The sequence below is a fragment of the Cryptosporangium minutisporangium genome (genome assembly GCF_039536245.1).
Lineage (GTDB): Bacteria > Actinomycetota > Actinomycetes > Mycobacteriales > Cryptosporangiaceae > Cryptosporangium > Cryptosporangium minutisporangium.
Genome location: NZ_BAAAYN010000039.1, coordinates 1 through 52026, shown reverse-complemented (window position 1 = coordinate 52026; position 52026 = coordinate 1). Strand labels below are relative to the sequence as shown.

47 protein-coding genes and 3 pseudogenes are annotated in these 52026 nt (G+C 69.9%); 27 read left to right on the top strand and 23 right to left on the bottom strand.

The genetic code is table 11. The annotated features are described in order from the left end of the window. Window positions 1-254: 254 nt before the first annotated feature. A complete protein-coding gene (locus tag ABEB28_RS28025; protein ID WP_345731225.1) occupies window positions 255-605 on the bottom strand; it encodes a DUF6869 domain-containing protein in 351 nt (116 codons plus the stop codon). Between the two features lie 399 nt (window positions 606-1004). Between ABEB28_RS28025 and ABEB28_RS28020 the strand changes: the two genes are divergently transcribed. Both ABEB28_RS28020 and ABEB28_RS28015 read left to right on the top strand, forming a co-directional pair. Then, window positions 1005-1361 carry a hypothetical protein gene (locus tag ABEB28_RS28020; protein WP_345731224.1) on the top strand — a complete coding sequence of 119 codons (357 nt, stop codon included), beginning with the start codon at window positions 1005-1007 and terminating at the stop codon, window positions 1359-1361. A 217-nt stretch (window positions 1362-1578) separates the two neighbouring features. Then, the gene (locus ABEB28_RS28015) at window positions 1579-2022 is read left to right on the top strand and encodes a hypothetical protein (protein ID WP_345731223.1); all 444 of its coding nucleotides are present in this window, start codon (window positions 1579-1581) and stop codon (window positions 2020-2022) included. 67 nt (window positions 2023-2089) lie between these two features. Here the strand turns inward: ABEB28_RS28015 and ABEB28_RS28010 are convergent, their stop codons facing one another. The 3 genes from ABEB28_RS28010 to ABEB28_RS28000 form a co-directional block, all read right to left on the bottom strand. After that, window positions 2090-2638 carry a hypothetical protein gene (locus ABEB28_RS28010; RefSeq protein WP_345731222.1) on the bottom strand — a complete coding sequence of 183 codons (549 nt, stop codon included), beginning with the start codon at window positions 2636-2638 and terminating at the stop codon, window positions 2090-2092. 77 nt (window positions 2639-2715) lie between these two features. Further along, complete coding sequence (locus ABEB28_RS28005) at window positions 2716-3249, bottom strand: DUF4240 domain-containing protein (protein WP_345731221.1); 534 nt, start codon at window positions 3247-3249, stop codon at window positions 2716-2718. Window positions 3250-3329: 80 nt separating this feature from the next. Beyond that, window positions 3330-3641, bottom strand: a complete 312-nt coding sequence (locus ABEB28_RS28000) for an NIPSNAP family protein (protein ID WP_345731220.1) — start codon at window positions 3639-3641, stop codon at window positions 3330-3332. Between the two features lie 67 nt (window positions 3642-3708). Here ABEB28_RS28000 and ABEB28_RS27995 point away from each other — a divergent pair, with 67 nt between their 5' ends. Further along, window positions 3709-3897: a hypothetical protein gene (locus ABEB28_RS27995; protein WP_345731219.1), complete on the top strand. Its 189-nt coding sequence runs from the start codon at window positions 3709-3711 to the stop codon at window positions 3895-3897. Between the two features lie 43 nt (window positions 3898-3940). After that, window positions 3941-5029, top strand: a complete 1089-nt coding sequence (locus ABEB28_RS27990; RefSeq protein ID WP_345731218.1) for a hypothetical protein — start codon at window positions 3941-3943, stop codon at window positions 5027-5029. 36 nt (window positions 5030-5065) lie between these two features. Here the strand turns inward: ABEB28_RS27990 and ABEB28_RS27985 are convergent, their stop codons facing one another. The 6 genes from ABEB28_RS27985 to ABEB28_RS27960 form a co-directional block, all read right to left on the bottom strand. Then, entirely contained in the window at window positions 5066-6292 is a 1227-nt protein-coding gene (locus tag ABEB28_RS27985; RefSeq protein ID WP_345731217.1) for a lipase family protein, read from the bottom strand. 199 nt (window positions 6293-6491) lie between these two features. Continuing rightward, the gene (locus ABEB28_RS27980) at window positions 6492-8708 is read right to left on the bottom strand and encodes an Hsp70 family protein (RefSeq protein ID WP_345731216.1); all 2217 of its coding nucleotides are present in this window, start codon (window positions 8706-8708) and stop codon (window positions 6492-6494) included. A gap of 86 nt (window positions 8709-8794) precedes the next feature. After that, window positions 8795-10126 carry a (Fe-S)-binding protein gene (locus tag ABEB28_RS27975; protein WP_345731215.1) on the bottom strand — a complete coding sequence of 444 codons (1332 nt, stop codon included), beginning with the start codon at window positions 10124-10126 and terminating at the stop codon, window positions 8795-8797. Window position 10127: 1 nt separating this feature from the next. Beyond that, window positions 10128-11243, bottom strand: coding sequence for an FAD-binding oxidoreductase (locus ABEB28_RS27970; protein WP_345731214.1), 1116 nt, complete (start codon window positions 11241-11243; stop codon window positions 10128-10130). Beyond that, window positions 11243-12724, bottom strand: coding sequence for an FAD-linked oxidase C-terminal domain-containing protein (locus ABEB28_RS27965; RefSeq protein WP_345731213.1), 1482 nt, complete (start codon window positions 12722-12724; stop codon window positions 11243-11245). The genes ABEB28_RS27970 and ABEB28_RS27965 overlap by 1 nt, the downstream gene beginning before the upstream one ends. 83 nt (window positions 12725-12807) lie before the next feature. Beyond that, entirely contained in the window at window positions 12808-13692 is an 885-nt protein-coding gene (locus tag ABEB28_RS27960; RefSeq protein ID WP_345731212.1) for an alpha/beta fold hydrolase, read from the bottom strand. 139 nt (window positions 13693-13831) lie between these two features. On the opposite strand from ABEB28_RS27960, the gene ABEB28_RS27955 reads away from it, so the two are divergent. The 7 genes and pseudogenes from ABEB28_RS27955 to ABEB28_RS27925 all read left to right on the top strand — a co-directional run bounded on the left by ABEB28_RS27955 (window position 13832) and on the right by ABEB28_RS27925 (window position 20474). Next, on the top strand, window positions 13832-14620 hold the full coding sequence (locus ABEB28_RS27955) for an SDR family oxidoreductase (protein ID WP_345731211.1): 789 nt from the start codon (window positions 13832-13834) through the stop codon (window positions 14618-14620). Between the two features lie 16 nt (window positions 14621-14636). Continuing rightward, window positions 14637-15707, top strand: coding sequence for an NAD(P)H-dependent amine dehydrogenase family protein (locus ABEB28_RS27950; protein WP_345731210.1), 1071 nt, complete (start codon window positions 14637-14639; stop codon window positions 15705-15707). 80 nt (window positions 15708-15787) lie between these two features. Then, the gene (locus ABEB28_RS27945; RefSeq protein WP_345731209.1) at window positions 15788-16249 is read left to right on the top strand and encodes a hypothetical protein; all 462 of its coding nucleotides are present in this window, start codon (window positions 15788-15790) and stop codon (window positions 16247-16249) included. Then, window positions 16231-17616 (top strand): hemolysin family protein, encoded by a 1386-nt coding sequence (locus ABEB28_RS27940; protein ID WP_345731208.1) that lies wholly within the window; start codon window positions 16231-16233, stop codon window positions 17614-17616. The genes ABEB28_RS27945 and ABEB28_RS27940 overlap by 19 nt, the downstream gene beginning before the upstream one ends. After that, window positions 17613-18653: a hemolysin family protein gene (locus ABEB28_RS27935; protein ID WP_345731207.1), complete on the top strand. Its 1041-nt coding sequence runs from the start codon at window positions 17613-17615 to the stop codon at window positions 18651-18653. Before ABEB28_RS27940 ends, ABEB28_RS27935 begins: the two co-directional genes overlap by 4 nt. 98 nt (window positions 18654-18751) lie before the next feature. Next, window positions 18752-18862, top strand: a pseudogene (locus ABEB28_RS27930) (DUF1330 domain-containing protein); the annotation flags it as partial. A 556-nt stretch (window positions 18863-19418) separates the two neighbouring features. After that, entirely contained in the window at window positions 19419-20474 is a 1056-nt protein-coding gene (locus ABEB28_RS27925) for a LacI family DNA-binding transcriptional regulator (protein WP_345731206.1), read from the top strand. 192 nt (window positions 20475-20666) lie between these two features. On the opposite strand, the gene ABEB28_RS27920 is transcribed toward ABEB28_RS27925, so the two are convergent. From ABEB28_RS27920 to ABEB28_RS27880, 9 genes are read right to left on the bottom strand one after another with little or no spacing between them, the layout of a single operon-like run. Then, complete coding sequence (locus tag ABEB28_RS27920; protein ID WP_345731205.1) at window positions 20667-23261, bottom strand: hypothetical protein; 2595 nt, start codon at window positions 23259-23261, stop codon at window positions 20667-20669. A gap of 46 nt (window positions 23262-23307) precedes the next feature. Beyond that, a complete protein-coding gene (locus tag ABEB28_RS27915; RefSeq protein ID WP_345731204.1) occupies window positions 23308-25329 on the bottom strand; it encodes a beta-galactosidase trimerization domain-containing protein in 2022 nt (673 codons plus the stop codon). Between the two features lie 14 nt (window positions 25330-25343). After that, the gene (locus ABEB28_RS27910; protein ID WP_345731203.1) at window positions 25344-26168 is read right to left on the bottom strand and encodes an ATP-binding cassette domain-containing protein; all 825 of its coding nucleotides are present in this window, start codon (window positions 26166-26168) and stop codon (window positions 25344-25346) included. Next, window positions 26165-27937, bottom strand: a complete 1773-nt coding sequence (locus ABEB28_RS27905; RefSeq protein WP_345731202.1) for a dipeptide/oligopeptide/nickel ABC transporter permease/ATP-binding protein — start codon at window positions 27935-27937, stop codon at window positions 26165-26167. The genes ABEB28_RS27910 and ABEB28_RS27905 overlap by 4 nt, the downstream gene beginning before the upstream one ends. After that, entirely contained in the window at window positions 27934-28875 is a 942-nt protein-coding gene (locus tag ABEB28_RS27900) for an ABC transporter permease (RefSeq protein ID WP_345731201.1), read from the bottom strand. The genes ABEB28_RS27905 and ABEB28_RS27900 overlap by 4 nt, the downstream gene beginning before the upstream one ends. Continuing rightward, a complete protein-coding gene (locus tag ABEB28_RS27895) occupies window positions 28872-29738 on the bottom strand; it encodes an NAD(P)-dependent oxidoreductase (protein ID WP_345731200.1) in 867 nt (288 codons plus the stop codon). Before ABEB28_RS27895 ends, ABEB28_RS27900 begins: the two co-directional genes overlap by 4 nt. Next, complete coding sequence (locus tag ABEB28_RS27890; protein ID WP_345731199.1) at window positions 29729-30487, bottom strand: alpha/beta fold hydrolase; 759 nt, start codon at window positions 30485-30487, stop codon at window positions 29729-29731. Before ABEB28_RS27890 ends, ABEB28_RS27895 begins: the two co-directional genes overlap by 10 nt. Further along, on the bottom strand, window positions 30474-32060 hold the full coding sequence (locus ABEB28_RS27885; RefSeq protein WP_345731198.1) for an ABC transporter substrate-binding protein: 1587 nt from the start codon (window positions 32058-32060) through the stop codon (window positions 30474-30476). The genes ABEB28_RS27890 and ABEB28_RS27885 overlap by 14 nt, the downstream gene beginning before the upstream one ends. Then, complete coding sequence (locus ABEB28_RS27880) at window positions 32050-33066, bottom strand: D-2-hydroxyacid dehydrogenase (protein WP_345731197.1); 1017 nt, start codon at window positions 33064-33066, stop codon at window positions 32050-32052. The genes ABEB28_RS27885 and ABEB28_RS27880 overlap by 11 nt, the downstream gene beginning before the upstream one ends. Window positions 33067-33271: 205 nt before the next feature. Here ABEB28_RS27880 and ABEB28_RS27875 point away from each other — a divergent pair, with 205 nt between their 5' ends. Beyond that, the gene (locus tag ABEB28_RS27875) at window positions 33272-34243 is read left to right on the top strand and encodes a LacI family DNA-binding transcriptional regulator (protein WP_345731196.1); all 972 of its coding nucleotides are present in this window, start codon (window positions 33272-33274) and stop codon (window positions 34241-34243) included. Between the two features lie 158 nt (window positions 34244-34401). Here the strand turns inward: ABEB28_RS27875 and ABEB28_RS27870 are convergent, their stop codons facing one another. The 3 genes from ABEB28_RS27870 to ABEB28_RS27860 form a co-directional block, all read right to left on the bottom strand. Continuing rightward, window positions 34402-34878 carry a BON domain-containing protein gene (locus ABEB28_RS27870; RefSeq protein WP_345731195.1) on the bottom strand — a complete coding sequence of 159 codons (477 nt, stop codon included), beginning with the start codon at window positions 34876-34878 and terminating at the stop codon, window positions 34402-34404. Window positions 34879-35017: 139 nt separating this feature from the next. Next, window positions 35018-35290, bottom strand: a complete 273-nt coding sequence (locus tag ABEB28_RS27865; protein ID WP_345731194.1) for a GlsB/YeaQ/YmgE family stress response membrane protein — start codon at window positions 35288-35290, stop codon at window positions 35018-35020. After that, complete coding sequence (locus tag ABEB28_RS27860; protein ID WP_345731193.1) at window positions 35287-35667, bottom strand: STAS domain-containing protein; 381 nt, start codon at window positions 35665-35667, stop codon at window positions 35287-35289. Before ABEB28_RS27860 ends, ABEB28_RS27865 begins: the two co-directional genes overlap by 4 nt. Before the next feature lie 148 nt (window positions 35668-35815). On the opposite strand from ABEB28_RS27860, the gene ABEB28_RS27855 reads away from it, so the two are divergent. The 13 genes and pseudogenes from ABEB28_RS27855 (at window position 35816) to ABEB28_RS27795 (ending at window position 48832) form a co-directional block, all read left to right on the top strand. Continuing rightward, window positions 35816-36490: a response regulator transcription factor gene (locus ABEB28_RS27855; RefSeq protein ID WP_345731192.1), complete on the top strand. Its 675-nt coding sequence runs from the start codon at window positions 35816-35818 to the stop codon at window positions 36488-36490. Then, entirely contained in the window at window positions 36487-37830 is a 1344-nt protein-coding gene (locus ABEB28_RS27850) for a HAMP domain-containing sensor histidine kinase (protein WP_345731191.1), read from the top strand. The genes ABEB28_RS27855 and ABEB28_RS27850 overlap by 4 nt, the downstream gene beginning before the upstream one ends. Further along, window positions 37827-38399 (top strand): GerMN domain-containing protein, encoded by a 573-nt coding sequence (locus ABEB28_RS27845; protein ID WP_345731190.1) that lies wholly within the window; start codon window positions 37827-37829, stop codon window positions 38397-38399. Before ABEB28_RS27850 ends, ABEB28_RS27845 begins: the two co-directional genes overlap by 4 nt. A 26-nt stretch (window positions 38400-38425) precedes the next feature. Then, the gene (locus tag ABEB28_RS27840) at window positions 38426-38944 is read left to right on the top strand and encodes a glycosyltransferase (RefSeq protein WP_345731189.1); all 519 of its coding nucleotides are present in this window, start codon (window positions 38426-38428) and stop codon (window positions 38942-38944) included. Between the two features lie 89 nt (window positions 38945-39033). Continuing rightward, window positions 39034-40617, top strand: coding sequence for a peptide chain release factor 3 (locus ABEB28_RS27835; RefSeq protein WP_345731188.1), 1584 nt, complete (start codon window positions 39034-39036; stop codon window positions 40615-40617). Between the two features lie 12 nt (window positions 40618-40629). Beyond that, a pseudogene (locus ABEB28_RS27830) lies at window positions 40630-41004 on the top strand (Na+/H+ antiporter NhaA); the annotation flags it as partial. A 131-nt stretch (window positions 41005-41135) separates the two neighbouring features. Further along, window positions 41136-42041, top strand: a complete 906-nt coding sequence (locus ABEB28_RS27825; protein ID WP_345731187.1) for an ABC transporter ATP-binding protein — start codon at window positions 41136-41138, stop codon at window positions 42039-42041. Beyond that, window positions 42038-43153: a hypothetical protein gene (locus ABEB28_RS27820; protein WP_345731186.1), complete on the top strand. Its 1116-nt coding sequence runs from the start codon at window positions 42038-42040 to the stop codon at window positions 43151-43153. Before ABEB28_RS27825 ends, ABEB28_RS27820 begins: the two co-directional genes overlap by 4 nt. Continuing rightward, a complete protein-coding gene (locus tag ABEB28_RS27815) occupies window positions 43090-43629 on the top strand; it encodes a TlpA family protein disulfide reductase (RefSeq protein WP_345731185.1) in 540 nt (179 codons plus the stop codon). Before ABEB28_RS27820 ends, ABEB28_RS27815 begins: the two co-directional genes overlap by 64 nt. Continuing rightward, window positions 43626-45527, top strand: coding sequence for an ABC transporter ATP-binding protein (locus tag ABEB28_RS27810; RefSeq protein WP_345731184.1), 1902 nt, complete (start codon window positions 43626-43628; stop codon window positions 45525-45527). Before ABEB28_RS27815 ends, ABEB28_RS27810 begins: the two co-directional genes overlap by 4 nt. Beyond that, a complete protein-coding gene (locus ABEB28_RS27805) occupies window positions 45524-46009 on the top strand; it encodes a S26 family signal peptidase (protein ID WP_345731183.1) in 486 nt (161 codons plus the stop codon). The genes ABEB28_RS27810 and ABEB28_RS27805 overlap by 4 nt, the downstream gene beginning before the upstream one ends. An 18-nt stretch (window positions 46010-46027) precedes the next feature. Continuing rightward, complete coding sequence (locus ABEB28_RS27800) at window positions 46028-47098, top strand: MFS transporter (RefSeq protein ID WP_345731182.1); 1071 nt, start codon at window positions 46028-46030, stop codon at window positions 47096-47098. 525 nt (window positions 47099-47623) lie between these two features. Further along, window positions 47624-48832 carry an oxygenase MpaB family protein gene (locus ABEB28_RS27795; protein ID WP_345731181.1) on the top strand — a complete coding sequence of 403 codons (1209 nt, stop codon included), beginning with the start codon at window positions 47624-47626 and terminating at the stop codon, window positions 48830-48832. Window positions 48833-48847: 15 nt separating this feature from the next. Here the strand turns inward: ABEB28_RS27795 and ABEB28_RS27790 are convergent, their stop codons facing one another. Beyond that, entirely contained in the window at window positions 48848-50011 is a 1164-nt protein-coding gene (locus tag ABEB28_RS27790; RefSeq protein ID WP_345731227.1) for a TetR/AcrR family transcriptional regulator, read from the bottom strand. Between the two features lie 196 nt (window positions 50012-50207). Here ABEB28_RS27790 and ABEB28_RS27785 point away from each other — a divergent pair, with 196 nt between their 5' ends. Together ABEB28_RS27785 and ABEB28_RS27775 are read left to right on the top strand one after the other, a co-directional pair. Then, entirely contained in the window at window positions 50208-51149 is a 942-nt protein-coding gene (locus tag ABEB28_RS27785; RefSeq protein WP_345731180.1) for a YncE family protein, read from the top strand. A 186-nt stretch (window positions 51150-51335) separates the two neighbouring features. Continuing rightward, a pseudogene (locus ABEB28_RS27775) lies at window positions 51336-52021 on the top strand (MBL fold metallo-hydrolase). Window positions 52022-52026: the final 5 nt, after the last annotated feature.

The following is a 52026-nucleotide window of genomic DNA, read 5'->3' as shown; positions in this document are numbered from 1 at the left end:
TTCCACTACTGCACCCGCCCACCGCNACCGCATCCACGACCACGGCTGGACACTCGCCTTCGACGGACGAACCGTCACCATCCAACGGCCTGACGGCACCACCCTCGACCCACCACCCGGCTAGACCCGCCGCCTCGCAGCCGACCGGTACACCCACCGGCCGGCCGGCGGCAGTTGTGGGGTGGGCTGGGTGAGGGCTCCGTCGGTGCGGTGATGCGCCCGACAGCCGTCCCGCAGGCGCTCGACCGCACCCCTTACTCACTGATGTTGATCGCTCCGAACCGCACGAGGCGTTGCTTGACCGCCGTCGGAACGTCCGACCCCATCCAGACACAGCTCAGCGCGGCTCGGAAGGCTGGTTCTTGCCGAGCGGCCCGTTCGATCTCGTTCATGAGTTCGGCGTCTCCACCGGCCTGATGGACGAGATTTTCGAGCGGGCCGGCGCCGACGGCAGCGACCAGGTCCGCATCTCCCTCGGCCGCATGGGCGAGCGCGATCACGAGGTCCACCACGCCTGGCTGCGGTTCAGCGCACACCGCCGATAGGAACCACCACACCGGTCCGAGCTCGTTCGCGCGCCTTTCGCTCACCCAGGCCTCCGCCACAGCGGCCGGGCTCTTCCACGTCACCCATGGCTCGTCGAACGGCCGGTACTCACAGGCACCGTCGGCTCCGATGCGAGCTACGGACTCAGTCACCCAGGCATCGTAGGAAGGTCGACCGACCCGCGCTCGACCACTCGCCGACAGAGACGGGAGTGCGCATCCGACGTCGCCGAGGGGTCGTAATCTCGGGGCGTGATCGAAGCTCGCCGACCGCGACGGGAGTGCGCATCCGACGACGCCGACGGATCGTAATCTCGGGGCGTGATCGAAGCTCGCCGACCGCGACGGGAGTGCGCATCCGACGACGCCGACGGATCGTAATCTCGGGGCGTGATCGAAGCTCGCCGACCGCGACGGGAGTGCGCATCCGACGTCGCCGACGGATCGTAGTCTCGGGGCGTGATCGAAGTAGGGTCTCGGGTCCGCAGGCAGCCGCCGCCACCCCGCGTGGTGTTCGAAGCCTTGACCAACCCGGATCGCGATCCTGCTCGCCCGTGGCTGCAGCTGCGCGACGACGAGGTGCCGCCGCGCATCCTCGAGGCCGAGGAGCCGGCTCTCGTGGTCTGGTCGTCCATCTGGCGGAAGCTGCCCGACGCGCGAATCAGGTTCGACCTGTCCGCTCACGGATTGGAGACCAACCTGCGATGGACGCTGCTCGCTCCCGAGCCGCTGTCGGACGAGGCGTTCGTCGGGCATCTACGGAAGCGCATGAACCGACTGATCAACGCTGACCTACGCTTCACGTTCGGCCAGTAGGCGCCCCGGTTCGTGACGCCGGAGTCCAGCGATCCGTGACCTCAGGATCGCGTTCGCCCCGCAGCTCACGGACCCATGCTTCGGATCGGCGACCCGTCCGGCGTCCTCGGACGTCGTTCCGGGCCGATCCCTGGCTTCGATCTCCGTGCGCTTCACCCACGTGCGCAACTTCAGGATGGATCGAACCCGGCGCGGAACAGTCCTGGAACATGGTTGTGTGTCCGGCATGCAGACCGCGGAGCGCGTAGCCAGTGGGCGCGGCTGGACCGTCGCGTCGGCGACCCTCCTGGCCGGTGCCTGGGCGGCGCTCGGTTTCGGCCTGTACCTCTCGCCGTCCGATCGGCAGGTCTGGGCCGACCTCGAAGGGGGCGGGAGATTCGCCCTGGGATTCGCCGTCTACCTACCGTTCCTACTACTGACCGTGCCGATCTTATTTGTCGTGCTCGTCGGGTTTTTCTGGACCCGCACGCCGAGGTCGGTGCTGGTGTTGGTGGTCGCCACCGCCTTCGGGATCGCGGTGTTCGCCGGTTGGGTCGCTAACCAGCCCTATCTGTTCGACGCGCAGCCGTGGCTGAGGCCGTTCGTGGTGTCGTGTGTGTTCATCGACCTGCTGGCCGCCCTTGCGACGGTGCCCGGCGCCCAGGCTGCCGCCAGGATGTAGGTGACGCGCCGAACGAGCCTCGGCAGGTCCGGCTCGCCGAAGCTGATTCAGCCGTATCCGCGTCGGACTATCCGGACCGACGCCGACGGATCCGTTCCAACTCGGCGTTCAACTCCGCTCTCTCGGCGGCCAACGCTGCCTCCCGCTGGTGCAGCTCGCGGTCGAAATCTCGCTGCGTCCGTGGCTTGTCGCCGGTTACCGACACCCGGGGGGGCGGCGCCAGTAGCTCTTTCCCGCCGAGCGCCGCCACCGCCTCCGCCTGGAGAGCGTAGATACCGACGAGTGCCACGATCCGGCCATTGGTCAGACGGACCCGGACGTGCGCAGAGGAATGGTCCGGTCGTTCTACTCCCTCGACCCGCTCCCACGGAATCAGTGGCTCAGGAAGCCGCCGCCACAGCCGTTCCGGCCAGGACAGCGAGATTCCGTCCGGGCTCACCCGGGCGTCGCGCCACTCCCACGCGAGGGGCACCCCGACCGCCCAGACGACCGCGACGAACAGCCGGTACCACTCTCGCCCGACCACCGCCCCGGCCACCGACGCCGTCACGACGACGACGTACAGCCATAACTCCCACCGCCGCAGCGGCCGACGTCCCCGGATCTCGTCCGCCATACCGACGGCTCTACCACCGCTGCCCCACCCTCACACCCGCGCGGCGGCCGCCGCGGGCCTCGCACGGCCCAGGCCCGTCACCAGCCGTTGGGGTTGGTTCCCGATTCCCTGGAGATGCCCGAGCCGGTGTCGGGGTAGTTACCGAACCGCTCGGCATGCAGACGCGCGAAGAAATAGCACATCTGCTCGCAGTCCGCGTCCAGTACCGCCAGCGACGGATCGGTGTTGACCGCGAGGTAGAACTCCCGGCCTACCGCAACGATGAAACCGCGGCAGTACAGGAAGCCGTCGTCCGAACCGTCGGTGTGCTCGTGGATCTCGTCCCGATCCAGGTCGTGCAGCTTGCGTTCGGCCACCCGGTCCAAGTCCGTTAATTCGGCACTCGATAACCCCGCGGACAACCGGCGCAGATTCGCCAGGAAGTGGTCGAGCCACGCGTCCAAGGCGTAGAGGCCGTCGGCGTCGCCGTCCAACGCCGGATCACGTGCGACAAGGGCCTCGCGGAGGGGAGCTACATCGGGTCCACACGCCGCCCACGCCGACTCGATCAACTCCCAGAAGCGGGCTTCCTCGGCTTCGGTCGGCAGCCGCCGCGCAGTATCGATCGTCACGCGAGAAGCGTAGTGAGACCCACCGACAACGCCTCCGCGCGGCGTCACGCTGCTCGGTCGAGAGCAAGCGGTGAGCCTGGTCAGCCGTTGGGCAGAAGCGGACGCATGAAGGTTCGTTCGTACCGCAGGACACAGCCGGACTCGTTCCGGATGTCGTCCGCCGCAATGAACTCCGGGTCCTGACCGAACAGGGTCCGGTAGCGCTCGTACGCAGCCAGGCTCTCGAAGCTGAACAGCGCCTCGGCCCGGTCGCTGGCACCCTCCGCCGGCAGGAAGTAGCCGTGATGGACACCGCCATGCTTGGCGACCAGCCGCATCCATTCGCGGGCGAAGCGTTCGAACGCTTCGATCTGAGCGGGATCGATGGTGTAGTGCACGACGCAGGTGATCACGGCACCAGCATGGCAACAGGGCCGGCCTTCGCGGCACGCCGGTGGGGCGGCTGTTACGGTCCCGGCCGTGCTCGACGATCTGAGTCTGTACGAGAAATCGTTGATCGCCTCGTGGCGGCTGCTCGCCTCGGTGGATCCCGAAGGTGAGGTCGTCGACGGCCCTCATGCGGTGACCATGTCGCATTCGCATCCCGCGCTGTGCAACGGCGGCGGCCGACACTCCGAGGACCTGACAGCGCTACGCGTGATTCCGTGAGCAGGATGAACCTGTGGGCGGAGAGGCGCGGGCGGGGGTCGGTGTGAGCCGAGCGGGCCTCCGCAGCTTCCGGCTAGCTGTCGTGCTCGGCGCCCTCACGCTGGCCAGCTGCACGTCGGGGGAGCCAGCCGCCGCTCCGACGACGATCTCCGTTGCCGGCTGCTCCCCCGTCCAGCGGCTGCTCGCCGTGGACACGGGGTCCATCGGTGAGTGGACGGCGGACTCGGCAGTCCGCGTCACTGCGGGTCCGCCGGGGCCCGCTCGGTGGCTGGTCGCCGCGAACCCGGGCTTCGGCGGCGCCGCGCACCTGCTGACCGGCACCGGCCAGGAGGTGTCCGTGACCTCCACCGGCCGGTATGGGCACGTCTCGGTGTTCTCCCTGTCCGATGGGACCGTCGTTCTGCTCGCCATCGAGCGGGGCGGCCGGGTCGTCGGCCGGTCGACGCGCGACGGCGCGACGTGGACGTCGTGGGAGGTGCCCTCCGCGACCGGTGACCGCACCCTCGCCGCGGTCTCCGGCGACCGCGTCATGTTGCTCGTCGAAGACGGCGACGACCGGCGCTGGTGGCTACGCGAGGGCGGCGGGTGGCAGACGATCCAGGGCCCGACCAGCGACGGGATCCTCCGGGCTCTGGGCGGCAGAGACCACGGATTCGCCGCCACCGTGCTCTCGGAGCACTTCGAGCCGTCGGCCGCTTTCGAGACGGTGTGGCAGGCGGACGCCTCCGGCGCCTGGACGAAGGTGGGACGACGCAGCCCCGGCGGGTACTCGGCCTACGGCGTGACACCCGCGGCCGGCGGGCCCATCGTCGCGACCGTGCGGTATGACCGGAACGCCCGCTGGGTGCTCTGGCCGGTGCGCGCGACGGCGGACAGCCTGCAGCCGCTGGCCTGCGAGACCGTCTTCGCAGACGGTGCCTCGCTCGTGACCGACTCGGCCGGCACGGTCTGGATCGTCGCCGGCGACACCGGGCGGGGCCTGCGCATCAACCGGGACGGCACCCGCACGCCCTTCGTCCTCGAGGGCCTACCGCATCCGATCGTGCCTGAGTACGTGCTACTGGCCGGCGCCGCCGACGACGAGCTGCTCGTGCAGGCGGGTAGGCGCCTCTACCGCGTCACCGCTTCCTGACGCGGCCACCACGACCGCGAACAGCGTCGTCACCGATCAGCAGTTCGGAGCGGGTAGGGCGCGTCCGGCGAAACGGTCGGCGAGGAAGGCCAGCGCGTCGGCCGAGCCGATCGCCCCGGTCACGTGCTCGGCGACGAAGGGCCGCCAGGTGACCTGAGCCCCGAGCTTGCACCAGGACCGGCGCAGCGCATCGGCCTGACTGAACGGCAATACCTCGTCGAACACCCCGTGCCAGAGGAACACCGGCGCACCGGGCGCCCGCCGGCCCAGCGAGTTCTGCGACAGCCGCCGCTGCCAGGCGGCCGTGGCCAAGGGATCGGTCGTCGTCAGCCGGCTGATCCGGGTGAACACATACGGCGCCAAGCCGTCGGCCGTGCAGCTCGTCCGGAGCGCAGCGATCACCGTCTTCCCGTAGGGACTCAGGTACGAGTCGAGTCTCAAGTCCGGATAGGCGGCGTTGAGTCCGATAGCGGCATAGCCGAGTAAAGCTGCCGCCAGCGAGCCGTCCAGGAAACGCGCGACCGTGTACATGTCCGCCGGTACTCCCCCAGCAGCGACGCCGACGACGTCCAACTCGGGCGCATAGGCCGGCTGCAGCTGGGCCGCCCACGCCGAGGCTCCCCCGCCCTCCGAGTATCCGTAGAAGCCCACTGGGGCGGACGACCGGAGACCGGCGACCGGGAGGCGCTGCGCGGCCCGGACGACGTCTATCAGGGCGCGTCCCGCCGACCGGCCGACCACGTAGGTGTGATCGCCGGGCGTCCCGAGACCCTCGTAGTCGGTGACCGCCGCCGCCCATCCCCGGCGGAGCACGTCGTCGAGGTAGAAGTCGGTGAACAACAGGCCCTTGGCCAGCGACTTCGAGGCCGCGCACTGGTCGCCGATGCCGAGCGTCCCCGGAGCCACACCGAGGATCGGCACCGTGGCCGGGTGGCGCCCGAGCGGCACGAAGATCGTGCCGGTGACGGCGTTCGGCGCGCCGGTGGCGGTGCGCGACAGATACATGACGAGGTAGCCCCGGGCGGCCGGCCTACTCGCCCCGAGCTGCGGCGGGACGGCGATGGGCCGGAACCGGATGACGTCACCCGGACGTCCGGCCGGGAGCGGCGAGGGCGGGGTGTAGAACGCGTCACCCTCCGGACCGAGCACCGGAACGGGGGGTTTCCCGACGCCCTCGGCGGCCCCGATCGAGGGCGTAACACCGAGGACGAGCACGACGATCAGCGCGAAAAGAAGCGGAACGGTAACCGGCGCAGGGCGCATTCATCCCACCCACCAAGGCCTCGCGAATTCGGTGGGTAGAGAGTGATCCGATTCGCAACAATGTTCAACGAGTCGGAATCGAGAAAGGTGCGTAAATTTGAGAGACGGTTCTCAACAGCAACTCCAGAGCAATACTTAATCGTCCGGTAATTCCTTCCCGTGGACGTCAGGAGTTGACTCCAGGCCACACCGCCGCGATTCAGTCGGGGATCGACCAGATGTTGACTCCGCGCCCGCTGGTTGACGCCAGAAGTGTGCCGTCCGGGCTGAACGCGACGGCCGGCGTCGCTTCGCCGTCGTTCGTGTTGGATTCCAAGGGATCGTCGATCTGCTTCCTGGTGGCGGTGTCCCACAGCCGGACCGTGCCGACGCTCTCTGCCGATGCCGCCCGGTCACCGTCCTGGCTGAACGCAACCGCGACGACCTCGTCGTCGTTACCGGTGAAAGGGTTTCCGATTTGTTCTTCGGCCCCTGAATTCCACAGGAGCATGTCTTGGCCGGTACCGCCGGTCAGCAGTTGTTCGTCGTCTGTCGGGCTGAACGTGACGCACGTGCCCCGGATCTCGTCGCCGAGGATCGTGCGGCTTTCGGCGTCGTAGAGCCGCACCTTGTCATCCGGGCCGACCGCCGCAATCGTCTTGCCGTCCCGGCTGAAGGCGAGGCCATGGACACTCTCGACCTTGGTGTCGATCGGACCGGCGGCGTCCCCAGTTTTTCTCGCAACGTCCCAGACGTGGATCGTCCCTCCACCGCCGCCCGACACGAACGTCCGGGAGTCGGGGCTGAACGCCAGCTCGGTGACGTAATCCGCGTGGAGCCTCGGCATGACGTAAGCCCTGTTCGGTGCGGTCAGATCCCACAGCCAGACGTTGCTATCGCTATCGCCGGCGGCGACCCACTTGCCGTCCGGACTGATCACTGCACCGGATAGGCCGACCTGGCCACTCTCGTTCTGGGTGGTCAGTTGGTTGAGTAGCTTCCCGGTGGAGGTCTCCCAGACCCAGATCTGCTGATAGCCAGCAGTAATGACCTGCTCCCCGTCCGGGCTGAACACGACCGAGTCGTACATTCGAGGGCCCGCGCCTTCGGAGCCGACAAGAGTGCGCAGCAGGGAGGGCGAACCCGCTTCGCTCAGGACGCGATGCAGGCCGAAGCTGCCGGCGAGGGCGACGACGGTAGCGATCGCTGCGATGACCACCCACTTACCGCGTACGGGTCGGCGTCTCGGATTCGGGGCCGGAGCCGGCGGCGGAGATGGTGCCGGCGGGTGCGGTGCCGGCGGAGGTGGTGCCAGCGGATGCGGTGCCGCGCTCGAGGTGTCCGGCCGGTGGGTGTGGAGGCTGCCGATAGCCACGACCAGCTCCGGCTGATCCACCACCGTGGGCGGGTGCCCCAGCGCGCGATGAAGGGCTCGGGTCAGGCCCGGCAGGCGAGTCGAGCCACCGACCAGAAACACGGCGTGCAGGTCCGCCGGTTCCAGGCCGGCCTGCCGGAGGACGGCGTGACAGGTCGAGATTGTCCGCTGGATCAACGGCTGGGTCAGTTGGTCGAGCTGCTCGCGCCCCAGCACTGTCTCGTCGTCGAGAAGCGGCACGTGGACGAACGTGCTGGCGGTGGTCGCCAGGATCTCCTTGGCGGTTCGAACCTGGTCGAGGAAGGTCCACCGGGCCCTCCGGTCGCTGACCGTCACGGGCGAGAGCAGGCGGGCCCACGTCGTTTCGTGCTGCGGAAACGTTGCCGCGAACGAGGCCACGATCGCGTGATCGATGTCCGCGCCACCCGCGTCCGGAATGCCGTCGGTTCCCAGCACCGTGTACGCACGATCGCGTTCGGCTCGCACCACCGTGGCGTCGAACGTACCGGCGCCCAGGTCGTACACCAACGCGGTTGCGCCCGGCGGTAAACGGTCCGGGTGGTCGTGGACGAATGCGGCGGCCGCGGCCAACGGCTCGGCGACCAGGCGGACGTCGTGCCATCCGACCCGAGCGGCGGCATCCAGCAGCACCTGCCTGCGAGACCCGCCCCATACCGCGGGATGGGTGAGCACGACCTCGTCGAGCGCGGTGTACGTGACGCCCGCCGCGGCCGGGACACCGGTGACCCGGGCCGCCTCGTCCGCAATACGTCGGAACACGGACGTGACCACGTCGACCAGCAGCCATCCCCGTTCGCCGAGCAGCACACTGCCGTCGATCAGATGCCGCTTGGGATGCGGCTCGAACGCCGCCGGGTCGCGCTGGGCAGTGTGCTGGGCCGTCCTACCGACCAGCAGGACACCGTCGACCGCGCACACGGCGGACGGCAGCTGCTGCTGGCCGTCGAAGAGCAACGGCCGGAGTCGGCCGTCCGGTCCGGCGAGCACCGCCACTGTGTTCGAGGTTCCGAAGTCCACGCCCAGCCGGTAACCCGCTGCCACGCCAACAGACTAGTGAGCGGCCCCGGCCGACCGCGGACGGGCCGTGGCTGTCGCCCTGTCACTGTGGACCCGGGTAGACGGCGGTGCTACCGGAGAGATTCGCCTCGGATCGACGCGTCGAGCAACGTCATCGGGTGGTACACCGGCACGGGCTCGGGAAGGTGCGCGGTGATCTGCAATGCACAGCCCGGGTTGGCGGCCGCGATCGCGTCCGCGCCGGTGGCGGCGAGGTTCGCCGCCTTGCGCTGCCCCAATTCCGCCGCCGCGGCGGGCTGGGTCAGGTTGTAGATCCCCGCCGACCCGCAGCACAGCTCCCACTCGGCCGGTTCGACCAGCTCCAGGTCCGGGATCCCGCGCAGCAGGTCGCGCGGCGGCTGGCGGACGCCCTGGGCGTGCGCGAGGTGGCAGGCGTCGTGGTAGGCGACGCGGAGCGGCAGCGGATGGCGGGGTGCCCGGGGTTCGAGCTGCCCGAGCACCTCGTGGACGTCCCGCACCTTCGCCGAGAACTCAGCGGCCCGGGACGCCCAGGCCGGATCGTCGGCGAGCAGGTGGCCGTAGTCCTTCATCGCCGAGCCGCAGCCGGCGACGTTGACCACGATCGTGTCGAACCCGGCGTAGGCGGTGATCACTCGGCGGGCGTGCGCCAGCGCCTCGTCCTCGACGCCGCTGTGCAGTTGCAGCGCACCGCAGCAGCGCGGAGTACGCGGGGCGTGCACCTCGAACCCCTCCGCGGCGAGCACCCGGACCGTCGCGGCGTTGACGTCTCCGAACAGCGCCCGCTGGATGCAGCCCTGGAGGAACGCCACCCGGCCCCGGAACGCGACGTCGGGGGCGGCCGGCGTCGCCCTGGGCAGCTGCCGGAGGGCCGCCGCCGGTGACACCCGCGGGGCCAGCGACAGCAGCGCGCCCACTCGCGTGCCGGGGAAGCGACGCCCCACACGGGCACCCACTCCGCGGGAGGCGGCCAGCAGCGGCACCAGGGCCCGCACCCGGCCGGGGTGGGTGAACAGGCCGAAGATCAGCGCCCGGTACGCCCGTTCGCGACGCGAGCGCGGAACGTTCCGCTCCACCTGCGGCCGGACCTGCTCGATCAACCGGTCGTACTGGACGCCAGACGGGCAGGCGGTCACGCAGGCCATGCACCCCAGGCACCGGTCGAAGTGGGTCTGCATGGTCGGGCTGAGCGTCTCGGAGTCCTCGTGCCCGATCCGCATCAGCACGATCCGGCCGCGCGGCGAGTCGGCCTCGTTGTCGAACACCGTGTAGCTGGGGCAGGTGGGCAGGCAGAACCCGCAGTGGACGCAGTCCCGGATCAGGTCGGGGTCGGGCGGGCGCTGCGAGTCCCAGCCGCCGGGGGTACCACCGAGGCCCGGCTGGTCACCGCCGGAGGGCGTCGTGTCGGACAGATCCGCCGTCATCTCACAGCCCTCCGACGTACGCGCCGGGGCGGAAGATCCGCGCCGGGTCGAACCGTGCTTTCACCCGCCGCATCACGGCCTCCGCGCCCCCGTCGACGTCCGGCCAGGGAGACGGCACGCGATCGCCGCCGTCGAGTACGACGACCGCCCGCGGCGCAAGCGCACGTCGCACGGCGTCGACGGCGTCCGCACCGCCGCCGGGCGACAGCGCGAGCCAGGCCGGGCCGAGCGCCGCCCGAGCCACCACCGACGCTCCGACCTGGTCGGCCACCCGGACGACCTGCGCGAGGTCGGCCGGGCGCGCCGAGACCTTGAGGACGACGCCGTCCGCCGACCGCTGTCCGGCCCGCTGGGCGTCCCAGAGCGCCTCGTCGTCCTCGGCCACCGCCGCATCGCGCGCGCCGGGCAGCCCGGCCAGCAGCGTGGCGACCGACCTCGCCTGGTCCGAGGCCGTCACGCCGCCGAACCGCGCGAGCAGCCGGCCGGCGCCGGAGCGCCACTCGGCGTCCAGACAGAGTGCCTCGAGTGGATGGCGGGACAGCTCGGCCGCGGCCCCGGCCAAGGCGGACGGGTCGACGAACCGGGCAACGGCCGTAGCGGTACCGGACGGCAGCGGGTGCAGGCGGACCGCGACCTCGGCGACCAGCCCCAGCGTGCCGAACGAACCGGTGAACAGCTTGCCGAGGTCGTAACCGGCGACGTTCTTGATCACGCGCCCGCCGGAGCGGGCGACGGTGCCGTCGGAGAGCACCAGCGTCACGCCGATCACCAGGTCGCGGACGCCGCCGTAGCGGTGGCGCGCCGGGCCGGAGTCCGCGGTCGCGACCAGCCCGCCGATCGTTCCACCGGGCGACGGATCGATCGCCAGCCACTGCCCGGCCGACGCGAACACGTCCTGCGCGTCCGCCAGCGGGACACCGCACTCCAGAACCGCGGTGAAGTCGCCGGGGTTGTGTTCCAGCACCCGGTTCAGCCCTGCGGTGTTCAGCTCACGGGCGGCGGAGTCGCCCCCACCCCACCCGGCCCGGCTACCGCTGCCCACTGGACGCACCGCGGTACCGGCCGCGCCCAGTTCTCGCAGCAGCTCGGCGGCCTCGGTGACCGACGACGGCGTCATCAGAACCGCTCCGCGAGCCCGGCGGCCTCCAGGGGATGCTGCCGGTACGGTCCGGGCACCTCGCCGCAGAGCCGTGGCGTCGGCATCACCTTGCCCGGGTTCGCCAGACCGGCCGGGTCGAATGCGCAGCGCAGCCGCTGGAACGCGTCCAGGTCCGCGTCGGCGAACATCTTCGACATGTGCTTGCGCTTGTCGACGCCGACGCCGTGCTCGCCGGTGATCGAGCCGCCGGCGTCCAGGCAGACGTCCAGGATCGCCCCGGCCAGCTCCTCCGCCCGCTCGGCCTCGCCGGCAACCCGGCCGTCGTAACAGACCAGCGGGTGCAGGTTGCCGTCGCCGGCGTGGAAGACGTTCGCCACCGTGAGTTCGTAGGAAGCCGCCAGCTCGTCGATCCGGGCCAGCACCTCGGGCAGCTTGGTACGCGGAATGACGCCGTCCTGCACGAAGTAATTCGGTGAGACGCGGCCCATCGCCGGGAACGCGGCCTTCCGCGTCTTCCAGAACAGCGCGCGCTCGGCCTCGTCCCGGCTGACCCGGACGTCGTCCGAGCCGCACCGCTCGCACACCGCCACCACATCCGCGAAGAGCGAGTCGCACTCCGACTCGGCACCGTCCAGCTCGACCAGCAGCGCCGCGCCGCGCCCGACCGGGTAGCCGGCGTGCGCCATCTGCTCGGCGGCGCCGATCGTCACCGCGTCCATCATCTCGATCGCACCCGGCACCACCCCGGCGCGGACGATCTCCGACACCGCCTCGCCGGCGGCCCGGGTCGTGTCGAAGAAGGCGACCAGCGTCCGGACCGCCTCCGGCGACGGAACCACGCGCAGCCAGATCTTCGTCGCGACGCCGAGCGTCCCTTCCGAGCCGACGAACGCGCCGAGCAGGTCGTAACCGGGGGCGTCCAGCTCGACGCCACCGAGGCGCACGACCTCGCCATCGGTGAGCACGACCTCGCACCCGGTGACGTAGTTCGTGGTGAAGCCGTACTTGAAGCAGTGGGCGCCACCGGAGTTCTCGGCGACGTTGCCGCCGATCGAGCAGACCACCTGGCTCGACGGGTCGGGCGGGTAGAAGAACGCCGGCCCGACCGCCGCGGAGACCGCGGCGTTGGTCACGCCGGGCTCCACGCACACCCGTGCGTTGTCGAGGTCGACTTCCAGGATGCGGTTGAGCCTGGTCAAGACGATGAGGACGCCGTCAGCGACCGGAAGTGCGCCGCCGGAGAGGCCGGAGCCCGCGCCGCGAGCCACCCAGGGCACCTCCGCCTCGGCGCACCGCCGCACCACGTCGCGGACCTGCTCGGCGCTGCCCGGCAGCACCGCCACCCGGGGCAGCGCCCGGTACTGCAGCAGACCGTCCGACTCGTAGGTCCGGAGCTCGTGCGGGTCGGTGTAGGTCCACTCGGCACCGACGATCCGACGCAGGGCCTCGACCAGGTCCCTGCGGGCCGCGCTGACAACGCTGTCGCCGTCCCTGCCCATACCCGACCGTAACTCTCCCGCAGAGGGCTGGGTGGGTTTCCCGGAACTCAACTCACCGGTGCACGCTCCCCCAGAAGTACTGCTCACGCACGGGGTTTGTGAGGCTCGGAGTGGGTCCAGTCCTCGAGCAGCGTCCGCAAGCCGGTGACCAGCGAGAGCGGCTGGTCGATCATCACGTGGTGGGCGGCGATCGGGATCTCGATCACCGGCACCACCCGGCCGAGACGCTCGGCGATCCGCTCCCCCATGTCCGGCGGCACCAGGCCGTACTCGGCGCGGAACACCGCCACCCGGCACTGCGGCAGCTCCAACGGGACCGGGCGCGCGCGGCCGCGGAAGACGTTCGGGTCGAACTTCCAGGACCAGGTGCCGTCGAGCTCCTTGAGCGAGGTCGCGGCGATGTGCGCGTAGACGGCCGGGACGTTGCCGTCCTGCTCCGGAATGAGCTTGAACCGGCGGAGCGCGTCCTCGCGGGTGGGGTACCGCCGCAGCGGCCCGAACGCCTGCTGGGCACCGGCCGCCTGCTCCTCGGGCTGGTCCTCCCAGAACGGCGTGTCGATCGCGACCGCACCGGCCATCTCGGCGCCGCGGAGGCGGGCCGCGGTGATCGCCACCATGCCGCCCATGCTGTGGCCGATGACCAGCGGATCCGGGCCGGCGCCACCGTGGGCTGCGGCGGCTAGCACCTCGTCGGCCCAGCAATCCATCCGGTACTCGTCCCGGCGACCGCTGTCGCCGTGGCCGGAGAGGTCGAGCGCGACGACGCGGCGGTCGGCCGCGAGGAATGGGGCGATGTGGTCCCACCAGCGGCTGTGTGCGGCGCCGCCGTGCACCAGGACGATCCCGCCGGTGTCCCCGGGCTTGCCCCAGGCGCGGTAGTGGATCGGCACGCCGTCGACGTCGACGACACCGAGCTCCGCGGTCGCCGCGAGGGCCTCGGTGAACCAGGCCGGAGCGTCGTCGCTCATCTTTTCTCCCTCGGTCCGGTGGGTTCCCCCACTCAACCATTCGCTCCCGCCCCTCGGCGTACCCACCCACGTCGGGTACGCCACACCACGCCACGCGGAAACGGCTCGCCCTTGATTAGAACCTGTTACAGTTCCGCGCATGATTCTGGACCGGTTCCGGCTCGACGGCCGGGTAGCGGTGGTGACCGGCGCCGGGCGTGGCATCGGCGCGGCGACGGCGGTCGCGCTCGCCGAGGCCGGCGCGGACGTGCTGATCACCGCCCGCACCGAGGACGACCTGCGAACGGTGGCCGAACGCATCGCCGCCACCGGGCGCAAGGCCGAGGTGGTCGTCGCCGACCTGAGCGACCTGGACGCCGTGCCGCCGCAGGCCGAGCGGGCGGTCGAGGCGTTCGGGCGGCTCGACCTCGTCGTCAACAACGTGGGCGGCGAGATGCCGCGGCCGTTGATGAAGACCAGCGTCAAGCGCCTGGAATCGGCGTTCCGGTTCAACGTCTCGACCGCGCACGCGCTCACCACGGCCGCGGTCCCCGCGCTGCTGGAGGACGGCGGCGGCGCGATCGTCAACATCTCGTCGGTGATGGGGCGCCTCCCGGCCCGCGGGTACGCCGCCTACGGCACCGCCAAGGCGGCGCTCGCGCACTACACCCGGCTGGCCGCCGCCGACCTGGCGCCGCGGATCCGGGTCAACGCGATCGCGGTCGGTTCGGTCGCCACCTCGGCGCTAGAACTCGTTCTCGACAACGACGAGCTGCGCACGACGATGGAGCAGAACACACCGCTGCGCCGGATCGGTGACCCCGAGGACATCGCCGCGGCGGTCGTCTACCTCGCCTCACCGGCCGGGAGCTACGTCACCGGCACGGTACTGGAGGTCGACGGCGGCCTACCCGCCCCCAACCTCGACCTCGGCCTGCCAGACCTCTGAGTTCCGGGAGACGCTCATGCCGTACCGGGTAGTGCAATGGAGCACCGGGAACGTCGGCCGGCACACGATCGCCGGCATCGACGCCAAGCCCGATCTGGAGCTGGCCGGCGTCTGGGTGTCCAACCCGGCGAAGGTCGGACGGGACGCCGGTGAGCTGGCCGGTCTCGGGCGCTCGCTCGGCGTCGCGGCCAACGGCGACGCCGATGCCGTGCTCGCGCTGGAGCCGGACTGCATCGTCTACACCGCGATGGCCGACGACCGGCTGCCGGACGCCCTCGCCGACCTGACCCGGTTCCTCCGGGCCGGGATCAACGTCGTCTCCTCCGGGCCGGTGTTCCTCCAGTTCCCGGACGGCGTGGTGCCCGCGGAGATGGTCGCGCCGATCCGGGCGGCGGCGGAGGAGGGCGGCGCGTCGCTCTGGGTCAACGGCATCGACCCCGGCTTCGCGAACGACTGGATGGCGCTGACGCTGACCAGCATCTGCGAGCGCATCGACGAGGTCCGCTGCCTGGAGATCCTCGACTACGCCACGTACGACAACCCCACGGTGCTCTTCGACATCATGGGGTTCGGCAAGCCGGTGGACGACGTGCCGATGCTGCTGCAGCCGGGGGTGCTGAGCATCGCCTGGGGCTCGGTGGTCCGGCAGCTGGCGGCGGGGCTCGGGGTGGAGCTGGACGGCGTCGAGGAGAGCTGGACCCGGCTACCCGCCCCGGAAGACTTCGACATCCCGTCCGGCCCGATCGGCAAGGGCACCGCGGCCGCGCTGCGCTTCGAGGTGCGCGGCATGCGCAACGGCCGCCCGGTCTGCGTCCTCGAACACGTCACCCGGCTGCGTCCGGACCTGGGCCCCGACTGGCCACAACCAACCGGCCAAGGCGGATACCGGGTCGTCGTCACCGGCGAGCCCAACTACACGCTCGACCTGCAGATGCTCGGGACCGACGGCGACCACAACACCGCCGGTCTGAAAGCGACCGCGATGCGGCTGGTCAACGCCGTGCCCGCGGTGATCGCCGCACCGCCGGGCCTGCTCACCGCGCTCGATCTCCCGCTGGTGACCGGCCGCGGCCTGGTCCGCCCCTGACCCGCCGACTGTTGGGATCCGCCGCGTCTCGTTGAACGTCGAGGTAGCTGACGAGCGCCACAGGGACCGGATGCCTTGCGTTGACCTTCGAGTTGTTCGAGCAGGTGCTGCCGTCCGCGTTCCGGTGCTCACCACGTTCGAAGATCGACGAGTACGTCTTCCAGGAATACGGTCAGCTGCGCGGAATCAACCAGCAGCTGCTCGCCGGCGCCCCGAGCCACGGCTACGGTGCGATCGGTCACGGCGGCGGGCACGGCTACGGCAACCGCGGGTACGACGGTCATGGGTACGGGGCACACCACGGCCACCGCACTCACCGCCACGGCGTGGGCGCGGTCGCCGGTGGCGCCGCGGCGGGCTTCGTCGGCGGCATGGTCGCCGGCGAGCTGATCGATGAGGCCGGGGATGCGTTCTTCGACGACGGGACGGCGGCGAGGACCAACTCCCGTGACACAGGGATGACTCCGCTGATCAGGGCACTCCCAGCTGGATGCCCAGATCGTCGTACCGGGAGAATGGCTGCGTGTCCGAGTGGCTGTTGATAATCCTGGGCCTGGTACTGGTCGCGGCCTGCGGCGTGTTCGTCGCCGCGGAGTTCGCGTTCGTCACCGTCGACCGGGGGGCGGTCGACCGTGCCGTGAGCAGCGGCAGGCGCGGCGCGGCGGGCGTCGACGGAGCGCTGCGGCAACTCTCGACGCAGCTGTCCGGCGCGCAGGTCGGCATCACGATCACCAACCTCGGGATCGGGTTCATCGCCGAGCCGTCGATCGCCGCCCTGCTGGAGGGGCCGCTCGGTGCAGCGGGTCTGGGCGACGCGGCGGTCACCGGAGTCGCGGTCGCCCTGGCGCTGACCATCTCGACGCTGGTCACGATGTTGCTGGGCGAGCTGGTGCCGAAGAACATCGCGATCGCGAAGCCGCTGGGCACCGCGATCGCCGTCGCGCCGCTCCAGCGGGGGTTCACCACCGCGACGCTGCCGCTGATCCGGGTACTCAACGGCGCGGCGAACGCCGTGCTGCGCCGCTTCGGTATCGAGCCGCAGGAGGAACTGCCCTCCGCCCGCGCGCCCGAAGAACTCGTCTCGCTGGTCAAACGGTCCGCCGCGCTCGGCACGCTGTCGGGCGAGACCGCTGAGCTGCTCGGCCGGACGCTCGTCCTCGGACGCCTCACCGCTGACGACGTGTTGACTCCTCGCAGCCGCCTGACCGTGGTGCACGCCGACGAGCCGGTCGCCGCGGTTCTGGCCGCCACCGGCCGCACCGGCCATTCCCGCTTCCCCGTCATCGGAGAGGACATCGACGACATCGTCGGAATGGTCCACGCCAAGCACGCCGTCGCAGTGCCGCGCGGCGAGCGAGCGCAGGTGCTGATCAGGACGGTCATGCAACCGCCGGTCGTCGTCCCGACCACCGCAGCCGCTGACGACTTGCTCCCTGACCTGCGCCGCGACGGACTGCAGATGGCCCTGGTCGTCGACGAGTTCGGCGGCACCGAGGGCATCGTCACCATCGAAGACCTCATCGAGGAGATCGTCGGCGAGGTCGCCGACGAACACGACCGCTCCCAGCCGGCCGGTATCCGACGCCGACCCGACGGCGGCTGGCACCTCTCCGGCCTGCTCCGACCGGACGAGATCCGCGAACGCACCGGCCTGCCGATCCCCGACCACCGCACCTACGACACCCTCGGTGGCCTGATCACCGTCCGGCTCGGGCGCCTCCCCCGCCAGGGCGACCGCATCGAAGTCGAGCGCCCGCCGCCCCTCGACTTCGACGACGCGGCACTCCCGGACCGCTACCGGCTGACCGTCGACCGGATGGACGGCCGCCGCGTCGATCGGGTGCTCGTCGAGGCCATCCCCGCAGAACCCACCGAGGAAAACGAATCGGCCGAGGGTGGGGACCGATGAGCGACTGGGCCGGGGTCGCCCTCACGGTCGCCCTCCTGCTGGCCAACGCGTTCTTCGTCGCCGCGGAGTTCGCGCTCATCTCCGCCCGCCGCACCGCGATCGAACCCCGCGCCGCCGCCGGCTCCCGTGCGGCCCGCACCACCCTGTACGCGATGGAACACGTCTCCCTCATGCTGGCCGGCGCCCAGCTCGGCATCACGATCTGCACGCTGGCCCTCGGCGCGATCGGTGAGCCCGCGGTGGCGCACCTGATCGAACGTCCGTTCCACGGTCTCGGCGTCCCGGACGACCTCCTGCACCCGATCGCCTTCACCATCGCGCTGCTGCTCATCGTCGGACTGCACGTCGTAATCGGCGAGATGGTGCCCAAGAACATCGCGCTCGCCGGCCCCGACCGCGCCGCGCTCCTGCTCGCTCCCGCGCTCGTTGCGGTGGTGCGCGGGCTCAAGCCGGTGATCGTCGCGCTCAACGCCGTCGCCAACGCGGTTCTGCGGCTCGTCCGGGTAGAGCCGAAAGATGAGGTGACCAGCGCCTTCACCCGTGACGAAGTGGCCGACCTCCTCACCGAATCCCGCCGTGCGGGGCTGCTCGAACCCGCCGAACACACCCTCCTGACCAGCGCATTGAGCCTCGACGAACGCACCGTCCGCCGGGTCGCGCTCCCCCTCGCCGACCTCGTCACCGTGCCCCGGACCTCGACCCTGGAACACGTGGAGGACACCGCCGCGCGAACCGGCTACTCCCGATTCCCGATCATCGACGAGGGCGGAACGCCGATCGGATATCTGCACCTCAAAGACGTCGTCATCGACACCGTCACCCACAACGTCCCGCACACCGCGACCATCCCCGACGACATCATCCGCGAGCTGCCCTCCATCCCCCCGGACGCCACCATCCGCGAAGGCATCGCCGCGCTCCGGCGTAGCGGCGCCCACCTCGCCCAAGCCCGCGACGCCAACGGAGTCTTCCTCGTCGCACTCGAAGACATGCTCGAAGAACTCGTCGGCGAAATCCACGACAGCGCACACTCGTGAGCTACGTGGCGGTGCGCCGTTCCGTCTGAACAACCATGGGTCATTCCACGCACGGTGACCGCACGGTCGTCCTGGAGTTCCAGTGAGTCGAGGCCGCCCGCGCCTGGTACGAGTCCGACGGGTACGCCAGGGCCAAGCCGCTCCGGCACGCCGCTGCCGAGACCAATGTCGTGATCGTCGCGGGCTTCGCGCCGCGCCCCTCGGCCTGAGCCCCTCCCTCCACTGCGGCTTGCTTGTCGCAGGTCCAGTGACGACCTCACGGCGGGACGTCGCGGACGATCGGATCCGGGAAGGCCTAGTAGCGTTCGAGCGGCGGCCCGTGCCGAGTTCGTCGATCGGCTCGGAGCTCAGGTCTACCCGGGCACCTGGCGCCGCGCCGAGGCTGGGTACTCCATCTGGCACCGCGCCGGCCAGAAGAGGATCTCCGTTGCGGCCGGGTCATCAGCCGGCGCCCGCATCTCCTCAACGCACCGGCTCTCGCCGAGGTGGCTGCCCACGGGGCCATCTCCTGACCGATCAAAGCGGCCGAACCGATTCGACGCGCGCCGACTATTGACGCCCAAGGCACCGTCTGCCACGGTGACTGAACCGCCACTAACGCGCGTTATCCAGCTAGTATCTGCACGTTCGAGAGCAGTGACGCATCACGGAAGGCGTCTCCGACGCCGCACGCCGTCGTGCCGAGGTCCGCCAGCCACCTCCGCATCGGCACCTCGTAACGACGTAGATCCGGTCGACGGGATGCACCGTCGGGGAAGAGGCGCCATGACCGACTTTGCTCGCCCTGGACGGACACCAACGATGCAGGACGTCGCGAGAGCTGCGGGTGTCGCCACTTCCACGGTTTCCCGTGCGTTCGCCCGTCCCGGCCGCGTCAGCTCAGAAACCGCACGCCGAATCCACGAGGCCGCGTCAGTACTGGGCTACCACGTCAACCCGATAGCCCAGGCGCTGCAGGCCGGCCGGACGTCGATGATCGCGCTCGTCATCTCCGACGTCACCAATCCATTCCACAACGAGATCATCCGTGGTGCTCAAGCCACCGCTGCGGAAGCCGGCTACACGCTGTTGCTCTCCGACGCCCAAGAGTCCAGTGCCCAGGAACGCGAGACGCTCGAACGAGCGGTGGCCGCCGTTGATGGCATCGTCCTAGCGACATCCCGGATGCCCGACTCGTCGATCCGCACGATCGCGAAGCAACGCCCGGTCGTCCTGCTCAACCGCGCACTGGTCGATGTCCCCTGCGTGGTCACCGACAATCCAGGCGGCGCGCGCCACGCCGCGGCCCACCTCGCCGAGCTCGGACACGAACGCGTGACCTACCTGGCGGGACCGGAGGCGTCCTGGGTCGATGGCATGCGGTGGCGGACACTCCGGGAAAACGCCCCCCTCCTCGGATTACACGCCCGCCGCCTCGGACCGTACGCACCCACCGTCGCCGGGGGGGGGGGCGCCGCCGCCGAGTTCGTCCACCACCCCACCAGCGCGGTCATCGCCTACAACGACCTCATGGCGATCGGCTTCATCCGTGCCCTCGCCGCACACGGTGCCCACGTTCCCCGCGACGTCAGCGTCATCGGATTCGACAACATCTTCCCGGCCGCCCTGGTTACCCCCGCGCTGACCACGGTGGCGGCACCCCTGCGCCACATGGGCCGGACGGCCGTCCACAATCTGCTCGCGATCGTGCGCGGCGCGCAGCCCCGCTCCCAGGAACCGGTGACGCTTCCGGCCCGTCTCGTCGTCCGGGCCTCGACCACCGCGCGCAGCCAGCAGCGATCGCTGCATGGACGAGACCTGATGACCGGCGCTCGCAGGTGACGTACACCGCGGAGTACCGCGAACTCCTCAGCCGCGACGGCGGCGATCGGCGGGGCGCTGGTGCCGGTACCTGGGGCGTGCTCTGCGGGACCACTCGGGAAACCTCGTCGGGGCGATCGGCGTCTCCGGGGACACCTTCGACCACGAGGAGGCCGCCGGGGTGGCCGCGGTCGGGTTACGGGCCCAGACCGACTAACCGGTGCGGCCTGCCTTCCACTCCGTGCTGTGGACCACCACGTACGGCTGGTTGGACAGATCGGGGTCGAAGCCGGGCACGAAGACCGGAGCGTCGTCGACGCGGCGAACCTCGGCGAAGCACATCAGCGGGTAGGAAGTCGCCGTGGACTCGGCCGGGATCGTCGCGGCGAATCCCTCGTCGGTACGTTTCATCTCGGCGCGCACGTAGTCCTTCGACTGGTCGACGTACCGGTAATACAGCGCCGCGCCCGATAGGTCGGCCACCCCCTCCCCCACCACCCGCACCACGAGCGGCTCGCTACGTACGAACGACTCGGGAACCTCGACGCGTACGCCACAGTCCCACCGGGTCTCGCGCCGAGCGGGCGCCGAGGCGAGTGCGGGGGGCGGTGCGGCGCCGGCCCGGTCGCGCTCCAGACGCAGCGCTCGCAGATCGTCGGCCATCGCGTCGAGGTTGGCCCCCCAGTCCGCCCACTCGGTCTCCGCCGGACCGAACGCCAGGCCGGGCCGATAGACGCCAGCAGTGACGTCGCGGACGCTTCCGTAGGCCGCGTGGGCCGCCTCCAGCAGCCGCACCGCCTCGTCGATCCTCGCCGGCTCGCCGCTCCGCAGGAAGAAGGCGTAGTCGACGGCCGCGCGGAGCTTGGCCGCGAAGAACCGACCGAGGCCGGCCAGTGCCGCGGCGTCGATCAGGGTCCGCTGCACTTGCGGGTCGTCGGTGTCCGCGTGCGTGCGGGCCCGTTCGGTCGCCGCCTCGCCGTCGGCGACGAATCGTTCGATCCAGCCGGCGACCTCGAGCGGTGTGTACCGTCCGGAGAGGGCGCCCGCGAGCGCGTCGTCGGCGTACTCACCGACCGCGTAGAAGAGGGCCGGGTCGAACGAGCCCACCTCGACCCAGTTGGGCGCACGGCTGTCGAACTCGTACGGCCGGGCTCGTACCCAGGCCGAGAGAGGCACGTCCCGGTAGGTCTCGGGTGAGTACACGTTGTTGCTCACGCTCGGCGCGTGCACCACGGTCACCAGCGGCAGGATCCGGCTCAGCGACGCCAGTGCCTGCTCGACGTCCGCCGCGGCGTCGCCGTAGTCCGCGCGGAGCAGCCGCTGCCAGGTCTCCGGCCGGGCGTCCGGGTCGTAGGTCAGCCGGCCCCAGAGCAGGTAGGTGTAGCGGTACTTGCGCCAGTCCGCGGCGCCGAGCCGGAGGCCGTCCCGCGCGTACACCTCGCGGCCGCCGGGCACGCCGCTGCCCTTGCGGCCCTTGAAGAACAACGGCTCGCTGAATTCCACGCCTCGCGAGCCGCCGAACGTCGCGTACCTGCCGTAGCCGGCAGCGAGAGCAGGATCGCCCCAGAGCAGCAGCTTCTGGGTGCCGGGCCACACCCGGAACATCACCTCGACGTCCCGGTCTTCGTCGAGGAAGTCGGCGTAGCCGTAGCGGGTGAACCGGCGGGTGAGTTCGGTGATGCCGATGAGTTTCGCCAGCTCGCCAAGGCGTTCCCGGCTGACCGGCAACGCGCGGTCGAACGCTCGGATCGACGCCTGGTGGTAGGGCAGGCCCAGGTGCTCTGCCCAGTACTTGAAAGACAGCATCGGCGTGAGATTCGGCTTCCGCGCGGCGTCGAGCAGCGCCTGATCGACGCCTTTGGCGTGCAGTTCCAGCGTGATCGGCCGGTCGGCGTCGGAGACGGCCCGGAAGATGCGTTCCCAGAAAACCTGGCGTTCGTTCTCGAAGATGCCGCCCTCGTAGTGCAGCCGGAGCGTCAGGCCGTCGATCTCCGGAATCTTCTCCAGCAGCATCCCGAGCGCGGCGGCGCAGTACTCCGCGTGGGTCTGCCGGGCCAGTCCGAGGACCGGATGGGTGTGTTCGGAGGCCCATCCGTAGTCGTAGGCATGGTTCCACAGGCCGAGCTGAAAGCTCAGGCCGCGGCGTCGGCATTCCCGGGCGATGAAGGCGAGCGCCGCGAAGTTGTCGTCCCGTCCCTGCTCGGACAGTCCTTGGACACGGACGCCGGAGCCGGGGACGTCGAGGAGGAAGGGGTAGGAAAAGCAGAGGTAGTTGTCCGTGGCGTGGCGGCCGGACGGGGTGCCGTAGTTGTACTGCATGCCCAGCGCCAGGTGGAACCGGTTGAACCGCTGTGCGGCCAGGAAATCGAGGTACTCGAGCCAGAACCGGCGGTCGCGGAACCACGGCAGGTCCTCCTCGACGCTGGAGAACGCCCGCGCGATCCCCCGGATCGGCACGGCGGGACGGTGCTGTTCCGGGCTCCCTGGCTCCAGCCCCGGACTTGCGGTGAGACGCTCCGCCAGCTCGGTGAGCGCATAGGCGAATCCCCGTTCGTCCGCCGCACTGATCACCACCCGCACGTCGCTCCTGGCCCAGAGGGTGTAGGACTCCGGTTCGTCCAGTGGGTCGGGCAGGCCTTCCAACGCCAGACGTGCGCCGTCGTCGGCGGCGATCAGCACGACGGTGAGGTCGCCGCGCCGTGGCGCGGCACTCCGCAGCCTGCCCACGGCCCAGGCGACCGTCTCCTGCTCGAGGACGGAGGACGTGCCGTCCACGGTGGGAGGGGCGCTGGCATCGAGCGAGGGCATGAACATCCTTCGACATGAGAGAGCGGGGTTGGGCGCCGGCGGTGCGTCAGGCCGGTCGGATGCGGACCACCTCGAACAGGTCGATGGTCGGCAGTTCGACGACGAGTGCGTCTTCGTTCCGTCGGACCGTCAGCTCGCGGCCGGCGACCAGGGCGGTGGCTCGTTCGTTTCCCGCCGCGCGGCGGAGGACGAGGTGGCCGCCGTCGATCGGGACGTGCGGCCCGAACGAGCGTCGCCCGGCCCCGGTCAGGTTGAGCAGGTGCACCACGTAGCCCTCGTCGTCGCGGCCGAGGATCAGCTCGACCTGCTCGGGCAGGTCCGCGGTCAGCTGGGCGTCGGCCATCGGCTCGGCCACCCGCAGCAGGTGGTCACGCACGTCGGTCTTGCCGAACTCCCGATAGGTGCGGCCGACGGTCCACGGGATCGTCGCGGTGGTGCCCTTCCCGTACCGGATCGAGGCGACCGCGGGATCTCCGGTCACGACGTGGCCGTAGCTGAGCTCCGGTGGCCCCCACGGAGCCTGCGCGAGTACGGATCCGGCCTTCGTCGCACCTGGCTTCCAGACATAGCGCGCGTTCGCCCCGAAGACCGGCACGACCGAGTCGACGAGTCGGAACTCGTCCAGGTGCGGCTGGTCGGCGAGTGTCGCGTACGTCGACCGGAGCGCGTCGCCGGAGGACTCCGCGCCGATCCGGCGCAGCGCCGGCGCGGCTGCGAGCTCGACCCCCCCGCCTGCGGTGATCGCACTGTTCCCGGTGGTCAGCACGTTGCCGCCCCGCTCGACGAACGCGTCGAGCACGCTTGCCGCCTCCGACCCGATCGCTCCCACGTTCGGCAGTAGGACGAGGCGGTAGTGATCGAGCGTCGCGGCTGGCAGCGCCCCGAGGGTGAGCACGTCGAACGGCAAGTGCCTCTGCTGCACCGCCAGGTAGGCTCCCCGGAACTCCTCGAGCATGTCGAAGTAGGCCGCGTAGCCGCCCTGTCCGAGCCCTGGCTTGACCAGCGCGATGGTGGCGGCAGGCCGCAGCGCCGCGTACAGGTCGTGATGCCGGCGGTGGAACCGGGAGACCTCTTCGGCCAGCGCGACGCTGTCCATCGGAACTCGCCCCGGTGCTCCGAGGAGATAGGTCGACGGATTCCCACCGCGAGCGATCGCCTGGAGCAGGTAGTGGGCCACCTGTTCCGGCTGCTCGGCTCCGAGGCGGTACGTCGAGTCGATGTGTGCGGCCGCATTGAGGATCAGCGGGGTCTGCGACCGCGTGGTGACATGGGCACTCACCGCCTCCGCCGTCGCGTGTGGCCAGAAGTCCTTGCCCGGGAAGTGCCGGAAGGCGTTGTTGCCCTCCTGGTAGCTGACCGTTCCGCCCCTGTTCAGGATCATCGCGAGGTCACGTCCGCGCGGGCGCACATGGTCGACGTACTTCCGCCCCAGCCCGGTCAGCGTCGCTTCGGTGTAGCGCCGCCACAGCCCGAAACCCGGGGACTGCTGGCCGTCGGGGAGTTCCAGTCCCCCGCTGAACTCGGCGAACCGCTTGACGCACACCCCGCAGTGGCAGGCACCGTGGACGACCTCGCTGTAGTCGCGCTCGTTGAAGTTGAACCAGTTGACGAAGAACCCGCCGACGTCGTAGCGGTCGAGGATCTCGTCGAAGATGTCCAGCGCCCGCTCCTGGTAGTACTCCGCGGACGGGCACGTGCTGTGCAGCGCGTGGTACACCTGCGGCTCGCCCGCGGCCGTGCGGAACAGCCAATCGGGGTGCTCGGCGGCGACGGACGCGGTGATCTTGGAGAGGTCGAGGCGGGCGATCACCCGCACACCGCGCCGGGCGGCCGCGGTCACGGCGTCACCCAGCAGGTCGCCCGAGGCTCGATCGGCGAGAAACGGGTTCCGCGCCTGGAACGGAAGCTCGGTCGGGTAGAACGCGCCGATCCCACCGGCGTTGAGCAGCCAGGTGTCCGCGCCGTGGCGTTCGAGGACGTCGAGCGCGGCCTCGACGTCCATCGTCGCGTCGATCTCCTGCAGGTTCGTCTGGAAAACCGTGAACGGCTCGTGCCACCTGCTCGGCATGGATGTTCTCCTGTTCAGGACGTGAGCCGTTGCCGCGCGGCCCGCCGTTCGGCCTGCTCGGCAGGGTCGGCGACCGGGGCGGCGAGGAGGAGCTTGCGCGTGTAGGGGTGTTCGGGGTCGAACGTCACAATCTGCGCCGGACCGGTCTCGACGACGTCCCCCCGGTAGACGACGGCAACCCGGTGGCTCACGTAGCGCACGACGGCCAGATCGTGGGAGATGAAGAGGTAGGCGACACCGGTCTGCTGCTGAAGGTCGACGAAGAGGTCGAGGACACGGGCCTGCGTCGACAGGTCGAGCGCGGACACCGGTTCGTCGCAGACGATGAGCTTTGGCTCCGGGGCGAGCGCCCGCGCGATCGCGACCCGCTGCCGCTGTCCGCCGCTGAACTCGCGCGGCAGCCGGTGGACCGCGTCGGCAGGCATCCCGACCCGGTCCAGGAGCATCCGCACGCGGGCGCGGGCGTCGCTTGCCCGGACGCCCTGCACGACGAGCGGTTCGCTCAGGATGTCGCCGATCGTCAGCGACGGATTGAGTGAGCTGTACGGGTCCTGGAAGACGACCTGGAGATCGCGAGCGATAGCCCGGCGCTCCTTGGTCGCCGCTCGGGTGATCTCTCGGCCGGCGAACCGGATCGTGCCGCTGCGCGCCGGCACGAGGCCCAGAACGGCGCGTCCGATCGTCGTCTTCCCGGAACCGGACTCGCCGACGATCCCGAGCGTCTCACCCGTTCCGAGCGTCAGCGAGACGCCGTGGAGCACGTCGACCGGGCGCGCGCGGAAGCCCCGCCCGGGGTAGCTGACGCGGAGGTCGTCGACCTCCAGCAGTGGTGTGCTCATGACACCTCGCTCCCGGCGGCGACCGGCGGATCGGCGCGAACGGTGTCACCGTGCAGGATCGAGCCGAGCAACGCCCGGGTGTAGGGATGGGCCGGGCTCCGGAACACGTCCGCGACGTCACCGACCTCGACGACTTCGCCCTCCTGCATCACCGCGATCCGGTCGCAGCTGTCGGCGACGACGCCGAAGTTGTGCGTCACGAGCAGAACGGCCATTCCGAGCTCTCGCCGGAGATCACGCAGTAGGTCCAGGATGTCGGCCTGGACGGTCACGTCGAGCGCCGTCGTCGGTTCGTCGGCGATGAGCAGCGCGGGCTCGCTCGCCACCGCGCCGGCGATCAGTACGCGCTGTGCCATTCCGCCGGAGATCTGGTGAGGGTAGGAGTCGAACGTCCGCTGCGGATCGGTGATGCCGACTCGCTCCAGCAGTCGGAGGATGCGTTGCCGCGCGTCGGCCCGCGAGAGGCCACGCGCGGACCGAAGTCCCTCGACCAGCTGCGCGCCGACCGTGAACGACGGATCGAGGTTCGACATCGGCTCCTGCGGCACGTACGCGACCACGCTCCCGCGAACCTTCCGTAACTCGCTCCGGCTCAGGCCGAGCAGCTCGCGACCGTTCAGGCGGATCGAGCCGCGGGTGACCACCGCCTCGGCCGGGAGGGCGCCGAGGATCGCGAAGGCGGTCTGGGTCTTGCCCGAGCCCGATTCGCCCGCGACGCCGACCGTCTCGCCGGCACCGACGGTGAACGACACTCCGCGGACCACCTCGTGCAGTTCTCCGGACGGGCTGGGATAGGCGATGCCCAGGTCGTCCACGGTGAGCAGCTCGGACGAGTCCTCGTCCGGCACCGTGGCGACCGTCGTGCGCATGGCCGACGTCCTGCGCTTCGCCGGCTTGGGGCGCGCGCCTTCGAGGGCGTCGCGGAGGGCGTTGCCGAGCAGGACCAGCGATGCCGTGATGAGGCCGAGCAGGAGACTCGGCCAGGCGAACTGCCAGGCGTCGACGTAGAGGTTGCGGAACCCCTCGGCGATCATCGCGCCGAAGCTCGGCACCGTGCTGGAGCCGACGCCGAGGAAGGCCAGGCCGGATTGGACGCCGATCGCCGAGCCCATCAGGAACGCCGCAGCGATGATGATCGGACCGCGAACGATCACGAGGACGTGTCGTCGGAGGATGCGGCTGCTGGGCAACCCGGAGACGCGCGCGGCGTCGACGTACAGTTCGTTCTTCACCGCGACCACCAGGTTCCGCACGATGCGGTAGACGGCCGGGGAGAGCAGCACTCCGAAGATCGCCATCGTCACCCCGACGTCGCCGTCGGTGACCGGCATCAGCACGATCAGCAGCAGCAGCCCGGGGAACGTCATGATGAGGCTGAACAACCACTCGGTGAGGCCTCGGACGTATTGGTTGAAGTATCCGCCGATCAGCCCGGCCGACACTCCGACCAGGAGCGCGACGCTGGTTCCGATCAGCGCCGCGAGCGCGCTGGTGCGGATCGAGTACAGCAGGCGAGCGAAGATGTCCCGGCCGCTCTGGTCGGCGCCGAGCAGGTAGCCGGGTGTCCCCACCTCGGCGTTGACGGCATCGAGCGATGCGTCGTTCGGACCGTGGTCGGTGAGGAGGGGCGCGAGCAGGCCGAGGAGGAGGACGGTCAGCAACAGCCCGCCGGTGATCACCGCCTGCGGATCCCGCAACAGCCGGCGCAACGCCGAGCGGCGCGGCGCGGCGGTCAGCCCTGGATCCGTCGTGAGGATTTCGACGCTCAATGGATTCTCGCTTTGGGGTTGAGCCAGCCGTTCACCAGATCGACCACGAGGTTGATGCTCACGACCAGCAGAACGCTGAACAGCGCGATGCCCATGATGATCGGGATGTCGCCCTGCAACGACGCGGAGAACGCGTAGGCGCCGAAGCCGGGCAGGGCGAAGACGTTCTCGATGATGAGCGCGGCGCCGAACATCTGCAGGAACTCGAACGAGAGCACGGTCAGCGCCGGTCCGGCCGCATTCCGTAGGGCGTGGCGGTAGATCACCGACCGTTCCGGAATTCCGCGGCAACGCAGCGTGCGCACGTAGTCCTTACGGAGTTCGTCGATCATGCTGCCGCGGATCTGAGCCGCCATGTTCGCGATCCCGTTGATGACGAGCACGATCACCGGGATCGTGATCGTCTTCGCCCACTGCAGGGGGTCCTCGGCGAACGGCGTGAAGCCGGTGGCGGGCAGGAGCTTCAGGTTGATCGCCAGCACCAGCACGAGCACGATCGCGATCAGCAGGCTCGGCACCAGGTTGCCGATCAGCGAGACGCCCTGCGCCACCCGGTCGACGACCCCGCCGCGAGTCGCGGACAGGACGCCGAGCACCACACTGATCACGACGCTGATCAGCAGTGCGACGACGATGATCGAGAGCGTGACGCTCAGCCGGGCGGTCACCGCGTGCCTGACGTCCTCGCTGGTGAAGTACGACGTCCCGAAGTCACCGCGCAGGACGTGGCCGAGCCAGTCCAGGTACTGCACGAGCACGGCCCGGTCCAGACCCATCTCGGCTTTGCGGGCGTCCACCAGCTCGGGCGTCGCCGCCGGGCCGAGCACTCCGGCGACCACCCGGTCGAAGGACGTGCTCAGCAGCGCGAACGTGATCAGGGTGACCAGTAGCGCGAGGACGACGCCGGTCGCCAGCCGGCGGAGGACGTAGGTGATCACGGCCGGGAGCCGTCGAGGACGAGGCGTAGTGCGGAATGGTCGCGGTCGGCGAGTCCCGCGGCGACCGCCGCGTTCATCAGCTGGTGCACCATGCTCGCGGTCGGCAGCGCCACGTCGAGCTGGGTAGCCGCCTCCACGGCCAGCCCGAGGTCCTTGCGGTGAAGCCTGATCCGGAAGCCCGGCTCGAACTCGCCCTTGATCATCCGGGGACCGTGCACCTCGAGCACGCGGGAGGAGGCGAATCCGCCCATTAACGCGCTGTGAACGGCGACCGGGTCCACGTCGGCGGCCTCGACCAGCCGAAGTGCCTCGGCGACCGCCTCGATCGTGACACCTACCAGGATCTGGTTGGCGATCTTCGCCACCTGGCCGGCCCCGACGGCACCGACGTGCGAGACCCGGGATCCGAGGACGTCCAGGATCGGCCGGGCCCAGTCGACCGTCTCCGGGTCACCACCGACCATGATCGAGAGCGTGCCCTCCCGGGCGCCGATCTCCCCGCCGGAGACCGGCGCATCCAGGTAGTGCCCACCTGCCCGGCCGACCCGCTCGGCCAGTTCCCGCTCCGCCGCCGGAGAGATCGAGCTCATGTCGATGACGAGCGTGCCCGGTTGCAGCGCGGACAGGACGCCGTCGTCGCCGCGCATCACCACTTCGACGTCGGGTGTGTCCGGCAGCATCAGGACGACGACGTCGCTGGCGCGGGTGGCGTCCGCCGCCGAGACCGCGTAGCGCACGTTCGTGCCGAGCAGCTCACGCGCGGCGGGCGTGTCGCGGTGGACGACCAGTCGGTGTCCCGCAGCGACGAGGTTGGCCGCCATCGGCCGCCCCATCACACCCATTCCGACAAAACCTATGTCCACGTCTGCTCTCCAACACTCTCGGCAGCCAGGGCGTTGGCCGTGATGAGCTTCGCTATCGTTTCCGGTTCGGCGATCGGGGCGAGATGGGCGACCGCCGGGAGGATCTCGACGTGGGCGTGCGGAATCGCCCGGGCGATCGCGTGCTGTTCGTCCGGCGGCGTCGCCGGGTCCTCGGCTCCACCCACGACGAGGGTCCGGGCGGTGATGCCGGGCAGGTCGGCGCGCACATCGGCCTCGGCGAGCACGTCGCACCCGACCGCGTAACCTTCGCGCGGCGTCGACCGCAGCATCTCCGTGGAGGCCCGCACGGCCTCCGGCCGACGGCTCCGGAACTCCGTGGTGAACCAGCGCTCTATCACCGCGGGCACGATCGCGTCGAGGCCGTGTTCGCGGACGGTGCGTGCTCGCTCGGTCCAACTCCGTCGATCGAGCGCGGCGGCGCAGCACAGTGCCGTCACCGAAGCGACGCGGTCGGGAACGCGGCTCGCCGCGCGGAGAGCGATCATGCCGCCGATCGAGATTCCAGCGAGGTGGACCCGTGCGACGCCCCGCCGATCGAGCACACCGAGCAGGTCGTCAACGAGATCGTCGAGCCCGGTGGTCGGCCGCACCGGTGCGTTACCGTGCCCGCGTTGGTCGTAGCGCAGCACCTCGAACGACTCGGCCAGCCGCGGAACGACGCGGTCCCACATCGCGGCGGTGGTGCCCAGCGAGTTCAGCAGGACGATCGCCGGCCTACCCGGTGACACCGAACGTCCTGACGCTAGAGAGCAGGCCTGCGCCGTTGCCCAGGTACTCGATGCCCGACTTCGTCACCCAGTTCGCGCTGATCGAGAAGATCGGCGCGAACCACGCATCGTCGACGACGTAGGCGTTGATCTGCTGGTAGATCCCGGCCGCCTGCTCGGGGTCGGTGACAGTGCTCGCCTTGTCGATCAGCGCGGCGAGCTCGGGGGTCTTGTACTTGAAGGGGTTCTTCGACCCGTCCGGAGCCAACTTGAGCGTGATCGTCCGTGGTGTCGGCGTCGTGCCGGCCATGTTGAAGTAGACGGCGTATTCCTTGGTCTGCCCGGAGTCCTGAGGAGGCACCGGCTTCCAGTTCACCGTGATGCCGATGTCTCCCAGCGACTGCGTGATCGTCGGCTGCAGGATCTGGGACACCACGGTCGCGGGGATGGTGAGGCTGAATCCGGCCGCGTAGCCGGCCTCCGCGAGGAGCTTGCGAGCGGCGGCGGGGTCGTACGGGTACTTCTTGTCGAGCGCCGGATCGAATGCGGGCGACTGCGGGGTGAAGATCTGCGTGGTGGGCTGTCCGAGACCACCGATGATCTTCTCGACGATCTTCGATCGGTCGAATGCCATGTTGATCGCGCGCCGCACCCGCACGTCTCCCAACGGCTTGGCGAGCGTACCGGCCCGGTCGTTGAGGTCGAGCGTGGCGATCGCGACTCCCTCGACACGCTTCAGCTGACGGCCCGCGCCCTTGACCGCCCGGGCCTGGCTCGCGTCGACGGTGCCGGCGTCCAGCTCACCGGAGAGCAACGCGTTGAACAGCGCGGTGCGGTCCGCGATCACCCGCACCGTGAGCGTCCGGAACGGGTACGCGTCGGCGTTCCAGTAGTCGTCCCGCCGCTGCAGCACGTACCTGGAACCGTTGACCGTCGCTTTCCGGTCCAGCACGTACGGGCCGGAACCGACGGGATCCAAAGTGGTGCGGGGCGTGTTCAGCGTTTTGGGATCCCCGATGACACCGGCACCCTGACTCAGGGAGATCAGTAGGCTCGAGTCCGGGCGCGAGAGACTCAGGACGACCGTACGCTCGTCGGGCGCCTCGACCGCCGTCACGGCCTCCAGGTTGCCCCGCTGGGAGCCCGCGCTGGCTATCGTGTGTTCGAGCGTCGCCTTCACCGCTGCCGCAGTGACGGTGTCTCCGGACGAGAACGTCATCTTGTCGCGCAACTTCAGGGTCAAGGTGCGCGCGTCGTCGGAGTACTTCCAGCTCTCCGCAGCGTTGGGCTGCAGTTTGCCGTCGTTGTCGATGTGGAGCAACGTGTCGTAGAGCGCCGACCAGACATACGCCTGCTGACCTTCCAGCAGATCGGCCGGATCGAAGCTGTTGATCGGCGCCTGCATGCCGATCGTGATGCTGGCCGCCGATTCGGAGCCGGAGTCGGAGTCGGGATCGCTGCAGGCACTAGCTGTCAATAACAGCGCGGCGGCACCCACCAAAACGGCACGGCGAACCGAGCGTGAAAGAATCTTCATTTGCCTCACTACACCTTTGTGGTGAACGCAACGGATAGGGGGTTCGTCAGGCGCCACGATTTCGCGTATAGACGTCACGTTCGGTCAACGCATTCAGCAGTGGCTCGCCGGCGCGATAACGCCGCACGTTCTCGACGATGACGTCGATCGAGCGTTGCGTGCGATCGGGCACGGCCGGGGTCATGTGCGGCGTGATCAGAACGTTCGGCGCGTCCCAGAGGGCCGCGTCCGGAGGAAGCGGCTCGGGATCGGCGACGTCGAGGCCCGCACCGGCGATTTCTCCGCTGTGCAACGCCTTCACCAGCGCATCCTGATCGATGACCGCGCCGCGGGCCAGGTTGATGAGGACGGCGGTGGTCTTCATCGCCGCGAACTCGTCGGTGGAGAAGAGATGATGGGTCGCGTCGGTCAGCTGGGTGGCGAGCATGATGACGTCGGACTCCGCGAGAAGCCGATCCATCGTGTCACCGTCGTCGGCCGACAGCATGACGTCGACGTCGGGCGCGACCTCGGCGGACCTGCGTCGATAGACGATGACGCGCATGCCGAAGGCCTGACCGAGGCGGGCCATTTCCTTGGCCGTGTGCCCGAATCCCACGATGCCCAGCGTCTGGCCCCAGAGCGCGTGCTTGTGTTCGAAGCCTTCGATGCCGTGCCAGCGGTGTGCGTCCTGCATCTCCAGCAGTCGCCGGACGTCGAACCTCAACGCGAGCGCGAAGTAGAAGCCGTGTTGGGCCAGCGCCGGAGCAGAGCGCCCGGCCGAGCCGGTGACGAGTAGCCCTCTCTCGAACACCTCGGGCACCGCGGATCGGGTGAGGCCGGAATGATCGCAATGCACCCACCGCAGACGCGGCGCGTCCAGGTGCCGTCGATCGAGGTCGCCCGAGATGATCGCGACGTCCGCGCGCTCGAGGGCTTCGGCAATTCCGGCCGCATCCCAGGGCGCCCTCTGCACGAATTCCGCCGGAGCGACTGCACGCCGCAGTTGTTCGAGCTCCTCCGCCTCGAACGTGACCGTCGCGAGAACACTTTGAATCTCCCGTTGCCGGTCTTCACCGTGCATACGCCCGAACTCCTTCGTTGAGCGAACCGAGCAGGCGCTCAAATTCACACGGGTCGACGAATGCCGTCAATGATTTGCCATCTCTTGCCGCCCGGTCCGAGCGCGCCCGCAGAATGCGAGCAATCGTCGCTGGCCGAATTGGCGACGCCGTACGATGCCAGTGCGATCGACGACCGCGTGCCGGCGGCGGGAGGTGAGGGTGTCCATGTCCAAGCGCGCGACGAGCGCCGATGTCGCCCGTGCCGCAGGCGTCTCGCGCACGACCGTCAGCTTCGTGCTCAACAACCGACCCGACCAGACGATCCCGGACGACACTCGTCGCCGGGTCCTCGACGCCGCCCGGCGCCTGGACTACCGGCCTTACGCCTCAGCACGGACGCTCGCCGCCGGGCGGAGCAGCGTGGTGTTGCTCGCGGTTCCCGCGCTTCCGTTGGGCTCGAACCTCGGTCGCTTCATCGAGGTCTTCGCGGGCGAGCTCAGCGGCTACGGGCTCACGCTGGTGACCCACCTGTCCGGTGCGCAGAGCCGTCCGTTGCCCGATGTGTGCGCCGCTCTCAACGCGTCCGCCGTCGTAGCACTGATGCCCGTCGATCACAGCGAGGTCGACGCCCTCCGCCGGGCCGGGGCGGACGTCGTGCTGTCGCAATTCTCCCGCGGCATCGACGGGCCGATGGGGCGCGTCGGCCGGGCGCAGGCCGAGCACCTGATCGCCCGCGGGCATCAATCCCTCGGTTATGCCATGTCCGTGCATTCCGAGACGCGTCCGATCGCGGAGGCTCGCCTGTCCGGCGTGATCGATGCCTGCGCCGAGGCCCAGCTGAACCCCCCGGTGGTCGTGGACGTCGACCTGGAGGTCGCCGACGCGGCTCGGGCCGTGGCGCACTGGCGGGAACAGGGTGTCACCGGCGTGTGTGCCATCAACGACGAGACTGCGATCGCCGTGCTGGCCGGACTACGGGAGCACGGGCTCGCCGCCCCGAAAGACCTCGCCATCATCGGAGTGGACGACATTCCCACCGCCCGCCTCACCGACCCACCACTGACCACCGTCACATTCGACGTGGTCAAGGCAGCACGTCGGCGTGCGCAAGCGGTCGCCGCCGCCCTCGCGGGCGAGGAGGTGGCATTCAGCGGCGGCTTCGACTCACGATTGCTCATCCAGCGATCGTCGACGTGATTCCGTTGGAGCGGATCGGCCGAAGGCCGAGTCACTGGTCCGCGCCGATCTCGAGCCTCTGTGTAGACGGGGTTGCTGATGTGCGGGGGATGCCCGCGCCGTCGAACGCGGCTTACGCTGCATAGTCGCTGAGACGGCATCCGCGCCCGCGGGAACGACTACCTGCTCCCGCGGCCCCGCTGGGTGCCGCGAACGTAGCGGCTCTCCACGGCTGAGGCGGCGAGCGCGCAGATCAGCGCGAGTGCGATCCAGCCGACGACGCCGCCGAGGATGCCGACGACGAGGCTGATGTACGCGCTCATGACGAGCAGGGCCGCCAGCGACCTGTCGCGGAGCAAAAAACGATGCCTGGGCACCCGGAGGATGTTGCACACATCGCGGGCTCCGGTGGTGGTGGCAGCGATCTGCGCAGCGACCGTGCGGGCCTCGGCCGTGGGCATGGTGCCGCTGAGGATGACGACGCCGGCCTGCGTCTGGATGGTGACCTGGCCTGGTCGTGTCCGGTCGTCGAGCAAGAGCCGCGCGAGGACGGTGGCGCTGATCTGCTCGTCAGGACTGAGCGGACGCGACGACTCGTCAGCCGGTCGAGAGGACGATCCGCTCTCTTCGGGAAACGGAAACGGCCAGTAGTACATACGAGCGCCTTCCGTCTGACGGACTCGGACAGGACCGTGCCGATCCCGGCCGGTCGGGCAACCGGTCGAGGTCGGAATGATCGGGTGGTCCGCCCGCGGCGGGGAGAGGACGGGCTGCAGGCGGACCACGTCGGTGATCTCAGCGGACGCCGGCACGCCGACTGCTGGTAGCGACCACGACGGCGACGCCGAGTGCGGCCAAGGCGATCTGCGCGATCAGCTCGACGATGCTGAACCCGTCGGTGTCGACGCCGGCCAGGCGAGCGATCGTGGTGCCGAGCAGCGCCGCGACGATGCCGATGACGAGCGTGAGCCAGAGGGGGATGCGTTGGCGGCCGGGAACGACTAGCCGTCCCAGGGCGCCGACGATCAGTCCGACGACGACGGCACTGATGATGCCGGTGATGGTCATTGCGGTGTGCTCTCCTCTCCGAGCACGGCGGACAGGGCGCTGGGACGTGCGTCGTGATCGCGTGGAACGACCGGCAGAACGCGGTCGAGGTGCGTGAGGCGGAGCATCCGATCGATTCGTGGCCCTGGGGCACGCAGCTCCAGACGTCCCTCCACCCGTCGCATCCGGCGGTGCAGGTCCACCAGGTAGGCGATCCCCGCGGCGTCCACCGCCGGGCACTGGCTCAGATCGAGTACGAGCACCCGTGGGGCGATCGCGAGGACCTCATCGACCCGCTCCCGGACCGTCGGCAGCTGGGCGCTGGTGATCGCCTCGCGCAGGCAGAGCTCGACGACGGGGATACCGACCTCGGGTCGTTCGGTCTGGAGAACGTCCACGTTCCCTCCCGGCTACTTTGTGTCTTCGGTTCGAGCTTCGCCGCGTCCTGTGGAGATCGCTTGGAGGTCGTATGACAGTTCCATGACAGTGCGCCCGGGGGAGCCGGAGTCACTCGCCGGTTCGCGCCGGGGCAGGGAAGATGGCGGTATGGCGTCGGTGCTGGTGATCGAGGACGACGACCGCATTCGCCTGTCCTTGCTCCTCGCCCTCGACGAGGAAGGCTTCGACGCCAATGGAGCCGGGACGGCCGAGGAAGGGCTCCATCGGCAGCGCAGGCACCCAGCAGACGTGGTGATGGTCGACCTGATGCTGCCGGGCCTCGACGGCTTCGAGTGCATCCGGGAGCTACGACGCTCCGACGACGTTCCGGTGCTCGTCTTGAGCGCTCGGGACGCCACTCAGGATGTCGTCCGAGCGTTGGAGGCGGGAGCCGACGACTACGTCGTCAAGCCGGTCCCGACCGAGGAACTCGCCGCGCGTCTGCGCGCCCTGCAACGCCGCGTCCGGACGCCGGCGCCCCCGGTGAGTTCGTGGACGTTCGGCGAGCTGGCGGTACGGCCGGACGCCGCCGAGGTGACGCTGGGCGGCGAGCCGGTCGCCGTCACCCGCACCGAGTTCCGCCTACTCTGCGAGCTCGCCGAGCACGCGGGCCGGGTGCTCTCCCGCCAGCAGTTGCTGCAACGTGTGTGGGGATACGACGTCGGCGACGAGCGGCTGGTCGACGTCCACGTCGGGCGGCTCCGCCAGAAGATCGAACTCGATCCGCGCAACCCCCGTCACCTGGTGACGGTCCGCGGCATGGGCTACAAGCTGCAGCCGTGAGACCGATCGGCCTACGGCGCCGGGTGATCGCGAGCTTCGCGATCGGCGCGCTGCTGCTGTCGGCCGCCATGGCTCTGCTGTCTTACCAGCTCATTCGGACGTCGCTGACCGAGGGCAGGGAGCGGGCTGCGGTCCGCGCGGCGCACTTCAACGCCACCGTGGTCCGCGCCGGACTCACCGCTCAGGACCCGGACATCGTCGAGATCCTCGGGTCACTGGAGACCACCGGCGACCGGCAGGTCCTCGTCCGCCGCAACGGCACCTGGTACGCGCGCAGCGCGGACGAAGGCATCACTGCCGCGATCCCCGCCGCATTGCAGGATCGCGTCGCGGATGGGGAGCCGATGGTGCAGCGGGTGCGCTCGGGTGGCCGGCCCGTGGTCGTGGTCGGGGTCCCGATCTCCTCGTCGACCGCGTTCTACGAAGTCGACTCGCTCGCCGAGCTGGAACGCACGTTCCGCACCCTCGCCGTGGTCCTCACCGCGGTCGCTCTCATGACCGCCGGAGCGGGCGCGGTCCTCGGCTGGTACGTGACCCAGTCGGTGCTGCGCCCCCTGACCTCGGTCGCCGAAGCCGCCGAACACATCACCGCCGGCCTAGTCAGGACCCGGCTCGACCCCGCCACCGAACCCGACCTGGCCCGGCTCACCACGTCGTTCAACCACATGGTCGACGAACTCGCCGACCGGGTGGAACGCGACCGCCGCTTCGCCGCCGACGTCAGCCACGAACTACGTTCCCCGCTGCAGACGCTCTCCGCGGCCGCCGGTGTGCTCACCCGCCGCGCCGATCGACTCGACGAGCGGACCGCCGCCGCGGCCAAGCTGGTCGGCGAAGAAGTAGACCGGTTCCAGCACCTGGTCAACGACTTGATCGCGCTCGCCCGCGGCGATCAGCCGCTCGACCGGACACCCGTGGACATCGCCGCGCTCGCCCGGGATGTGTGCCGCGCCCGGCACCAGCCGACCGACCTCGTCCACGTCGACACCGACGAACCGGTCTGGGAGGTCGACCGGACACGCGTCGAGCAGATACTCACCAACCTCGTCGAGAACGCCGAGAAGTACGGCGGCGGTCCGACCGCGATCCGCATCGCCAGCAACGAACTCGTCGTCGAGGACCAGGGCCCGGGTGTCCGTCCTGAGGACCGACACGCCATCTTCGACCGCTTCGTTCGCGGCCGGACCGCCCACGACCGCGGGACCGGCAGCGACGGCACCGGGCTCGGCCTGGCACTCGTCGCCGCACACGCGGCCGCCCACGGCGGCGCCGCCTGGGTGGAGGACAACCCGGGCGGTGGTGCCCGGTTCCGGGTCCGACTGAACGGACCGGTCCGATGAGGCGACGGCTCTCCGCCGCGATTCTCGTCGTCGTGACAGCTCTGACGCTGACCGGCTGTGGCGTCCCGCTGGACGACGAGCCACGTTCCGCGCGCCGGACGGCAGACTCCGGCGCATCGCTCCCGAGCGCCTCGCCCGGGGTGCAGCCGGGTAGCGCCACCGAACGGATCTGCCTGGTGCGAGACGGCGCGCTCACCCCCGTGATCCGGCGGGTCCGGCCGCCGATCAGCGCGGACACCCACCTGCGCTTGCTGCTGCAGGGGCCGGACGCGGTCGAGCAGAACTCCGGCTACACCAGTGCCCTGGCCGCGACCAGGCTCGCCACCGGCGCCACCCAGGACGGCGGCATCGTCACCGTCGACCTCGGCGATCAGTACCGGGAGGCCGGCCGCACCGACGACGTACTGGCCTTCGGCCAGATCGTCTGCACCCTCACGTCCCGCCTCGCCGTGGGCGCGGTCCGGTTCGTCCAAGACGGGAAGCCACTGCCGGTGCCGCGCGGCGACGCCTCGCTCACGGCCGGGCCGCTGACGATCGCCGACTACGCCGACCTGCTCGTCACCGAGTAGCAGCCGCGCCCCGCGGGAGGTTCATCGTGAAGGTTCTGGTTCTGACGCTCGGCACCCGCGGCGACGTGCAGCCGTTCGTAGCTCTGGCTCGTGGGCTGCAGCAGCGCGGTCACCAGGCGGTGGTGGCGGCACCGGAACGGCTCGCCGGTCTGGCGACCGGCAATGGTGTGCAGTTCGCCGCCCTCGATGACGGCCCGTTACGGGTTCTGGATACCAGCTCCGTGGTGGGCGATGTCGCCGCTGGCGGGGCGCGCGCGAAGATCCGCTTGATGCGGCAGTTGCCCGCGATGTTCACCGGCGTTCTGGACGACTGTTGGCAGGTGGCCTCGACCGGGGCGGGCGCCGGCGCGGACGTCATCGTGCACAACGGTCAGGTGATCGCCGGGCAGCACGTGGCGGAGAAGTTGGGCATACCCGCGGTGCTTGCTTTGCCCATGCCGATGTACGTACCCACCCGACAGTTCCCGTGGCCTGGCCAGGTGCACCGGGCCCCTCACCGAACATCGCCGCCGACAGCCCTGAGACCACACCGACCCGCCCGCTGACGAGCTTCACTGCGCAGCCACACTCATTCCGTCGCCGATGTCGTCCGCGGGGCCACAGCCGCGCTGACCGCCTGAAGTAAGGAAGCCTGGTGTCCGACCCGGACGTCGTTCTCGAAGCCCGCCGCCGGCGGACCTTCGCCGTGATCAGCCACCCCGACGCAGGCAAGTCCACCCTGACCGAGGCCCTCGCGCTGCACGCCGACGCGATCACCCAGGCCGGGGCGGTACACGGCAAAGCGGGCCGCCGGGGCGTCACGAGTGACTGGATGGAGATGGAGCGGCAGCGCGGCATCTCGGTCACCTCCGCCGCGTTGCGCTTCACCTACCGCGACACGATCCTGAATCTGGTCGACACTCCGGGCCACGCCGACTTCTCCGAGGACACCTACCGGGTACTCACGGCCGTGGATTGCGCGATCATGCTGCTGGACGCGGCCAAGGGCCTGGAACCTCAGACGCTGCGTCTGTTCGACGTCTGCCGCCACCGCGGCATTCCGATCGTGACGTTCATCAACAAGTGGGACCGCCCCGGGCAGGACGCGCTCGCGCTGCTCGACGCCGTGGAAGAGCGGCTAGCGATCCGGCCGACGCCGATCACCTGGCCCATTGGCCTCGCCGGCGACCTGCAAGGCCTCATCGACCGCCGCCGCGAGGACGAGGTCGTCGGGTTCTCCCGGGCCGCCGGTGGTGCCACCGCGGCCACCGCGCGCGTCCTCGACCCGGCTGCGATGAGTCAGAACAGTGCTTACCGCACGGCGGTCGAGGAACTGGACCTGCTCAGCAGCGTCGGCGCCGAGCACGAACCGGAGGCCTTCCTCGCCGGTAAGGCCACCCCGGTGTACTTCGGCAGCGCGGTTTCCAACATCGGAGTCCGGCACCTGCTCGACGGCATCATCGACCTCGCGCCCTCCCCCGCTCCGCGTCCGACCGTGAGCGGCGCCCCACGCCCGCTGGACGCGGACTTCTCCGGCGTGGTGTTCAAAGTCCAGGCCAACATGGACCGCGCGCACCGCGACCGCATCGCGTTCGTACGGGTCTGCTCCGGCCGCTTCGACCGCGGTATGCAAGTGGTGCACGCCGCCACCGGTCGACCGTTCAGCACGAAATACGCCAGCGCCCTGTTCGGTCAGGAGCGCTCCACGCTCGAGACGGCCTACCCCGGCGATGTCATCGGGCTGGTCAACGCCACCGCGCTGCGGGTCGGCGACACCCTCTGCACCGGCCGGGCCGTAGCCTTCCCGCCCCTGCCCGCCTTCGCGCCCGAGCACTTCGCGGTGCTCCGGCCGCAGGACCTCAGCCGAGTCAAGCAGTTCCGCCGCGGCGTCACCCAGCTCGACGAGGAAGGCGTCGTCCAGGTACTGGTCTCCGACCGACGTGGCGAACAGGCACCCGTGCTCGCCGCCGTCGGACCAATGCAGTTCGACGTCGCGCTGCACCGCCTGGCCCACGAGTTCTCCGCCCCCGGCGTCCTGGAACCACTGACTTACCAGGTGGCCCGCCGCACCGACGCCGCCGGTGCCCCGGTCCTGGAGCGGGCACCCGGAGTCGAGGTATTCACCCGGACCCGGGACGGCGCGCTGCTCGCCGTGTTTCCCACGCCCTGGCGGCTGGCCTCGGTAAGCCGGGATCACCCCGGCGTCCGGCTGGACCCCATGCTCGACAACCCGCGCTGACCCGCTGCGCCCGCGATCGGAATCGGCCACAGCGTCGTTGCCCTGGTCGCGGGCAAGACCGTCGGAATCACGCTGATCACCTGGCTGGTCGCACGGTTCACTCGCGCGAGCCTGGACGAAGGCCTGGCCTGGATCGACGTCGTCGGCCTCGCACTGCTCGGCGGTATCGGCTTCACCGTCTCCCTGCTCATCGGCGAACTCGCGTTCGGCGCCGGGAGCGACAGCGACGAGCACGTCAAGGTGGCCGTCTTCACCGGTTCGCTGATCGCGGCCGTCCTGGCCGCGATTCTTCTGCGCCTGCGGAACCGCACCTACCGGCGCCTCCAGGAAGAAGAGGAGAGGGACGTCGACCGCGACGGCATTCCCGACGTCTACGAGCAGTCCTGAGCTAGCCGATCGCTCGCGCGGCGGTACGACGAAGCCTTCCCGGCGGGCTCCAATCGGCGTACCGTCCTACGTGGTGTGCCGGGAAGCCTGGTCGGCGACGTCCTAACCGCGTCGATCGGAAGGCTCTGGCGATGACTGCTCCCGCCGTGCGCACCGATGCCCTCACCAAGCACTACGGCCGCCTGCCCGCGCTCGAGGACCTGACGATCGAGGTCCCGCCGGGTGAGGTGTTCGGCTTCCTCGGCCCCAACGGCGCCGGAAAGTCCACCGCGATCCGGCTGCTACTCGGACTCGCCTCCCCGACCTCCGGCCGGGCGTGGCTGTTCGACGTCCCCGCCGCCGACGTGGCGGTCGCCCATCGGCGAGTGGCCTACGTACCGGCGGACGTCGCGTTGTGGCCGCGGCTGACCGGACAGGAGATCCTCCATCTGCTGGCCCGCACCGGCCCGGGCATCGACACCGCCTACCGCGACGAGCTGCTGGCGCGGTTCGACGTGGACCTGTCCAAGCGCGCCGACGCGTACTCCACGGGCAACCGGCAGAAGATCGCCTTGGTCGCGGCGTTCGCCACCCGCGCGCCGCTACTGATCCTCGACGAGCCGACCAGCGGCCTGGATCCGCTGATGGAGCAGCAGTTCCGCCGGACGGTGGACGAGGCCCGCGACCGTGGCCAGACGGTGTTCCTCAGCTCCCACCAGCTCGCCGAGGTCGAGGCCGTCTGCGACCGGGTCGGCATCCTGCGCGCCGGACGACTGTCCGAGGTTGCAACGGTGCCGGACCTGCGTCGGCTGCACCGCTCGGAGGTGACGCTCACCTACACCGGTCCAGCGCCCCGGCTGGACGCGGTGCCCGGCGTGGACGGCGTCGAATCACTCGGGGAGGGACGGTTGCGGTTCGCGCTGACCGGCCCTCCCGGGCCGGCGCTGCACGCGCTGGCCGACGTCGACACGGTCGCAGTGAGTATCCGCGAACCCAGCCTCGAGGAGATCTTCCTCGACTACTACGGCCGGGACTCCGTGAGCGAGGTGGCCCGGTGACCGCCGGAACGCTCACTGCCCCGTCCGCTCTGACCGTGCGGGACGAGGCTGGGTGGGCACTTACCTGGCTGGCCGTCCGGCAGATCCGCGCCGGGGCCGTCGTCGTTCTGGCCGTCGCCGCCGGGATGACCGGACTCGTCGCCGCTACCGCGCGCGCGATCGTCAACGATCCGGCCAGCGCCGAGTCACTGCGCGCGCTCGCGAGCAACCCGGCCATCCGGACGCTCTTCGGCGAGCCGATCGCGCTCGACACCGTCGGCGGTTTCACCGTGTGGCGCAGCGGCACACCACTCGCGCTGATCATCGCGGCGTGGACGATCGTGGCGACGACCCGAGTGTTGCGCGGTGAGGAGGCGGCCGGTCGCTGGGATCTGCTGCTGGCCGGGCGCACTCCGCTGCGGAAAGCCGTTGCCCGTCACCTCGCGGTGCTGGTCGCCGCTCCGCTGGTCGTCGGCGCGGCGGTCGCGGTAGCGCTGGCCGCGACCGGCGTCGGTATGCGGGGTGCGCTCGTCCACGGCGTGGGGCTGGCGCTGCTCGGGGTGTTCTTCGCCGGGGTCGCGGCGCTGACCGCGCAGCTGTTCTCCACCCGAACCACCGCGACCACCGTCGCGGTCGCGCTGCTCGGCACGAGTCTGCTCGTGCGGATGATCGGGGACGGCGTCGACGCGCTGGGCTGGCTGCGCTGGGCGTCGCCGATCGGGCTGATCGCACTGACGCGGCCGTTCGGCGACGACCAGTGGCTGCCGCTGCTCGTGCTGGCTCTGGCCGCCGTCGCGGTGTGCGGAGCTGCGTACACCGCGAGCGGGCGGCGAGACTTGTCCGCCGGTCTGGTGCCCAGCCGCGCGACCCGACCGGCTCGGCGCGGCGACCGCGCCGGTACCGGGCGGCACCGGCCTGGTGGTGGATCTGCATCCCGGAGGCGTCGGCGTCGCAGTGTTCGGCGCGCTCGTCCTCGCTGTTCTCACGATCTCCTTCGACGACGTCGCGGACCTCTTCTCCGACCGGTCGACGCCGGTCGCGACGGGTCGCGCGACGGAGAGGATCTGACGTGCCCTATCTCGTCGCCGCCGTTCTCGCCCTGGGCGTGCTCGGTCTGCTCAACCTCCTGCTGACCGTCGGGGTCGTCCGCAGGCTCCGCCAACTCGCCGCCGCTCCGGGCGCGCTGCCCCCGGGCTTGCACGGCGCCATGCCGCCGGTCGGCAGCACGGTTGCGGACTTCTCCACCACCACGGTGGACGGCATGACGGTGTCGCGGCACGACCTGGACGACGGCACGCTGGTGGGCTTCTTCAGCCCGGGATGCGACCCGTGCGTCGCGGCCGTCCCGACGTTCGCCACGGCCGCTCGGACGTTCCCCGGCGGTGCGTCCCGGGTGATCGCCGTCGTCGCGGGCACCGGCGAGGCGGGTGCCGCCATGGTGGGTGAGCTGACGCCGGTGGCCCGAGTCGTGGTGGAGCCGCCCGGTGCACCGGGCATGGCGTCGGCGTTCGGGGTGACGACCTTCCCTACCGCGACGCTCGTCGACGCCGACGGACGGATTCGGTGGAGCGGCCCGGACGCCGCCGCCCTGCCCGTCCCGGTCCCGTGACCGCACCGCCACCCAGCGGGATGCCACCCGACGCCGGAACGGCGGCGCCGGACGCGGCGCCGCGCGCGGCCGCGGCGCTGGCCGTCCGCATCGCCTGGCTGGCCTCTCCCCGCACCGTGCTGCTGCTGGCCGCCGCGGCGCTGGTCGGGGCCGCGGCTCCGGTCGCCGTCACCTGGTTGACGCGGGGCGTGATCGACCAGATCGTCGCCGGCGGAGCGATCGGGCCCCTCGTGACGCTCGCCACCGGCCTGGCGCTCGCCGGCGTCGCCACCGCGACGCTTCCGCAGCTGGACCAGTTCCTGCAGGCCGAGTTGAACCGCGGGGCGAGCCTGGTCGCGATCGACCGGCTGCACGGGTCGGTGGGTCGCTTGACCGGGATGGTCCGCTTCGAGCAACCCGCGTTCCTCGACCGGCTGCAGGTGGCGGTGATGTCCGAGCAGGGTCCCGCGGAGATCGTCGCCGGTGGGCTCGGCGCGGCTCGGTCGATGCTCGCGCTGGCTGGGTTCCTGGTGTCGCTCGTGCTGATCAGCCCGGTGATGGCGATCGTCGTGGTGGTGGCCGCCATCCCGGTGCTCTTCGCCGAGCTGGCTCTCTCGCGGCGGCGGGCGTGCATGACGTTCACGATCAGCCCGGTCGAGCGCCGTGAGCTGTTCTACCGCGATCTGCTGCTGCGCGCCAACGCCGCCAAAGAGACCCGGCTCTTCGGCATCGCGGGCTTCCTCCAGAGGCGAATGCTCACCGAGCGCCGCAAGGCGGACCGCGCGCGGCGCGCCGTCGATCGCCGTGAGCTCTTCGTACAGGGCGGGTTGGCTCTCCTCGGCGCCGTGGTCGCCGGCGGTGGTTTGGTGTGGGCGGTCCGTGCGTCCCGGCAGGGTGAACTGTCGATCGGTGACGTCGCGCTGTTCATCGGTGCGACCGCCGGAGTGCAGAGCGCGCTGGCGACCGCGATCGGTCAGTTCACGCTGCTCCACCAGAAGTTCCTGATCTTCGATCACTTCCGCGCCGTGGTGACCGGCCCCACCGACCTCCCGATCGCCGCGCATCCCCGGCCGGTCCCGCCGCTGCGGGAGGGCATCGAACTGCGCGACGTGTGGTTCCGGTACACCCCGGACGCCCCCTGGGCGCTGCGGGGAGTCACGCTCACGATCCCCGTCGGCCGAGCGACCGCGCTCGTCGGGCGAAACGGTTCCGGAAAGAGCACGCTGATCAAATTGCTCTGCCGTTTCTACGACCCGGAACGGGGCGCGGTGTACTGGGACGGCATCGACCTGCGCCAACTGGACCCGGCCTCGCTGCGGAAGCGGGTCACGGCCGTGTTCCAGGACTTCGTGGAGTACGACCTGACCGCGGCGGAGAACATCGGCCTCGGCGACGTGACGGCGATCGACGACGACGACCGGATCCGGACCGCGGCGCAGCAGGCCGGTATCGACGACGAACTCGCCGGCCTCCCGGCCGGCTATCAGACGCTGCTGTCGCGGATCTTCATGACCGAGGCCGACCGCGAGGATCCCACCACCGGGGTGGTCCTCTCCGGCGGTCAGTGGCAGCGGCTCGCGGTCGCCCGCGCATTCATGCGCGACGGCCGCGACCTGATGATCCTGGACGAGCCGTCGTCCGGCCTGGACGCCGAGGCGGAGTACCGCATCCATGCCGGACTGCAGCGGCACCGCGCCGGGCGCACCAGCGTGCTCATCTCCCACCGTCTCGGCTCGATCCGGAACGCCGACGCCATCGTGGTGCTGGACGACGGCGCCGTCGTGGAGGAGGGCACGCACGCCGACCTGATGAACGCCGGCGGGACCTATGCTCACCTGTTCACGCTGCAAGCCACCGGCTACCTGGACGACCAGGTGGACCAGTTCGACAACCGGGCGACGGCCGAGGCGGCATCGTGAACATCGTCGCGGCGCTGGTACCGATCACTGGCGTGCTCGCCGCCGCGGCGTGGGTCCGGCGGAACCTGGTGATGGTCCGGGTCACCGGCTTCAGCATGGAGCCCACGTACCGCTGCGGCGACCGGGTTCTGGTGCGCCGCTGCCGCGCCTCCGCGGTCCGGGCCGGGCAGGTGATCGTGATCCTCCCGGGTAAACCGCTGGGCGGGCTGCCGCCCATCGACGACCCGTTCTGGGTCATCAAACGGGTCGCGGCCGCGCCGGGCGATCCCGTCCCCCGAACGCGAGTATCGGCGTTGAGTGCGGTACCGGAGGACGTGGTGCCCGACGACTGCCTGGTCGTCCTCGGCGACAATCCGGCGGGGACGGACTCGCGCCAACTCGGCTACTACGCCGGCGGCAACCTCCTCGGCGCCGTCGTGCGTCCGCGGCCACAGCATCGGCCGGTGAGTGCGGCGAGCAGGGCGTCGACAGCCGCGCGGTAGTCGTGCTCGGTCGAGCCGATGCGAGCATCGCTGGGCGTCACCGCGGGCCAGGCCAGCTGGGCCTTCTCGGTCTTCACGTGCACCTTTCTCGCGCTCAGCGGAGTGACCGGAAAGCTCGCCGACCGCCACGGTCCGCGGCCCTTGCTCGCGGCCGGCGGGCTACTCATCGCAGCCGGTCTGGCGCTCACCGCAGCGGCCGGACACATCGCGCAGGCCGTCCTGGGCTATGTGGCCGTCGGCGTCGGCGTCAGTTGCGTCTACGTGCCGGCGGTCGCGAACGTCGGCGCCTGGTTCGTCCGCCACCGGGTGCACGCCATCGGAATCGCAGTGACCGGCATCGGCGTCGGCACGATAGTCGGCCCGATCGTGACCGCGGCGCTGGTAGAGGCGATCGGGTGGCGTCGTTCCGAGTTGTGGCTCGGCATCGCCGTCCTGCTGGTGCTGCTGGCGTGCGCGAGGGCCACGCCGGTCGCCGCGCGCGATGACCGTGCCGTCGTCGTCTGGCCGGTCCGCCATCTGGCGGGCGACTGCATGTTTCGGCTGCTCTACGCCTCCGGGTTCGCGATGGGACTCGTCCTCTACGTGCCGTTCGTGTTCGTCGCCCCAATGGCCGTGCAGTCCGGCGCCACCGCCATTCGTGCGGCGGCGCTGATCAGCGTCATCGGGTTCGCCAGCACCGCGGCACGGATCCTGTTCGGCCTGGTGGCGGGAAGGTGTGGTGTGGTCACCGCATACAAGGCGACGATCGTTGCGATCTGGGCGAGCTTTCTGATCCTCATACCGGCCCGGTCATTCCCGGGGCTACTGGCATTCGCACTGCTATTCGGCGCCGGCTACGGCGGCAACATCGCGCTCATGCCGGCGATGCTCGGCCACTACTACGGTGTGAACAGCCTGGGTACGGTCACCGGTGCGATGCTCACCAGCGCCGGCGTCGGCGCTCTACTGGGAGCCCCCCTGTTCGGCCTGATCGTGGGCGCGTCCGGCGGTTACCTGCTGCCGACAGCCGTCACGTTCGCGATCGTGACGATCGGCTCGATCGGCCAGGTGCTCCTGCCCCGCCGTCACCCGGCGAGCAGCCTGTCCTAATTGTCCGCGCGGGAACCCACTAAGGCCTGCCCAGTATGTCCGCGAGACATCCAGGCAGCCCGGTGGGTCCAGTCCAAGCCAGAGTCGTTCTAGGTCATGAACGAGCTTCAGGGTTGGCGCGGCGGGACGCATCGAGCGCGTCGGCCCAACGCGGCGCCGGCCGCGGTGGCGACGACCGCGCGTGGCGGGATCGTCAGCCGGCACAGCGGCCCGGAAAGCCTCCGGGGCACCGAACTCCGCACGGTTGAACGCGTCCGCCGCGTCAACGTCGGTCGCCATCCGCCGCGGTAAACCGCCGGGCTGCGCCGGTGCGGCGTCGACCTCGACGAAGGTGCGCCGAGGTCTCGCCAACCGGCGTGAGAACGCGCGAATCCTAGCCGGGGGAAATATCCAGACTTGTCGAGGGTCCGGTTGCCCGCTATGTTAATCCAGAATCACATCGGTCATCGGCCCGGAATCGAATCGTCGAGCCTCACGAGCCGGACCTCTGAGTGATGCTCCGCTGACCCGGAAGTAGGTAAGCGAATGGGGAATCTCAGCAGGCGACGCGTTCTAACCCTCGGTGCTGCGCTGGGTCTGGTGGGCGCAGTCGACCCCTCCAGAGCCTGGGCCTGGTCGTCCAGCAACTCGATCGCCGCTGTCGACAGGGTCACCGACCCGTGGGACGTCTGGGACGACGCCACCGACCCGCTCGTCGCCTCGCTTCTGAAGAACGGTCAGATCCCGGCGGTCAACACGGCGTTCGACTCGTGGGTCAAGAACAGCGATGCGCTGCCCGGCGGCCTGCCCGCCGAACTCACCACCTACCTTCAGCAGCACAACGCACTGCCGTCGTGGGCCGACCAGAAGAAGCTGAAGCTCGGTGCCCAGTTCAACAAGCGCCTGGGCACGTACATGTTCCTGCTGTACGGCCTGGGAAGCGGAATCATGAGCACCGTGATTCCGCGAGAGGCCCGCAATGTTTACTACTCCGCGGGCGGCGCTGACATGAAGTCACGTGCGGCCAAGACCTTCACCTACGGCTACGACCTGGCCGCGATCGACGCCTTCGAGCCCACGGGCCACTTCGTGGTGACCTCTAACAAGACGCGTCTGACACACGCGGCGGTGCGGCACCTGCTACCGCAGTCACCAGCATGGCGGGCGGTCACCGACGACGGCGCGAGGCCGATCAGCAACGGTGACATCCTGGTCACTTTCCACAGCCTCGGTACCTTCGTGTACACCAAGCTGAAGTCCTGGGGCATCAGGATGTCGGTCGCGGAAGAGGAGGCCTACCTGCACCAGTGGCAGGTTGGGCTGCACCTGCTGGGCGTGCGGGACGACTTCATCCCCGCGAGCTGGGCCGCCGCGAAACAGCAGTCGTCCTACGCACTCACGCCGATCATGGGTCCGACGCCCGAAGGCATCAAGCTGGCCGAAATTCTGCTCGGACTCGTGAGCGAGGTCGACCGGGGTCTCACCAAGGGAATCCTCAACGAATTCACGCGCTATGTGCTCAGCGACAAGGTCGGCGACTGGCTGAAGCTGCCGCGTGATTACGCAGCACGCGGATTGATCCAAACCGGATGGCCGGCGTTCGTCGCATTCAAGGAAGGACTGACGCCGGTCATGCCGAATACCTTCGCCACGTTCGACCAGCTCTTACGCGGCATAGCGATGCTGTTCCTCAACAACGGCACCTCGCCGACGTACACCCCCATCACCATCCCGACAGGGAACCGGCCCAACTGAGCCGGCGTTCGCTGGCTACAGCATGAGGGCGCTGGTCACCAAGGACGTGACGGCGTCCCGGTGCTCGGGTGCGTCCTGCCAACGCAGGGCGCGCCCGGCCTCGACCACCACACCGAATCCCGCATGTATCAGGAGCCGGGCCTGGCGCGAGTCCAACTCCGGGCGGGCTGTCCGCAACTGCTCCTCCCAGATGGCGATGTGCTCGCGCTGGGCGAGGATCAAAGGCCGCTGCAAGTCGGCCGGTAGACCGGCGACCTCGGCCTCGGCGACGCTGTTTAGCGTGTTGTGCTCGAAGCTATAGGCCACGTACGCCGCGGCCAAAGCCACCACGGCCTGACGCGGGTCGTTCGCCTGCTGAAGGCTCCGTTCCACGGCCTGGGCCAGCAATCCCGCCGCCTGCAAACATGCGGCCACCAAGATGTCGACCTTGCCGGCGTAGTGTCGATAGAGAGCCGACGGAGCGAGCCCCACCGCCTGAGCGATCTGTGCGTTCGTCACGTTCGCGAACCCGTCCCGGGCGAACAACGGAATGGCCGCTGCCAGGATCTCCGCACGTCGGGTGCGCGGCACGGGCTGAGCCGGTAGTTCGATCGAATGCACACTGGGCGCGGCTGCCGCCGGATCGGTCGCGGCTACGCTCAAGGCGGCGTTCAGCAGCATGTCCTCGATCCGGCGTTGGGCGATCGAGGTGTGGTGCATCGTGATGGATCCGATGGCACCGAGAGCTGCAGTGGCCCGCAAGCGTTCGTCGGTTAGTGGGTAATCGCGCCGCACCAGTTCGGTCACGCGTCCGACGACGTGTGCGAACTTGGACCGAAGCAATAGGCGATCCTCGCGTCCGAGGTACCGGGCCTCCCATCGATACAGACCACCCGACGCGCGGTGGCGAACCGTGACACGGGTGATGGCGGCAAGCACATCCCTCAACGTCGCGTCGGGCGGCGACTCGTCGAGCTCGGCGACGAGCCGATCCACCATGACGTGAGCAGCCTCGGCGAACAGCGCGTACTTGTTCGGGAAGTGCCGGTACAGCGCTGCCGCGCTGATGCCCACGCCTGCAGCGATCTCCTCCATGGACGCCGCGTGATAGCCCCGCTCGCTGAACACCTGTCCGGCCGCCTCGACGATGAGCTGCTTGCGGTTGCGCGGTCGGGCGCCCGCGGTCGGCCCAGCGGTCACCGGATCGCTCGAGCAGACATGGGTGAACGCAACACCATGCGAGTTAGTCAATCACAAGGCGTCGAAGTCGCTCGGAACGGTGATAGTTCGCTGGGACGCAAGCGCGAGAACATCCGCTCCTGGCCGATGTGCGTGTGATTGATCAGGGGTGTCATGAGGCAGCAGCCAGCCAAAGCCGACCGGCTAGGTTGAGGTCATGGCCCGTGTGATCACTCGCTTCTCGGCCGGTCTTGTGCAGGCGTATGACTTCTCGACGGGCGCGGCAGTGGCTTCGGACGTGGTTCCCACGGTGGTTTTCCCAGTCACCGACGAGGCGAGCCTGAAGCCTGACAGCTGCGCCGTGGCACCCGACTTGAGTCACGCGGTCTACGCGACACCGAATCGGGTGAACTGCATCGACCGTGATGGGTCGATGCTGTGGCAGCTCGACTTCCCGCCAGTGTCATCGCAGCGGCCGAACGCCCGTAACCGCTGCGACTTCTCCCTCGATGGCACGGTCGTATGGGTCTACCGCCCGGACGGGCTGGCCCGCACCGGCGCAGGCACCGACCGGTGGCTTGCGGTCGACGCCGGCACCGGCCGCATCCTGGCCCAGGCGCACCTCGACTCGGTCGGTCACGGTAGCGAGCACATCGCGCACCCGGATGGCCTGCACATGTTGCTCGACGTCGGCGAGGGGCAAGATGGCAGTCGCGTCTACCGAGGCCGGCTCGACGGCGACCGGATCGAACTGTTCGAATACGAGTGGGGCAACCGCGTTCTGGTCTCGATGACGTCGGACGGCAGCCACCTGATGACGGTGGACCATGGCAACGCGGACGCAGCGTTTCACACCTATCCCGACGGTGCGGTCGTAGCCCAGGTGCCGGTCGAGGCGCTGGGCTATGAGCCGTTCGACGCGGTCATCGAGTACGCCGGCGGGTACGTCGACGATTCCACCGCCGTAGTCACGGTCGCAGGCGAAACTGAGAACGAGGAGGAGTGGTTCGAGCGATACCTTGTCGATCCGCACACCGGCGAGATCCGTCGCCGGCTTGACGCGCCGTCGGGGCACCCGTACGACTTCGAACCGCTTGGCGATGGTTCCTGGCTCAGCACCGACGACGGACGGCTCCGGCGCCACATTCTGAAAGGCTAAAGTCCTAGAGGCCGCAGCCAATGCACCAGTCGGCAGTCACGGCATCCGCTTCTGCCGCTGCGCGTTTGTTGGGTCTGGATCGGGGCGACGTCCGGACGCCCGGACCTCGCAGCGGATCGATCGGGGATTGTGTCGAGTCCGGTCGACAGGGGTCAGTTCGCACGTTCGAGCAGGCATGCTGGGCTGATGCGAGGTGCCACCGTGCTCGGCGGATGCGGGGCGTTCCCGGAGCCCGGCAGGGCATGCAACGGTTTCCTCGTGCAATGGGACGGCTACCGCCTCGTGCTTGATCTCGGTTACGCCACCCTGGCGCGGCTGCTGACTCACTGCCCGGACGGAGCGGTCGACGCCGTCGTCCTCACCCACGAACACCCCGACCACTGCATCGACCTGCACGGCCTGTTTCGCATGCACCTCTACGGCGATCCCGGGGGTCGGACCATCCCGCTTTACTGCCCGCCGGGAGTGTCGACCGCCTCACCGGCCTCGAACCTGACGTGGACCTCCGCGCGGTGTTCACCATCCACGAATTGCCAGGCGAGTACCGGGTGGGACCATTCGGACTCACCGGTGTCCTACTGCCGCACTACGTACCTAACGTCGGCGTCCGCCTAAGTGCTGGTCAGACCGTGCTCGCCTACACCGGCGACACTGGTCCGGATCCCTTGCTAGCCGAGCTCGGCCGCGACGCCGACCTGTACATCAGGGAAGCCACCGACCGGCCTGGCAGGAACGGGGAATCCGCTCGCAACCTTCTTACCTCGGCGGAAGCGGGGCGTTGGGCCACCCGCGCCGGCGCTCGCCGGCTTCTACTCACCCACTTTTGGCCCGGCAACGATCGTGACGCGGCGCGGTCGGGCCTTGACCCCTGAGCCTG

Bases quoted from the DNA above. Each gene is read 5' to 3' on its own strand.
- ABEB28_RS27970 (WP_345731214.1), bottom strand. From the start codon at position 11,243: ATGACGCCGTCGTCGGTCACCGAGGCCGCCGAGCTGCTGCGAGAACTG.
- ABEB28_RS27915 (WP_345731204.1), bottom strand. From the start codon at position 25,329: ATGCCGAGCAGGTGGCACGAGCCGTTCACGGTTTTCCAGACGAACCTG.
- ABEB28_RS27975 (WP_345731215.1), bottom strand. From the start codon at position 10,126: ATGACGGCGGATCTGTCCGACACGACGCCCTCCGGCGGTGACCAGCCG.
- ABEB28_RS27875 (WP_345731196.1), top strand. From the start codon at position 33,272: ATGTCCAAGCGCGCGACGAGCGCCGATGTCGCCCGTGCCGCAGGCGTC.
- ABEB28_RS27920 (WP_345731205.1), bottom strand. From the start codon at position 23,261: ATGCCCTCGCTCGATGCCAGCGCCCCTCCCACCGTGGACGGCACGTCC.
- ABEB28_RS27855 (WP_345731192.1), top strand. From the start codon at position 35,816: ATGGCGTCGGTGCTGGTGATCGAGGACGACGACCGCATTCGCCTGTCC.
- ABEB28_RS27870 (WP_345731195.1), bottom strand. From the start codon at position 34,878: ATGTACTACTGGCCGTTTCCGTTTCCCGAAGAGAGCGGATCGTCCTCT.
- ABEB28_RS27785 (WP_345731180.1), top strand. From the start codon at position 50,208: ATGGCCCGTGTGATCACTCGCTTCTCGGCCGGTCTTGTGCAGGCGTAT.
- ABEB28_RS27910 (WP_345731203.1), bottom strand. From the start codon at position 26,168: ATGAGCACACCACTGCTGGAGGTCGACGACCTCCGCGTCAGCTACCCC.
- ABEB28_RS27795 (WP_345731181.1), top strand. From the start codon at position 47,624: ATGGGGAATCTCAGCAGGCGACGCGTTCTAACCCTCGGTGCTGCGCTG.
- ABEB28_RS27955 (WP_345731211.1), top strand. From the start codon at position 13,832: ATGATTCTGGACCGGTTCCGGCTCGACGGCCGGGTAGCGGTGGTGACC.
- ABEB28_RS27825 (WP_345731187.1), top strand. From the start codon at position 41,136: ATGACTGCTCCCGCCGTGCGCACCGATGCCCTCACCAAGCACTACGGC.
- ABEB28_RS27800 (WP_345731182.1), top strand. From the start codon at position 46,028: ATGCGAGCATCGCTGGGCGTCACCGCGGGCCAGGCCAGCTGGGCCTTC.
- ABEB28_RS27845 (WP_345731190.1), top strand. From the start codon at position 37,827: ATGAGGCGACGGCTCTCCGCCGCGATTCTCGTCGTCGTGACAGCTCTG.
- ABEB28_RS27935 (WP_345731207.1), top strand. From the start codon at position 17,613: ATGAGCGACTGGGCCGGGGTCGCCCTCACGGTCGCCCTCCTGCTGGCC.
- ABEB28_RS27965 (WP_345731213.1), bottom strand. From the start codon at position 12,724: ATGGGCAGGGACGGCGACAGCGTTGTCAGCGCGGCCCGCAGGGACCTG.
- ABEB28_RS27865 (WP_345731194.1), bottom strand. From the start codon at position 35,290: ATGACCATCACCGGCATCATCAGTGCCGTCGTCGTCGGACTGATCGTC.
- ABEB28_RS27960 (WP_345731212.1), bottom strand. From the start codon at position 13,692: ATGAGCGACGACGCTCCGGCCTGGTTCACCGAGGCCCTCGCGGCGACC.
- ABEB28_RS27985 (WP_345731217.1), bottom strand. From the start codon at position 6,292: ATGCGCCCTGCGCCGGTTACCGTTCCGCTTCTTTTCGCGCTGATCGTC.
- ABEB28_RS28010 (WP_345731222.1), bottom strand. From the start codon at position 2,638: ATGGCGGACGAGATCCGGGGACGTCGGCCGCTGCGGCGGTGGGAGTTA.
- ABEB28_RS27880 (WP_345731197.1), bottom strand. From the start codon at position 33,066: ATGCACGGTGAAGACCGGCAACGGGAGATTCAAAGTGTTCTCGCGACG.
- ABEB28_RS27950 (WP_345731210.1), top strand. From the start codon at position 14,637: ATGCCGTACCGGGTAGTGCAATGGAGCACCGGGAACGTCGGCCGGCAC.
- ABEB28_RS27925 (WP_345731206.1), top strand. From the start codon at position 19,419: ATGACCGACTTTGCTCGCCCTGGACGGACACCAACGATGCAGGACGTC.